Here is a 56,590-nt window from a genome sequence, read left to right on the forward strand (position 1 = left end):
CTCACCTCCGGGGCCCGTCCTGCAGAACACGGCCCGACCAGAAGGTCCACGACCACGAGATCCGCAACCTCGCTCACGTTCACCGACTGAAGCGAGTCGTCACACCCAATCAACCACCCTGCCTGGGCAGTGCACCTAGAGGTGGTCCTTCTCCGCCTCGACGCGGGGAACCAGCGGCACGGCCAGGGCCGGGGACGCCGCCACGACGAGGAAGGCGAGCGGGAAGCCCACGAGTCCGATGAGGGCACCGACGAGCGGTCCCACCGCGGAGGCCGCGATGAACTGGCCGGTGTTCTGCACCCCGAGGGCGCGACCTGACCAGGCCGCCCCCGACATCTCCGCGACCGAGGTGAACGCGAGACCGTTGTCGGCCACCGTCACAGTCATCGCGACCATCAGCACGATCGCGCCGAGCAGCCAGCCGGCGCCCCCGACGGCGGCGAGCAGCGCCATCACGACGCACGCCGAGACCGCCACCCAGCGCAGGGGGCGAACCCGGCTCCCGACCCGGTCGCTCAGAACGCCGACGCCGATGCGGCCCACCGCCCCCACGAACTGGGCGGATCCCACGATGATGCCGGCCGCGAGCGCCGGGACACGCAGCTCCGTCACGAGCCAGACGAGGCCGAAGGTGGAGAGCGTGAACTGCGGCACGACGAGCAGCACCGATACCGCGTGGATGCGCCAGAGGAATCCGCTCGAACGGTACGGATTGCGCGGAGTTTCGCCGGTCGCCGTCCTGGCGGGCCGCGGCGGGTTCACGATTCCGATGGCGCAGGCGACGGCGAGCGCCGCGGTGAGCGCGAGGGGCACGATGAGGGCGGCGCCGATGCCTCCCGCCGACGCGATCGACGGCACGGTCACGGCGGCGATCGTCACGCCGAGCGGCTGTGCCATCTGCCGGATTCCCATCGCGAGCCCGCGCCGGTCCTTGGGAAACCAGCCGACCACCACCTTCCCGCTCGCCGAGTTGGTGCTCGCCGACGCGGCCCCGCCGAGCAGCAGGAACACCCCGAGCGAGACGTATCCGGGCGAGACCGCCGCCCCCAGGGCCGCGAGGGAGGTGAGCGCGAGTCCGCCGGCGATCACCCATTTCTCGCCCACCCGATCGGCGAGGGCGCCCCACGCGATGAGGGTGAGAACCATGCCCATCGTCGGCGCGGCGGCCAACAGGCCGGCCTGCGCGAGCGAGAGTCCGCGTTCGGCGTGCAGGAGGGGGATGAGGAACGCGGGAGTCGTGACGAAGACGGTGCCGGCGGTCTGCGCGGCGACCCCGAGCACGAGCGCGGTCCAGGCGCGCGTCGCGTGCGGGAAGGGGGCCGTGGAGACCGTGGTCATGTGCGCGTGTTCCTCCCGCATCCGCCCGACCGCTGAATCCGGCGGCCGGCTCCGACGCCGTTTGGTCAGCGGACCGTCACGCGGCGTTCACACTGCGGCCAATTAGGGGCAGCGTCGGCTTCCTAGTCTCGCAGGATTATGACTGAGATTCCGACGGTGAGCCGATGAGCGTCGTGGCCATCATCCCGGCGCGGGGCGGGTCCAAGGGCGTGCCGGCGAAGAACCTTGCCCGGGTCGGCGGGGTGTCGCTGATCGTGCGCGCGGTGTCGGCCGCACGGGCGAGCAGGCTCATCGACCGGGTGGTCGTGAGCACGGATGACCCGTCCATCGCCGCGGCCGCCCGGTCGGCCGGAGCCACCATCGTGAACCGCCCGCCGACGCTCTCGACCGACCTCGCGACCTCCGAGTCCGCGCTCCTGCACGTTCTCGAACAGCAGGGCGGCACCCCGGACATCGTCGTCTTCATTCAGGCAACCTCGCCGTTCATCAACACCGCGGAGCTCGACGAGGCGATCGAACGGGTGCGCAGCGGGGTCGAGGACGTGGTGTTCTCCGCCGCGGAGACGCACGCCTTCCTCTGGCGCATCACCGATGCCGGCGCCGTCGGCGTCAACCACGAGCCGGCCGTGCGGCAGCGTCGGCAGGACCGCGAACCGCAGTTCCGGGAGACCGGGGCGTTCTACGTGCTGCGCGCGGCGGGTTTCGTGCGGGCGGGGCACCGCTTCTTCGGCCGCCTGGGCGTGACGATCGTGGACGAGCGCACCGCGATCGAGATCGATACCGTCGATGAGCTCGAGATGGCGAACGCCCTCGCGCCCCTCGTCGACCCCTCGCTCGAACCCCATCCGATCGACGTCGATGCGGTCGTCACCGACTTCGACGGGGTGCACACCGACGACCGTGTGCTCATCGGCGCCGACGGGTCCGAGTTCGTCACCACCAATCGTTCGGACGGCCTCGGCGTGCGACTCCTGCGGGAGAGTGGGATGCCCGTGCTGATCCTCTCCACCGAGGCGCACCCCGTGGTCTCCGCCCGGGCCGCGAAGCTCCGAGTGGAGGTGCTTCAGGGCGTGCGCGACAAGGCCGCGGCGCTCACCGGCTGGGCCGAGGACCGCGGCATCCCGCTCGAGCGGATCGCCTATCTCGGAAACGACGTCAACGACCTCGGCTGCCTCGCGATCGTCGGCTGGCCGATCGCGGTGCCGGATGCGATGCCCGAGGTGATCGCCGCCGCCCGCGTGGTGCTCGACACACCGGGCGGCTACGGCGCCGTGCGCGAACTCGCCGACCTGATTTTGACGACCCGCAGTGCACGGATCGACGAGCAATTGGAGGAACCATGGTTGTATCCATCGGCAGTTCAGAGCTAGGAAATGGCGCGGTGTACGTCATCGCGGAGATCGGGCTCAACCACAACGGCGACGTGGATCTCGCGATGCAGTTGATCGATGTGGCCGCGGACGCGGGCGCCCAGGCGGTCAAATTCCAGAAGCGCACCCCGGAGATCTCCACCCCGGAGCACATGAAGAACACGCCGCGGGAGACGCCGTGGGGGCTCATGACCTACCTCGAATACCGCTACCGGGTGGAGTTCAGCCGCGAGCAGTACGTGGAGATCGGCGACTACGCGACGCTCCGCGGCCTCGACTGGTTCGCCTCCCCGTGGGACGAACCGTCCGTCGATTTCCTCGAGGACCTCAACGTCTCCGCCCACAAGGTGGCCTCGGCCTCCGTCACCGACCTCGGCCTCCTCGAGGCCCTCGCTGCGACCGGAAAGCCCGTGATCCTGTCCACCGGCATGTCCACCCTCGACCAGATCGACCGGGCGGTGGACGTGCTCGGCACAGACAACCTCGTGATCCTGCACGCGACGTCGACCTACCCGCTCCCGCCGGAGGAGGCGAACCTCCGCATGATCACCACCCTCCGCCACCGCTACCCCGGGGTGCCCATCGGGTACTCCGGCCACGAGCGCGGCCTGCAGATCTCGATCGCGGCCGTCGCCCTCGGCGCCGTCGCCGTCGAACGGCACATCACGCTCGACCGCACGATGTGGGGATCCGACCACGCCGCCTCGCTCGAACTGCAGGGCTTCACGCAGCTGGTTCGCGACATCCGGATCGTGGAGGAGGCGCTCGGCGACGGAGTCAAGCGCATCTTCCCCGGGGAGTTGGCACCGCTCGCCAAGCTTCGACGCGTTCCCGCTTGACGACGCCCACCCGCATCCTCGCGATCGCGGACTCCGACTCGTACATCAAGTGGGGGGCCGCCCTCCTCGACCGCGCGCCGGCCGAGTGGGAGAAGACCCTCGTGGTGGTGGCCAGCCCGGTGCTGCCGAGCGCCGACCAGTTGTCGGCGGCGCTCGCCGGGAGCGCGTCAGACGGCGCGCGACCGGCGATCCTGGACCTCTCGGCCCTCGCCGTGCGGATCGGCCGCCTGCAGCCGGCCGTCGTGCTCGTCTCCGTTCGCGGGCCGCTGGTGAAGGTGGTGGTCCGCGCCGTCGTCGGGGCGGCGACCCGACGCCCGGTGATCGTCACCGGGCTGCCCGGCATCTCCGTGCCGGCCAGCAGGATGGCCATCGCGCACCGCGCCCAGGCCGACCTCTTCGTGCTGCACAGCCGCCGGGAGACGCGCGAGTTCGCCGAACTCGCCGAACACATGGGCATCGACCAGAGGTTCGCCCTGGCGACCCTGCCGTTCCTGCCGCGTCGCACGCCGGGCCGGCGCGCGGACGGCGACGTCATCTTCGCCGCGCAGGCGAAGGTACCGTGGGACAAGGCCGACCGCCTCGCCCTGCTGAGCTGGCTCGCCGAGTCGGCTCGGCGGCATCCGTACCGTCGCGTGATCGTGAAGGTGCGTGCGGCGCGCGGCGAGGCGCAGACGCACGCCGAGACTCACGACTATCCGAGCCTGATGGCGCAGCTGAAGCCCCCGGCGCCCGGCAACCTGGTGGTGGCCGGCGGCGCGATGTCCGACCACCTGGCCGGGGCCGCCGGCCTTGTCACGGTGAGCTCGACGGCCGCGATCGAGGCGGTGGCGCTCGAGGTGCCGGTGCTCGTGATCGCGGACTTCGGCGTCAACGCCGCGCTCATCAACACCGTGTTCGAGGGCAGCGGCCTGCTGGGCAACTGCGCGGACCTCGTGGACGGCCGGTTCAAGCGGGCCGACCCGGCCTGGCTCGACGACAACTACTTCCACGGCACCGGCGAGGACGACTGGGTGCACCGCACGTTCGAGCTGCTCGTCCTGCGCGAGGCGGGCCAGTTGCCGCTCAAGACGCTGACGCGCGGCACGGCGGGCGGGGTGGTGCGACGCGCGTGGGACCGTAAGCGGGCCCTCGGCCGGTTCGACCGCTCGCTCGCCGGCGCGATCGCCCTCGTCATCGGCACGCCCGTGCGAATCCTGCTGCTCGCGGTGCGCAAGGTCAGCCGGGAGCGCAAGCGGGCCGTGCGACCCTGATTCCCGACTCTCCGCGGCCTGTGGACAATCGGTGCGGCCGGGGTCCGGCTCGGCCCACACTGTCGGCATGTCGAGGGCCGTCACGATCATCACCGAGCAGGTGCGCGAGAGGGTGCGTCTGGATGGCGTGGACCTCGGCAACGACCGCGCGCTCGCTGACCGCTACGTTCGGGATGAGGTTCAGCGGTACAGCGAGCGCGCGCTCGGCGGCACCCTGCCGATGCTCGCGGACGAGGGGGCGGCCACCCGGCAGATCGTCGCCTCGATAGCCGGCTTCGGCGCCCTCCAGCCCTACCTCGACGACCCCGAGATCGAGGAGGTCTGGATCAACGGGCCCTCGAGGGTCTTCGTCGCCCGCAACGGCGTGCCCGAGCGCGTCGATGTGGTGCTCACGGGCACCCAGGTGCGCGACCTGGTCGAGCGGATGCTCCAGTCCTCGGGGCGCCGGGTCGACCTGAGCAGCCCATTCGTCGACGCATCGCTGCCCGACGGATCGAGGCTGCACGTGGTGATCCCGGACGTGACCCGCGCGCACTGGGCGGTCAACATCCGCAAGTTCACCCGACGCATCCGCGACCTGCAGACCCTCGTCTCGCTCGGATCGCTCACCCAGCAGAGCGCGGAGTTCCTGCGGATGTGCGTGCTCGCCGGGCAGAACATCCTCGTCTCCGGCGCCACCCAGAGCGGCAAGACCACCATGCTCAACAGCCTCCTCGCCGCGGCGCGCCCCGGGGAGCGCATCGTCACCGTCGAGGACACCTTCGAACTCGACCTCGCCGCCCGGGACACCGTCGCGATGCAGTGCCGGCAGCCGAGCCTCGAGGGCACCGGCGAGATCACCCTGCGCCGCCTCATCAAGGAGGCTCTGCGGATGCGCCCCGACCGGCTCGTGGTCGGCGAGGTGCGCGAGGCGGAGTCGCTCGACCTGCTCATCGCGCTGAATTCCGGCATCCCCGGCATGTGTTCCCTCCATGCGAATGGGGCGCGCGACGCCCTCGCGAAACTGTGCACGCTGCCGCTTCTGGCGGGACGCAACATCGACTCCGCGTTCGTGGTGCCCACCGTCGCCGCGTCGGTGGATCTCGTGGTGCACTGCGAGTTGGCCCGCAATGGCAGGCGGCGAGTGACCGAGATCGTGGCGCCGAGCGGACAGGTCACGGCGGGCGTGATCGAGGCCAGCACGATCTTCGCGAGCGAGCGCGGCGTGCTTGAACCGACCGGAAGCTACCCCACCAAGTCCGCAAAGTTCGTCGCCGGCGACTTCGACCTCGCCTCCGTTCTCGGCACGGTGCGCACGTGACCGTCGCGCTCGGCCTGCTGCTCGGTCTGGGGATCGTCCTCTCGGTCTCGCCGCTGCTCTGGCCCCCATCTGACGCCGCGTCGACCCCTCCTCGTTTGACCCGGTTGCTCAGGGAGCGGCTCGCCCAGGCCGGACTCCAGGCCGTCTCGCTTCCCGCCCTCGCAGCCGCCTCGGTGCTCGCGGCGATGGCCTCGAGCGCCCTCGTCTTCGCCCTCGTGCCGGTGCTCGCCATCGCCGTCATCGCCGGAGGTGTCGCGCTCGTCCTGCCCCTGTCGATCGTGGGCTGGCGTGCGCGAAGCCGACGACGCCAGGCCAGGGTGGTCTGGCCGGATGTCGTGGACCACCTCGTCTCGGCCGTGCGCTCCGGACTCGCCCTGCCCGACAGTGTCGTGGCGCTCGCTCATTCGGGGCCGCCGCAGACCCGTGAACAGTTCGCCGCCTTCGAACGGGAGTACCGGGCCACCGGCAACTTCGCGCTCTGCGCCGACTCACTCAAGACCAGGCTCGCCGACCCGGTCGCCGACCGCATCCTGGAGACGCTCCGGATGTCGCGGGAGGTCGGCGGGAGCGAGCTCACGACCGTGCTGAGGAGCCTCGCGTCCTACCTCAGGGCGGAGTCGGCGATCCGATCGGAGGTCGAGGCGCGGCAGTCCTGGGTGCTGAATGCGGCCAAACTCGGGGTGGCTTCCCCGTGGGTGATCCTCCTGCTGCTGTCGACCCGGCCGGAGGCGGCCGCGGCCTACAACACTCCGGGCGGGGTGGTGCTGATCGTGGCCGGGCTTGCGGTGACCGCCGTGGCCTACCGCGCCATGCTCGCTCTGGCGCGGTTGCCGGAGGAGCGACGATGGTTCAGTTGACCTCGCTCGGCGGCTGGGCGGTGCTCGCCGGGACGGCTTTGGGTGTCGGTCTCTGGTCGCTCGTGAGCCTCGTCCCGCGGCTGGGCCGACCGCGTCTCGCCGACCGGGTGGCCCCCTACCTCGTCGACGTCGCGCCCGGTGCGCGCGAGCTGCTGGGCAGGCGGTCCGCCGACCCGCTCCCAGTCTTCTGGGCGCTCCTGGCGCCGATCGCGGCGGGGGCACGGAGGGCGCTCGGCTCCCTCGTGGGCGGCTCCGTGACGATCCAGTTGCGGCTCCGGCAGTCGGGGAGCGGTCTGTCAGTGGAGGCGTTCCGATCCCGCGAGCTCGGCTGGGCGCTCGGCGGGGCCGTCGCCGGGGTGTTCGCCGCGCTGGCGATCGGGCGCGCACAGTCTCCACCGGCCGTCGTCTACGCGATCATCGTGGTCGGCTCCGCGATCGGCGGGGTGCTGCTCCGTGACTTCCTGCTGCAGCGGGCGGCACGGCTGCGACTCCAACGGCTGTCGAGCGAGCTGCCCACCGTGCTCGAGTTCCTCACCCTGAGCCTCTCGGCGGGGGAGGGCATCCTGGATGCGATCCGCCGCGTCGCGCGGGTGAGCCACGGGGAACTCGCGGCCGAGTTCGGCGCGGTTGTCGCCGCGGTGAATACCGGCCTCCCGCTCGGCGAGTCCCTCGCGGCGCTCGCCGAGGGCGTGCGCCTCCCGGCGCTCACCCGCTGCGTCGAACAGATCACCGGCGCGCTCGATCGCGGAACGCCGCTCTCCGAGGTGCTGCGGGCCCAGGCCCAGGACTCGAGGGACGAGGCGAAGCGCGAACTGCTCGAGGTCGCGGGAAAGAAGGAGGTGGCGATGCTCGTGCCCCTGGTCTTCCTGATCCTCCCGGTGACGATCGTCTTCGCGATCTTCCCGGGAATCTTCGTGCTCCAACTGGGCCGGTGACGGTCGCAAGAGAAAGGAAGAAATCATGTCGAGAGTCCGTCGGATGCTGGCCGGTCTGGTCGCGGAGGAACGCGGCGACGTACCGGGCTGGGTGCTCATCACACTCATGACCGCGGGGCTGGTGATCATCATCTGGGCCCTCGCGGGGCCTGCGCTGAGCAGCGTGTTCCAGCAGGCGATCGAGCGAGTCACGAGTTTCTGATCGCCGTGCGTGCCCTCCGGTCGGCGCTTCGTCGTGACGACGGCTCCGCCCCGGCCGAGTTCGTCATGGTCGCGGCGCTGCTCACCGTGCTCACCCTGTCGGTGATCCAGCTCGGGCTCGCGCTGCACATCCGCAACACCGTGCTCGATGCGGCGGCCGAGGGTGCCCGGTTCGCGGCCCTCGCCGACAACGGGCTTCAGGACGGAGCCGCTCGAACTCGTGATCTCATCACCGAGGCGTTGGGCGCGGGCTATGCGGCGGGCGTCTCGGCCGACTACGGGAGCTACCTCGGACATCCGGCGGCCATCGTGACGGTGCGCACCCCACTGCCGCTCATCGGCCTGGTCGGGATCGACGGCGGGCTGGAGGTGACCGGTCATGCCTCGGTGGAGACTCTGGGTGAATAGGAGACTCTGGGTGAATAGGGGCTGGGTGACTGAGCGCCGGGTGCATGAGGGCTGGACAGATGAGCGCGGGTCGACCTCGCTGGAGTTCGTCACGGCCGGTCTGTTGTTGCTGCTTCCGCTCGTCTATCTCGTGTTGTCCGTGTCGTCGATCCAGGCCGGCGCCCTGGCCGTGGAGGGGGCGTCCCGCCAGGCCGCCCGCGTGTTTGTGCAGGCCGGCTCCGCCGAGGCTGGGCGGCGCCAGGCGGAGCGGGCGATCGACGTGGCCCTTGCCGACTATGGACTCGATGGCCGCTCGGTGAGCGTGACGGTCGCCTGCAGCCCGCGCCCCGAGCGCTGCCTCACCCGCTTGGGCACCGTCACCGTGACGATCGACGGGGCGGTGCCACTGCCGCTGCTCCCGTCGGTGCTGACCGGCAGCTTCCCCTTGGCCATCCCGCTGCACGCCAGCGCGACGCAGCAGGTCTCCCGATTCTGGGGTACCCGGTGAGGGGCGGACCGCGCGACGCCCGCGGCGAGGAGGGGTCGATCCTGCCGCTGACGATCTTCTACGGCTTCCTCTCGCTCGTGCTCGTTCTGCTCGTCGTGGCGGCGACCTCGCTCTACCTCGAGCGCAAACGACTCTTCACGCTGGCGGACGGGGCGGCGCTCGCAGGAGCCGAGGCCTTCGCCCTGGAGGACGTATTGCTCGGTGCGGGCGGCCCGCGTCCTCGGCTGAGGTCGCCGGCTGTCGCCGCCGCGGTGCGCGACTACCTGGCAACCGCACCGAGCGACATCGATTCGCTCGCGGTGGAGCGGGCGGTGACCACCGACGGGCGAAGCGCGACCGTCGAGCTCTCGGGCTACTGGCGACCGCCCGTGCTGACCGTGTTCGTGCCGGCGGGGTTCCGCCTCGAGGTGACGGCGGTGGCCCGGTCGGTGTTCTTCTGACCCGACGGCTAGGGGTTCGCGGCGTCGCCGTGGCCGACGAAGGCCAGGGTGGTGCCGATGCCGATCATCATCACGCCACCGGCCGCGCTGAGGTGCTCCACCCGGCGCGGGGACCGGCCGAACCAGTCGCGCGCCGCCCCCGCGGCGAGGGCCCAGACGCTGTCGCTCGCGAGCGCGATGCCCACGAAGATCGCCCCGAGCACGATCATCTGCACCGGCACGTTTCCGAGCGAGTAGTCCACGAACTGGGGAAGCACGGCGATGAGGAAGACGATGGTCTTGGGGTTGGAGACGCCGACGACGAAACCCTCGCTGAGAATGCGCCCCCTGCTGCGCCGGGACACGGTCGAGGTCGCGGCGCTGGCCCGCTCGCGCCGGTGCCGGATGGCCTGGATGCCGAGGTAGACGAGGTAGGCGGCGCCGAGCAGCTTGACCACGGTGAACAGAACTATCGACTCCTGCAGGAGCGGCCCGATCCCGAGCGAGATCGCGAGGGCGGCCACGAAGGTGCCGGCCGACGTGCCCAGCACGCTGAGCAGGCCGCCGATGCGGCCGAGGGAGAGCGAGCGGCCGATCACGAACAGCACGGCCGGCCCCGGCAGGAGGATGAGCGGGATCGACAGCAGCGCGAACGCCACGAGGTGCGAGGGGGAGACCATGCAGCGATGCTAGCGCTGACGACGGAAGTAGGGTGGACGCAAATGTTCAGCGAGCAGACCCTCTGGGATGTGGTCGTCGTGGGAGCCGGGCCGGCCGGCTCTTCGGCGGCACGCGTCGCGGCCGAGGGCGGGGCATCCGTGCTGCTTGTCGACCGGGCTCGGTTCCCGCGCTACAAGACCTGCGGCGGCGGCCTGATCGGCATCTCGCTCGACCACATCCCGCCGTCGGTGCTCGCGACCGTCGAGCAGCGCGCGAGCGCCGTGCGGTTCTCGTTGCGCGGTGGCTCAGCGCGGTCCCTCGGGGCGGGCCGGCAGTTCCTCGCCCTGGTGCAGCGGGAACGGTTCGACTCCGCCCTCGTGGAGGCGGCGGTCGCGGCGGGCGTCACCTTCGCCGACGGAGTGACGGTGCGCTCGATCGCCGAGGATGCGAGGGGCGAGGTGGTCGTCTCGACCGACGAGGGTGACATCCGGGCACGAACGGTGATCGGCGCCGACGGCACGAGCGGCCGCTGCGGCCGGTACGTGGGGGTGGTCGCGGGCGGGATCGACCTCGCGCTCGAGCTGGAGATCGCCCGCCCGTCGGCGGGCGCGGCCTTCGACGACCGGGTCTTCCTCGACTGGGGCGGGAGCCCCGGCAGCTACGCGTGGATGTTCCCCAAGAACGAGGTGCTCACCGTGGGGGTGATCCAGGCGAAGGGGGCGGCGGATGCCACGCGCGACTACCTGCGGGAGTGGGTGGGGCGGCTGGGCCTGCAGAACGACGAGGTGCTGCGGTCGTCCGGGCATCTCACCCAGTGGCGGACGCCGGACTCGCCGCTGCGGCGCGGGAACGTGATCGTGGCCGGGGACGCGGCCGGGCTGCTCGACCCGTGGACGAGAGAGGGCATCTCCTACGCCCTCCGCTCCGGATGCTGGGCCGGGGAGGCCGCGGCGCGGGCCGCCCACGCCGACGAGAGCGCTCGGGCGGCGGCCCTCGACTCCTACCCGGCGAGGATCGCCACCGGACTCGCGGCCGACATCGCGGCGGGTCTCAGGCTCCTGCGGATCTTCGAGAGGCATCCGGGGCTCGTGCACTTCTTCCTCGCGTACTCGGGCGTCGGCGGACGCCTCTTCGTAAGCGTCTGCACCGGCGTCAGGACCCTCGCCGGCATCGTCGGCACGAGGGTGATGCGAACGGCGCTGGCCCTGCTGCGGCTCTGACCGGGGGCGATCCGGTCAGCGACGGTGCGGCGCGAACCGGGGCACGTAGCGCAGCAGGATGCCCGCGCCGATGAGCCCGACCACACCCATGACGCCGCTCGCGACGGCGATCGACGCGGCGGCCACGACGGCCGAGACCGCGAGCGGCGCGGCCGCACTGCCGGCGTCGCCGGTGAATCGCCAGGCCCCGAGGAACGGGGCGGGGTCTCGTGGGTCGGCGAGGTCGGCACCGAGTGTCATCAGGATCCCGCTGCCCACCCCGTTGGCGAGCGACATGAAGATCGCCGCCGCGATGAACCAGGCCACCGCCCCCGGCACGTCGTGCGTGAAGGCGAGGATCAGGTGCCCGATGCCGAGACCGATCATCGACGGCAGGGCGCTCCAGAGTCTGCCCCAGCGGTCCATGATCTGGCCGCTCGCGTAGAAGAGGGCGAAGTCCACGGCGCCCGCCGCTCCGATGATGAGGGCGGTCTGGGCATCCGGAATCCCGATGCTCACCGCCCACAGCGGCAGGATCACCTGCCGGCTCGCCCGCATGGCCCCGATCAGGGCGGCGCCGGTGCCGAGCCGCGCCAGCACCGCGCGGCTGTTCCAGATGCTGCGGAAGAGGCCGTGGGCCTCGTCGGCCACGAGCTTCTCGCCCTCGCGCATGACGGCCGGCGCGCGACTGACCGCGAGCTGCTCCGTCGGGTCCCTGAGCACGAGGAGGAGGATCGCGGCCGTCGCGCAGCCCACGATGTGCACCCAGAACACCGACTGGGTGCTGCCGGTGAGGTGGATGACCGCCGCGCTGATGAACGGACCGACGAAGTAGCCGAAGCGGAAGGTGCCGCCGAGCGTGGAGAGGGCGCGGGCACGGTAGGCGCGCGGCACGAAGCTCGTCATGAACGCGTGCCTGGCCAGGGCGAACACCGCGGTGGAGAGGCCGATCGCGAGGATCCCCACGCCGAGGACCCAAGGGTTCGGGGCCAGCAGGGCGGTGACGAGCCCGACGATGGAAAGCAGCGCCGCGTAGATCATGGCGGTGCGCTCGCCGATGCGGGACACGATCCAGCCGCTCGGGATGTCGCCGAAGAGTTCGCCGAGCATGATCATCGACGCGATCAGGCCGGCGACCGCGAGCGAGGCGCCGAGGCTGTTCGCCACCACCGGGATGATCGGGATGATCGCGCCCTCGCCGAGCGAGAAGGCGAGCGTCGGCAGGATGGCGGGTAGCGCTATCGAACGGAAGCTGAAGTCCTGCTCGGCGGTGCCCATCCCTTCCGATGCTACCCGCGGTCGGGGCACCGGAGGGGACACCCGCTGGGCCGGTAGGCTGGTGGGGACATGGACGAGCTCGATTTTTCTGAACAGATCGCCGCGCTTCGCTCGACCTTTGCGGACATCCGCTCTGTCGTCGGGGTAGACAAGCTCACGGCGGAGATCGCGGACCTCAGCGAACAGGCAGGCGTGCCCGACCTGTGGGACGACACCGAGAAGGCGCAGAAGATCACCTCGGCGCTCAGCCACAAGCAGGCGGAGCTCGCGAAGATCGTGAGCATCCAGTCGCGGCTGGACGACCTCGAGATCATGGTCGAGCTCGCCAACGAGGAGGCGGATGCCTCGGCCGCCGCCGACGCGCAGGCCGAGCTCACGAGCATCCAGAAGCTGCTCGGCGAGCTCGAGGTGCAGACGCTGCTGAACGGTGAGTTCGACTCCCGCGCCGCCGTCGTCACCATCCGGGCCGGGGCCGGGGGAGTGGACGCCTCGGACTTCGCCGAGATGCTCATGCGCATGTACCTGCGGTGGGCCGAGCAGCACAACTACCCGGCCAAGGTGCTCGACACGAGCTACGCCGAGGAGGCGGGCATCAAGTCGACGACGATCGAGATCGACGCGCCATACGCCTTCGGCACCCTGAGCGTGGAGGCCGGCACCCATCGCCTCGTGCGGATGAGCCCCTTCAATTCGGCCGGAAAGCGGCAGACCAGCTTCGCCGCGGTCGAGGTGATCCCGCTCATCGAGCAGACCGACGTCGTGGAGGTGCCAGAGGGCGACATCCGGGTGGATGTCTTCCGGTCGAGCGGTCCGGGCGGCCAGTCGGTGAACACCACGGACTCCGCCGTGCGAATCACTCACATCCCCACCGGCACGGTGGTGTCGATGCAGAACGAGAAGAGCCAGATCCAGAACCGTGCTGCGGCGATGCGGGTGCTGCAGTCCCGCCTGCTGCTGATCGAGCGCGAGCGCGAGGCGGCACAGAAGAAGGAGCTCGCCGGCGTGATCACCGCGAGCTGGGGCGACCAGATGCGCAGCTACGTGCTCGCGCCGTACCAGATGGTGAAGGACCTGCGCACCGACTACGAGGTGAACAACCCGTCCGCCGTGTTCGACGGCGACCTCGACGGGTTCATCAATGCCGGCATCAAGTGGCGCAAGCGCGACAAGAGCGACTAGCCCTTGACCGCCCCCGCCGCGATGTTGGCGATGAAGTGGCGTGAGCCGATGAGGAAGACGCCGATGAGCGGCACGACACTGATCAGCGCGCCGGCCATCACCATGCCGTAGTCGGTTCCGTAGATGGAACTGAGCTGCGAGAGGGCCACCTGCAGAGTCTGCCGCTTGGGGTCGACCAGCACGATGAGCGGCCAGACGTAGTCGTTCCACGCGCCGATGAACGTGAAGATGCCGAGAAACGCGAGTCCGCCGCGCAGCATCGGCACGGCCACCAGGAAGTACGTCCTGAAGAAGCCTGCGCCGTCGATGCGGGCCGCCTCGACGAGTTCGTCGGGGATGGCTCCGGATGCCAGCTGGCGCAGCAGGAAGATCCCGAACGCGTTGGCCGCCCCCGGGATGATCAGCGCCTGGAACGAGCCGATCCAGCCCAGCTGGCTCATGACCACGAAGTTGGGAACGAGGGAGAGCTGCGCGGGAATCATGAACGTGGCCAGCAGCACCGCGAACAGGCTGCGCCGGAACGGGAAGTCGAACTTGGCGAAGGCGAAGGCCGCGAGCGAGTCGAAGAACATGACGAGCACCGTGCAGGACAGGGCCACGAACAGGGTGTTGCCGAGTGCCCCGAACAGGTCGATGCTGGCCAGCACGTGGCCGACGTTCTCGAAGAGATGGCTGCCGAAGATGAGCTTGGGCGGATATCCGAAGATCTCGGCGGTGGTGTTGGTCGCCATCACGACCAGCCAGTAGAACGGGAAGATCGACAGGAAGACGCCGACGAGGATGGCGAGGTGGGTGACGATCCTGGCGACTCGGCCCTGTTTCAGCGCCCGGGCATCCCGCCTGGCCTGGGCATCGTCGATCGGGGGCGAGGGCCGTGGAGGAGTCTGAAGCTCGAGCGGTTTGGCCTGCGTGGTCGTCATTTCGTGCGTCCCCACTTCTTCGTTCCGGTTCGTTCACTGACCAGCCGCCAATTGATGGCCGCGAAGAGGGCGGCGATCACGAAGAGCGCCCAGCCGATTGAAGAGCCGTAGCCGAAGTCGAACTGGGTGAACGCCTGGTTGTACTGGTAGAGCACGATGGTCATGCCGGACTCGTTGGGGCCTCCGGTGTTGCCCAGCAGCACCTGCGGTTCGGTGAAGAGGCTGAGACCGCCGATCGTGGAGGTGATCACGGTGAAGAGGATCACCGGCCGCAGCATCGGGATGGTCACCTGGGCGAAGATGCGGGCGGTGCCCGCGCCATCCATCTTGGCGGCGTCGTAGACGTCGGAGGAGATGGCCTGGAGCCCGGCGAGGAAGATTATCGCGTTGTAGCCGGTGAACCGCCAGATCACCATGACCGCGATCGTGGTCTTGATCCCCCAGTCGGAGGTGAGCCACGGCACCGTGTCCAGGCTCAGGGCCTTGAGGGCGGAGTTGACGATTCCGAAGCTGTCCGAGAAGACCGAGCCGAAGACGAGGGCCATCGCCACCATGGACGTGACGTTCGGCATGAAGTACGCGACGCGGTAGAAGCCCTTGAAGCGGATGTTCTGGTGCAGCAGCACGGCGATCACGAGCGCGAAGAACAGCATCGGGATCGTGGACATGAACCAAATGATGAAGGTGTTCGAGACCGCGTTCCAGAACCGGGGATCGCTCAGCAGGTACTGGAACTGGGCGAGGCCCACCCACTTCATCGTGCCGATGCCGTCCCAGTCGTGCAGGGAGATGTAGAGCGAGAACACGATGGGGAAGAGCCCGAAGATCAGAAACAGGATGTAGAACGGCGAGATGGCCAGGTACTGCGGCCAGTAGCGCTTGAGGGCGGACACCGGGCGGCGAGTCGTCAGCGGGGAGGTGGTCATGTCATCAGCCCCCTCTTCTCGAGCTGGCGTATGCCCTGGGCCATGGCGTCGGCCCAGGCGCGATCCGGGTCCTTGCCCTGGGTCTCGACGTTCACGAGCTCCTTGAGCACGCCCTCCGAGACCTGGCTGTCGTAGGGGCTGATGAAGGTGATCGGCACCTCCTTCGCCGACTCCTGGAACACGCCGAGCACGTCCTGCCCGCCGAAGAACTTGTCCGGCGAGCTGAGCTGCGGTGACTCGAACGCCTTCGGCGCCGAGGGGAAGAGCTGCACGTCCCGGTAGGTCTGGATCTGGGCCGCGGGGGAGGTGAGCCAGGTGATGAAGTCGAAGGCGGCCTTGGGGTCCTTGCAGCTCTTCGGGATGGCGAGGAACGAGCCGCCGCTGTTGCCGGGGGCGCCCGGCTGGTGGGCCACCGCCCAGGTGCCGGAGCTGTCCGGCGCGGTGGACTTGAGGATCGGGCCCCACCAGACGGCCTCGATGTGGCTCGCGACCTTGCCGCTCACCCAGGCGGAGTTCATCTCGGCCGGGGTCTGCACCCTCGCGGTGACGCCCGCCCGGGCGGCGGCGACCGCGACATCCCAGGCCCGGCGGATGGTGCCCTCCTGGTCCTGGAACAGGGCGCGACCGGCGGGGGAGAAGTAGCGTTCGGCGCTCGCGTTCACGATCTGGCTGTAGACGATGCTTGCGTTGGCGATCAGCGACACCCCCGAGTTGCGCTTGAGCTTCTTGCCCGCGTCGAGCCACGCCGGCCAGGTGTCCGTGGAGGCCGCGACCTCCTCCGGATCACGCGGGAGCGAGGCGGCGGCGAAGAGGTCGGTGCGGTAGAACTGCGCCGTCGGACCGGTGTCCATCGGCCAGAAACACATGCGGTCGGTCGGCGTGACCCCGAACTGCCACTTCCAGGGCAGGTAGTCCGCCTTGTGCTCTTGCGCCCCCAGCTCGTTCATGTCCACGAACTGGTCTTCCGACGGAAAGTAGAGCGCGACGTTCGAGTTCAGCCCCGTGATGTCCGGCACGTACGCCCGGCCGGCGAGGCTCGTGCCAGCTTGACGTCGAAGTCGCCTCCGATCATGTCGGTGCGCAGCCTCCGCGGCGTGCCGGTGATGTTCCGGCGGGCCGAATCCAGCAGTTTCTCGCTGATCGAGCGGTTCCAGTACCACAGCGTCAGGAGGTTCGGATCGGGGGAAATCGACTCCGTTCGAGAGCATCCGGCGAGGACTCCCGTCGCCGCGAGCCCCGCGACGGCCATCGTTCCGGACATGAATCTGCGGCGGGACAAGTTGTCCATCCGGTTTCCCACTCTCATCATTGAGCATGCGTGAACGTTCACGAAAACGTAGCCGACTCTGTCAGGTTCCCGAGGGAGTGTCAAGCATTCGGATGTCCGTGCGGGCCTTCGGCGGGCGCCGGCGGCGACCCGACGGGGTCGCAAAAAACCATTTGACCTGCGGTGCGCGGCTCGGTAACCTCGAGACTTCGTGAACGTTCACTACGCAGAGGGAAAAATGACTGCACACGCCCTGAACTGGGGAATCCTGGGGCCCGGAAACATCGCTCGCCGATTCGCGAGCCAGCTCGCCGACAGTGCGACGGGGCGCCTCGTGGCGGTCGCCAGCCGTGACGCCGGAAAGGCCGAGGCCTTCGCCAGGGAATTCGGGGCCGAGCGAAGCTATTCGAGCTACGAGGAGCTGCTCGCCGACCCCGGCGTCGATGCCGTGTACATCTCGCTCGTGCACACGCTGCACGCCGAGTGGACGGTCAAGGCGGCGGATGCCGGCAAGCATGTGCTGGTCGAGAAGCCGATCGCGGTCAACCACGGATCGGCGATGGTCGCGGCAGAGGCCGCGCGGCGCAACGGTGTCGTGCTGCTCGAGGCCTACATGTACCGGTTCCACCCCCAGATCGACACGCTGCTCGAGCTGGTCTCCGGCGGGGCGATCGGCAGCGTGCAGCACATCGACACGAGCTTCTCCTTCGACACCGGCGGCAGTGAGGGCCGCCTGTTCGACGAGAGCCTCGCCGGTGGGGGAATCCTCGATGTCGGCGGGTATCCGGTCTCCCTGGCCAGGCTGGTCGCCTCGGCCGCGCTCGGTCGTCGCAGCGAGCCGATCTCGCTCACCGCCCAGGGCTCCATCGGCGAGACGAACGTGGACGAGTGGGCCACGGCGACCCTGCAGTTCGACGCCGGAATCAGCGCCCACGTGCGCACCGGGGTGCGCCTCGACGACGAGGAGCGCGTGGTCGTCTACGGCTCACACGGAACCATCCAGGTTCACACCCCCTGGGTGGTCGACCCGTCGGCGAACCCCAGGATCACCGTGCGCCGAGTGGGGGAGCCGGTGCGGGTCATCGAGTGCCCGTCCGAATCCCAGTACGCCGCGGAGGCCGACGCCGTCGCCGCGGCCGTGACCGGCGCCGTCGGCGGCACCGCCTCGTCCGACGTTCCACGCATGACGATCGACGATTCGCTCGCCAACCTCCTCGTGCTCGACCAATGGCGGGCCGCGATCGGCCTGCGCTACTCGTTCGAGCGCGACGACGCCACGACCACCACGGTGAGCGGCGAACCCCTCGCGGCGCGTGAGAACTCCATGGTCTACGGCAGGATCCCGGGCATCGACAAGGACGTGTCGCGCCTCGTGATGGGGTGCGACAACCAGCAGAACCTAGCCCACGCCTCCGCGATGTTCGACGACTTCACCGAGCGTGGCGGCAACGCCTTCGACACGGGATACATCTACGGCGGTGGGCTGCAGGAGCGGCTGCTCGGGCAGTGGATCTCGAACCGGGGACTCCGCGAGCAGGCCGTGGTGATCGCCAAGGGCGCCCACACCCCGCACTGCGACCCCGAGTCGATCACCCGTCAGCTCACCGAGAGCCTCGAGCGGCTCCAGACGGACTACGTGGACATCTACCTGATGCACCGGGACAACGAGGATATTCCGGTCGGGGAATTCGTCGACGTGCTGGACGAGCACGCGCGGGCCGGGCGCATCCGGGCCTTCGGCGGTTCGAACTGGAGCCTCGCGCGATTCGACGAGGCCAATGCGTATGCCGAGGCCAATGGCAGGCAGCACTTCGGCATCCTCAGCAACCACTTCGGTCTCGCGGAGGCGTACGACGTGCCGTGGGACGGCTGCCGGCACGCCACCGACGACGCCTCGAAGCTCTGGCTCAAGCAGACCCAGACGCCGCTGTTCCCCTGGTCGTCGCAGGCGAGAGGGTTCTTCACCGGCAGGGCTCGGCCGGACGACCTCTCCGACCCGGAGCTCGTGCGCTGCTACTACGGCGACGGCAACTTCGAGCGGCTCCGTCGAGCTGAGCAGCTCGGTGCCGAGCTCGGCGTGATGGCGACGGCGGTGGCTCTGGCCTACGTACTGCACCAGCCGTTCCCGACCTTCCCGCTGTTCGGCCCTCGGTCGATCGCCGAGACGCGCACCTCCCTGGCCGGGTTGAGCATCGAGCTGACGGATGCCCAGGTGCGGTGGCTGGACCTGGCCGACTGAGGTCAGGCGGCCGCCGGGCCGACTGCTAGGGTGCACAACATGAAGCCGGAACGGTCGCGAGCGAAGCCCGCGACGATCCTGGATGTGGCGAGCGAGGCCGGCGTCTCGCGCCAGACCGTCACCCGCGCCATGAACAATATGTCGGGGATCAACCCGGCGACGAAGCAACGCGTGCTCGAGGTGGCGAGGGCGCTCAAGTACCGCCCGAGCCGGTTCGCCCGGGGCCTGGTCGTCGCGCATCCGCTCACCATGGGGCTGCTGCTCGACGACATGACCAACCCCTTCTATTCCGAGTTGGCGGCGAGCGTGGTGTCGTCGGCTGCGGAGTTGGGCTGGAACGTGATCTTCGCGGACACCGCCCACGGCGTCGCCGGGCCGCGCCCGATCCTCGAATCGCTGGCCATGCAGGTCGACGCCGTCATCGGCTACCTTCGCGTGCGCCCCGACGAACTCGACGAGGTCTTCGGTGATCTGCCGGTCGTCGTGCTCGAGAAGGCTCCGGAGCCGGGGGACCGGTCGGTGATCACCTTCGACTTCGAGCCGGGTCTCCGCTCCGGCATCGCGCACCTGGTCGACTCCGGGCGGCGGCACATCGCGATGCTCGACGCCGGCAGTGGCGAGGAGCCCTCCGAGCGCGGATGGCTGTTCGAGAAGATCATGGTCGAGCGCGGCCTCGAGCCGATCCGCATCCCGGGTGGGCCCACCATCGCTGACGGCGTGGACGTCATGCGGCGACTACTCGACGCGAGACCCGAGGTCGACGCGGTGATCGCCTTCAACGACCTGGTCGCGATGGGGGCCATGAAGGAACTCCATCGCGTGGGGGCCGACATCCCGGGTCGCTGTGCCGTCCTCGGCATCGACGGTCTCTCGATCGGCGAGATCGTCACGCCGGAACTCTCGAGCCTGGCCCTCGACCTCCGGGCCGTCGGGCGGCTCGCGGTCGAGCTCGCGGTCGGGATGCACGGGGGTGCGCTCCCGATGACGGGACCCGAGGTGCAGCGCACGGTGAGCCACACGCTCCTGCTGCGCGCCACGGCCTGACCGACCCGGCGTCCCGGCCCGCGCGCCGCTCCTCGCCGCTCCTCGCCGCGCCTCGCCGGTCCGCGCCCCGCTAATGTGCCCGTTTGTCGGGTCCGGTACCCGTCGTAGGGGCACAATCGCGACAAGGGGGCACAGGCACAAGCACGGGCGCGGCGGGGCGAGCGCGGGGCGGGCGCGGGCGCGGCAGCGCGGGCGCGGGCTCAGGCGGGCATGCCGCATCCGCAGCTCTGCCGCACGATGAGCTTGGTGGGGTAACGGCTGAAGTCGTCGGACGCCGTGGGGGCCACGAGCCGCTCGACGGCCTCCTCCGCCATCTCCGCCACGGGCTGCTGCACCGTGGTGAGGGCGGGCCAGGTGTACTCGGCCTCCGGAGAGCCGTCGAAGGAGACGACGGCGATCTCGTCGGGAATGGCGATCCCCGCCTCGTGGAGGGCGCGGAGCACGCCAACGGCCTGGAAGTCCGAGCTCACGAAGATGGCGGTCGGGCGGTTGTCGTCGGCGACCAACTTCTGGCCGGCGGCGTAACCCCCCTCCCGGGAGAAGGCGGCGGCCGCGGCGGGTCCCGCCGTGAGTCCGGCGGCGGTGAGGGCATCCCGCCAGCCGCGTTCCCTCACGTCCGGTGGCCCCATCTCGCCCACGTAGCCGATGTTGGTGTGTCCGTGCCAGATCAGGTGGTTGACGCCGGTGCGGGCACCCTCGTAGAGGTCGGGGCCGACCGACGGCACGCCATCGACGGCGCTGAACTGGTTGATCAGCACCGTGCGGATGCCGCACTCGCTGATCGCGTTCAGGGTCGGCATGCTCACCTGGGCCGCCACGATCATGCCGTCGACCTGACGCAGCGCGAGCTCCCGGATGCTGCTGGCGACATCGTGGCCGGGGCCATCGAAGTTCACCACGATGAGGGCATAGCCGTGCGCTGTCGCGGTGTGCTCGAGAACGCGGCCGAGCTCTACGAAGAACGGGTTGCCGGAGTCCGGCACCACGACACCGAACATCTTCGTGTGACCGATCTTGAGCGCACGGGCCGCGGCATTCGGGCGGTAGCCGAGCACACGGATGGCCTCCAGCACCCGCTCGCGGGTGGCGGGGGCCACCGCACGGGGACCGGCGTTCACGGTGTAACTCACGACGGCGGGGCTCACCCCGGCGTACCGCGCAACATCGGCCCTCGTCGCCCGTCTGGCGGGAGCGCCGTCAACGGTGTCCATTCCAGCCGGCCCTTTCTCGGTGCGCCTTGATGCCAAGGTGCTCGAACATGACCGCGCGGGGCGGCGTGGAACCGATGATATATCGCCGGTCGATCAGCGCGCCGATGCGGGCTCCGCCCCGGCCCCGACCGCGACCGGGAGCGACTTCGGAGCGTCGCCGAAATCGTCGATCGGCAGGCGGGCGCCGCCGTTGAGGGCTGACTGGTGGGCGACGATTCCGGGGAGCGTGAATCGTGCGGCCACCCAGGCGTTCACGGGCGGCAGCGTGCCGTTGACCACCGCGGTGACGAAGTCGTCGGCGAGGAAGTGGTGGCTTCCCTCGTGCCCGTCCGGTGCGCCGATGTACGAGTCCGGGAGGCGCGACGAGTCGTGGACCTCGGCGTGGCCGGAGATGAACGACGCACGAAGCTCGGGAGCGACGTGGGTCAGGATCTCGTCGTCCGGCGACATCGTCTCAGCAGTGGCGAGAAGCGTCGAGACGTCCTCGACGCCGTCCTTGGTCTGCCAGACCGAGACCTCGGCGAGCTGCTCGAAGCTGCCCTCCGTGCCGAAGAAACGGAACCGGGACTCGCGGATGTGGGACGGGTAGCCGACGCGGCGCATCTCGTTGATGCGCATCGAGCCGCCGCCGTCGAGTTCGAACAGGGCGGTCGCATTGGAGAAGTCATTATTGAACATGCTCGTCTCGCGATCGAACACGCCGTCCCCGAGCTGGTCTCGCACACCGATGCAGCTCACGCTGACCGCGTGCGTCGGCAGGGCGCCCAGAACGCCGCCGATGGAGTGCGTGGGGTAGAGCATGGGCGGATAGCTCGCCGTGCGCTTCCACTCCGCCCCCCCGCTGTACTCGTAGGCGGAGTAGAAGCCCAGGTCCATGTCGTGAACGTAGTCGCCCTCCGCGTAGAAGACCCGACCGAACGCGCCTGAGGCGAGTTTCTTGCGGGCGAAGACCGTCGCGGGGTTGTAGTAGCTCGTCTCGCCCATCATGTAGGTGAGTCCGGTCTCCCGCACGGCGTCGATGATGGCGGCGATTTCGTCCCGGGAGATCGCCATCGGCACGGCCGAGTAGACGTGCTTACCCGCGCGGAGGGCGGCGAGAACCAGCGCGCCATGCGTCCAGCGCTGGGTGAAGATGGCGACGGCGTCGACATCCGAGGCCAACATCGCGTCGAAGTCGGGCAGCGTACCGTCCAACTCCTGCAACTCGTTGAGCTCGACGGCGCGCTCGGCCACGAGGTCGGTGACGAGGACCCGGGAGACCTCGGGGTGAAGCTTGAACAGCTTCGTGAACTGGCCGGCGAACTGACCGGCGCCCACGACGCCAATGGAGATCGACATGGTGTGACCCTTTCTGGAGATAGCTCACAATTACACAGCGAATCTACACGCGTCAACACCCTGTTTGGGCGACACGCGACCCGTCAATGAAACGGACTCGGTGATCCTTGCGCTTGACTATTGACTCGTGTAGCTTTTCGCTGAGGTCCCGCAGATGTCTGCCTGACCGCGGCTGGCCCGACAGCGAAACGAAGCAAATTTCACATCCCGATGGAGGAATGTCAATGAGATCGCGATCGCTGTTCGTCGTTGCCGGTGCGACTGCCCTCGTGCTCGCTCTGGTCGGGTGCGGGTCCGCGCCGGGATCGAGCGAGACGAAGTCCACCCTGGAGTTCCAGACCGGGCAATCGGTGGACTCCGTCTTCCTCAAGCAGCTCACGACGATCACGAAGAAGTTCGAATCGGCGAACCCGGGAATCACCGTGGATCTCAGGCCGTCGACCTCCAGCTACGAGTCGGACATCAAGGTGCGCCTCGCCTCGGGCAACGTGCCGGACATCTGGTGGACGCACGGTTGGTCTCTGCTGCGGTATAGCAAGTTCCTCGTTCCGCTGCAGAACGAGGCGTGGGCGAAGGACTTCAACCCGGCCCTCGCCCCGGCGATGAAGAACTCCCATGGGCAGTTCTTCGCCTTCCCAGTCGACACGGATGTCGCGGGCATCATCTACAACAAGGACGTGCTCGCCGCCTCGGGCGTCTCGGTCGCCAGCCTCACCACCTGGGATGCCTTCGGGAGGGCGGCCGAGAAGATCGCCGCCACCGGCATCGCTCCGATCACCGTCTCCGGTAAGGCCAATGGCCCGGCCGGCAACCTCGCCGACTGGATCGCCTCCGGCGCGTACTCGAAGTCGGAGCTCGCCGAGTTGTCCAGCGGCACCTTCGTCGACGCCCCGTACACGCACGTTCTCGACCTGATCGCGGCCTGGAAGAAGGAGTCGCTGTTCAACCCCGACTACGTCTCCGCCACATCGGACGACATGTCGCGAGCCCTCGCGACCGGCAAGGCCGCGTTCGCGTTCAGCCAGAACACGACGGCGGGCGACGCGCTCCAGTACAATCCCAAGGCCAATCTCGGCTACTTCCCGGTGCCGTCCCTCACCGGCGGCAAGCCGTATCTGATTGGCGGGGAGATGAACGCGTTCGGGATCTCGAAGACCTCGAAGCACCTCAAAGATGCGAAGGCATTCATCGCCTACCTGGCCAAGCCGGCCAACGCCACGGTGCTCGCGAAGGCGGCCGGCTCCATCCCGGGGCTGACGAATGTGACGCCGGACCTCGGGGTGCTGCAGGCCAGCTACGACTCGATCGTGAAGCCGGGCAAGTTCCCGCTCGTGCCATACTTCGACCGGGTCTACCTGCCCAACGGCATGTGGAACACCATGGTGACGACCACGGACTCGGTGGTGACCGGCGGCCACGCGAACGTCGCCGCGGGGGTTTCGACGATGGCGAAGGACTTCGCCAGACTGGATGCCCAGACCAAGTAGCAGCGAAGGCCGACCGGGAGCGCGCATGACTCAGGCCTCGACACCGGCCGCCACCGTGGCGGCTGCGACCGGACCTCGCGCCGCTCCGAGGAGCGCGCGCCTCCGGACGCGGGGCGGCGGCCTCATCAACCTGCTCTACCTGCCGGCAGTGCTGCTGTTCGTCGTGTTCACGGTCTATCCGCTCCTCAGCGGGGTCGGCTTCTCCTTCACCGACTGGGACGGCTACAGCCCGGACAGGGCCTTCGTCGCGTTGCAGAACTACCTGCGGCTCTTCCAGGACGACACGTTCCGGCTGGTTCTGCTCAATACCTTCGGGTATGGGATCGGCAGCACCGTCCTGCAGCAGCTGCTCGGGCTGGCGCTCGCGGTGGCTCTCGACCGGCCCTTCCGCGGCCGATCTGCCGCGCGGGCGATCATCTACCTGCCCGTGCTCGTCTCGCCCGTGATCATGGGGACGATGTACTACCTGCTCTTCCAGTACAACCAGGGGGCCTTCAACGACATCGTCGTGCTCTTCGGCGGCGCGCGCGTCGCCTGGCTGAGCGACCAGACGGCGGCGGTCGCCATCATCATGGTGGTCAATTCCCTGCAGTTCGTGGGCATCTCGATGATCATCTATCTCGCCGGCCTGCAGGCGATCCCCACCAGCTACTACGAGGCCGCGATGCTCGACGGCGCAGGGGCGTGGCAGCGGTTCACCGCGATCACCCTTCCCCTGCTGCAGCCGGCCTTCGCGACGAGCATCGTGCTCAACCTGATCGGCGGGCTCAAGCTCTTCGACGTGATCAAGGTCATGACGGGAGGCGGCCCCGGCTACACCACCAACTCGGTGTCGACGCTCATCGGCGTCACCTACTTCGAGAACCAGAGCGCCGGATACGCCTCGGCGATGGGGATCGTGCTCTTCATCATCATCGCCATCTTCACCCTCGCGCTCAACGCGCTTCTCAACCGCCGACGACTGGAGCAGCAGTGAGCCGGACTCGCACGGACGCCGGCCGACGCACCGGCAGGGCCGCGATCGGCGCGGCGCTCCTCGCGGTGATCCTGCTGCAGCTGCTGCCGTTCTACGTCGCCCTGACCACGGCGCTCAAGTCCAGGACGGACCTCTCCTCGCAGTGGCTGCTCCCGATCGGCGACCTGTTCTGGGGCAACTTCGCCACCGCCATCCGGGACGGCGGCATCCTCCGGGCCATCGGCAACAGCGCGGTCGTCACCGTGGCCGCCACCGCCATCGTCTGCGTTCTCGGCGCGCTCGCCGCCTACCCCCTCGCCCGTCGACGGACGACGCTCAACAAGGCGGTGCTGCTCGGGATCATCGGCCTGATCATGATCCCGCCGCTGAGCATCCTGGTTCCGCTGTACTCGATGCTCAACCGGTTGGGGGCGATCAACACCTACTGGGGCATCATCCTGGTGATGGCGACGACCCAGCTTCCGCTCGCGATCTTTCTCTACTCCTCCTTCATGCGATCGCTGCCGATCGCGGTGGAGGAGGCGGCGGTGATGGATGGCGCCAACCTGCTCCAGGTGCTGTTCCTGGTGATCTTCCCCATGCTCAAGCCCGTCACCGCCACGGTGGTCATTCTCGCCGGCGTCGCGATCTGGAACGACTATGCGCTGTCGGTCTACGTGCTCACCGACCCGCAGGTGAAGACCATCGCGCCGGCGATCGGCGCCTTCTTCTCCACCCAGTCCAGCAACCTCGGGGCGGCCGCCGCCGCGTCGCTGATGGGCTTCCTCCCGGTGCTGGTCGCCTATCTGTTCCTGCAGCGCTACTTCATTCGCGGGATCGTGGCGGGGTCGGAGCGCTGACGGCGCCATCCCCGTGACTGTGCCCGATTGTCGGGTCCGGTACCGGTCGCCCGAGCCCAAACCCGACGAACGGGAACATCAGCGGCGAACGCGGCGAAGGCGGCGAAGAAACCTGAGAGTCCGGGCATCCGGCCTGTCGCTATGCTCCGGATGCCCCGGCCGAACCTAGAGTCGGAGGGTCATGATTCGGTTTGATCAGGTAACCAAGCTCTACAAGGGCAACGCGCGACCGGCGCTCAATGCGGTGACGCTTGAGATTTTGCGCGGTGAGTTCGTGTTTCTCGTTGGGGCGTCCGGCAGCGGCAAGTCGAGCTTTCTGCGGCTCGTGCTCAAGGAGGAGAGCCCCTCCAGGGGCCAGATCCATGTGCTCGGCCAGAACCTCGGCGGCCTCACGAGCCGAAAGGTGCCGTTCTTCCGGCGCAACCTCGGTGTCGTGTTCCAGGACTTCCGGCTGCTGCCGCAGAAGAACGTGTTCGACAACGTGGCCTTCTCGCTGCAGGTGATCGGCAAGTCTCGCGGCTTCATTCAGGAGGCCGTGCCCGACGTGCTCAAGATGGTCGGCCTCGCGGGCAAGACCAACCGGCTCCCGCACGAGCTCTCCGGTGGTGAGCAGCAGCGCGTCGCGATCGCGCGCGCCATCGTCAACAAGCCGGCCATCCTGCTTGCCGACGAGCCGACGGGAAACCTCGACCCGTCAACGAGCGCGGGCATCATGACCCTGCTCGAGCGCATCAGTCAGAGCGGTACCACCGTGATCATGGCCACCCACGACGCGGGCATCGTCGATCAGATGCAGCGCCGGGTGATCGAACTGGTGAGCGGCCAGATCGTGCGTGACGAACGCCAGGGCGGCTACCAGACCCAGGCGATTCCGCTTCAGGGCTTCGGCCCGTCGTCCATGCCGCGCCAGAATCTCGGCATCGCCGGCCAGGCCGAGGAGGCGATCCGATGAGGTTCGGCCTGATCATGTCGGAGGTCGGACACGGACTGCGACGCAACTTCTCGATGGTCGTCTCCGTCGTGCTCGTCACCTTCATCTCCCTCACCTTCGTGGGGGCCGCGATCCTTCTCCAGTTCCAGATCGGCCAGATGAAGGGCTACTGGTACGACCGCGCCCAGGTGGCCGTCTACATGTGCACGAGCCTGTCGACCGACGGCAACTGCAAGCTCGCCGAGGCGACGAAGGACCAGAAGGCGCTGGTCGAGGCGCAGCTCAAGTCGCCGGCCATCGCCGGGCTGATCAAGAGAGTCGACTTCGAGAACCACGACCAGGTCTACGCCGAATACAAGGCGCAGTTCGGCGACACCACCGGCTCGGACTTCGTGACGCCCGCCTTCCTGCCGGAGACCTTCTGGATCAACCTCAAGGACCCGCAGCAGGCCGACGTGATCGTGGAGAGTGTGTCCGACCTCCCCGGGGTCGAGCAGGTGAAGGACCAGCGCAAGTACCTCGATCCGATCTTCACCGCGCTCAACGCCGCGAGTTTCACCGCGGTTGGGGTCGCCGCGCTGATGCTCGTCGCCGCCGTGCTCCTCATCGCCACCACCATCCGCCTGTCGGCGTTCTCCCGGCGCCGCGAGCTGGGGATCATGCGGCTGGTCGGAGCATCGAACCGGTTCATCCAGACGCCCTTCATTCTCGAGGGCGTGATCGCCGCGCTCATCGGATCGGTGCTCGCGAGCGCGGCCGTCGTCGCGATCGTGAAGTTCTTCGTGCAGGGCTACCTCGGCGGCCAGGCCCAGGACACCCCGTTCATCGGGATGTCGGACGCCCTGATCGTGGTGCCGATCCTGCTCGTGGTGGGCGCGGTGCTCGCCGCGTCGTCGGCGAGCTTCGCGATCGGTCGGTACCTGAAGGTCTAGCAACCCGTTCGCGGTGGAGCGCGGTGGGATGCTCAGGTTAGACTGATGGGCTGCTCACGACGTGTGGGCCGGACAACAGGAGTGAATCGTGCCCAGGGAACGTGGCCAGAAGGTTGTGGCCACCAATCGAAAAGCCCGCCACGACTACACCATCGAGGACACCTTCGAGGCCGGACTGGTCTTGACGGGAACAGAGGTGAAGTCGCTGCGGGCCGGCAGGGCTTCCCTCGTCGACGGCTACGGGTTCATCGAGAACGGCGAGGCCTGGCTCGACGCCGTGCACATTCCCGAGTTCAACCAGGGGTCGTGGAACAACCACCCGCCGCGGCGCAAGCGCAAGATGCTGTTGCACAAGGCCCAGATCCTCAAGATCCACAACAAGGTGAAGGAGGGCGGGTACACGCTCGTTCCCCTGTCGATCTACTTCAGCGACGGCAACGCGAAGGTGGAGCTCGCCGTGGCCAAGGGCAAGAAGGAATACGACAAGCGCCAGGCGCTGCGCGAGCGCCAGGACAACCGCGAGGCCGACAGGGCGATGTCTGCACGCCGCCATCTGGGCGACTGACGAGGCGGAGTCAACCCTCGGCGGCGACCGCTCGCTTTCGCGCGGAATCCGGCGTAGGATAGAGGGCTGCCTAGGTAGCGAAGCCAGCGCCCGCGAGGGTGCTGATTGACAAGTCAACAGTGCGCGATAACGACCGCCTCCAGCAGCGAATTCGGCTGCCCGGGGTGAGCATGGGGATGATCGGTTTCGACATTGCCTGCGCAAGTGTGAGAAGCGGGTCGAGGATGCAGGGTTAACTCGTTAACGATCTCTGCAAACAATAAGTGCGAAAACAAACCGCGCTGACTTCGCTCTTGCTGCATAAGCAAAAGCACTAAATGAAGTCCGTCAGACCGGCGACGCTCTCTAACCGGATCCTGGCGCAATTTAGAGGGATTGCTACCGTGTTACGCCTTCGGGGCACGGCGGGACTTTTACCAGGGCTGGGCTTGTCGGATTGGATGCCAGTGGCAAATTCCGGAGCCGAGTAGAACGCTTTCACTGGCTACACCCGTAGAAGGCACATGACCACAGCAGTGGACGGGGGTTCAATTCCCCCCATCTCCACCATGGTCGTTATCGCGCACCGTTGACCTCCTTCCGTCGGCGATCGTATTCGGCTACGCGCACGTGGAGAGCGGGACATCGACCGATGGCCAAGAAACGCGAACGGCGGTCCGCGCCGGCACGACCGTACGTTCCGGTTCCCCGCGCCGAGCCCATCACGGTCGAGCACGCCGTCGAGGAGGGCATGCTCATCGCGCGTTCTGCCCTCACGATGGAGGTGAAGAACCGCATCATCGTCGGGGCGCTTCGCGACGACCTGGCCTTCGATCCGGCCGAGACCGCCGACCTGGTGAAGCGGGAGCTGGCGGTGCTCTCCCAGGAGCAGGCCGGCTACGCGAGGCGCATGAGCCGGCTCGCCGTCGCCGTGTCCGGGGCGAGGGGGTCGTCGATCCGTGACCACGACTACGGGCCGCGCGACTACCGGGCGCTCACCCACCGAGGCAAGATCTACGCCGCACTGTCAGAGGAGCTCGAGCGCCTCGTCGACGACGAGGAATTCGTGCAGGAGATCGTGGAGACCGCCAGGGCCCAGGCCTGGGCCGAACTGGGCAGGACGATCGTGGGCCGGCTCGAGCGGGCCATGAGAGTGGACCGGGATCCGGACTACGCGATCGACCGAATAGACCGGATGAGGTCGCTCGTCGAGGTCGACCTTGCCGCCCTGGACCGCGGGTCGCGCTAGATCCGGCTCATTCCACCCGCAGCCAGACGAACTGGTGCGGGGCGAGCAGCAGCCCGCCGGAGAGCAAGAGCCGCGTGCCGGTCACGAGGTCGAGGGCAACCGCGGGCAGCCCGGACAGGGTGAGCGCCGCGACTCTCTCCGCGGTGTCGGCGAAGTTCGCGAGCACCACGACCGCCGAGCCGCCATTCCGGCCGGGCCGCTGGTAGCCGAGCACGTGGTCGTTCTTCGCGTCGAAGGGCACAAGCCGCCCGCCCGCGAACTCGGTGGTGCTCGCCCGGGTGTCGATGAGCCGGCGCAGGCGAGTGAAGATGGCGCCGGCATCCGTCGTGGGGTCGTTCCGGTGGGAGTAGGCGTCTGCGGGATACTTCGGCCGGCCCACCCATCGGCTGTCGTCCGCATGGGCTGGCACGTCGAGGTAGCCGTAGTCGTTGAGCTGGCCCACCTCGTCGCCGAGATAGAGCAGTGGGATGCCGCCCGTGCTCAGGATGATCGAATGGGCGAGCAGCACCCTGTCGATGGCCTGCGGGTCGTGGGCCTCGAGGCCGGCGAGGGATGCCGTGGTGCCGGAGATGCGGCAATCCCCGGTGCGCGGGTTGTCCTGGAACGGCACGCCGCGCGCGAAGCTGCCCTCGAACCGGTTGACGAAGAAGGCGTTGAGGAATCGCCGGTGTTCGGATCCGTTGATGCCGAGTTCGGCGACGTCTTCGTCGGCGAAGGTCCAGCCGATGTCGTCGTGGCTGCGCACGTAGTTGACCCAGGCCGTGCCCGGCGCGATCTCGTGTCGCCGGTCGAGGGCCTGGGACAGCATCCGCACATCCCGGGTGGCGAGCGAGCTCCAGATCAGCGCCATCTGCAGCGGGTTGTAGCTGAGCTGGCACTCCTTCTCGTCGATGTATTCCACGACCTGGTCGGGATGCACGATCGCCTCAGACTTGAAGAGCAGCGACGGCGCGGCGATTCGACACACCGCGTTGAAGGCCTGGATGAGCCAATGCGCCTGCGGCAGGTTCTCGCACGAGGTGCCGAGCTCCTTCCAGATGAACGCCACGGCGTCCATCCGCAGCACGTCCACGCCCTGGTTGGCGAGGAAGAGCATTTCGGCCGCCATCGCCCGGAACACCGCCGGGTTGCGGTAGTTGAGGTCCCACTGGAACGAATGGAAGGTGGTCCACACCCATCGGCCGTCGTCCAGCCGCACGAACGAGCCGGGATGGTCGTCGGGGAAGATCTCCCGCACGGTCTGCTCGTAGGCGTCCGGCATCTCCCGGTCCGGGAAGATCCAGTAGAAGGCCTCGTGCTCCGGATCGCCGGCGAGTGCCTTCCGCGCCCACTCGTGCTCGTCGGAGGTGTGATTGAAGATGAAGTCGACGACGAGGGAGATGCCGTTTTCTCGCAGCTCCGCGGTGAGGGCGGCGAGTTCGGCCATGGTTCCGAGGGCGGGGTTGACGGCGCGATAGCTCGAGACGGCATAGCCGCCGTCGGAATTCTCCGCCGGTGCGAGGAAGAGCGGCATGAGGTGCAGGTAGGTGAGGCCGAGTTCGCGGAAGTACGGGATCCTGGACCGGATGCCGGAGAGGTCGCCCGCGTAGAGGTCGACGTAGCAGACTCCACCCAGCATTCGGTTGGACTGGAACCAGTCGGGAGTGGCCGCACGTCTCGAGTCGATGGCCTTGAGGTCCGCCGACCGGTCCTGCCAGGAGTTCGCCGCGTCGATCGTCAGCAGCGTGAGTTGCTCGACAGCCTCCGGGCCGTCGCCGTAGATGTCACGGAAGAGCCGTTCGAGCCGGGGGAACTCGGTGTCGAGGCGCCTCTCGAGCGACCTCCAGTCCTCATCCGTGGTGGTGTCGCGGCGGACGGCCGAGACTCGGTGCAGGAGGGGAAGCGTCGTCGCTTCCGTCCGCTCGTCAGTGGGGGACACGACTGCAAGTGTATTGCCGCGGCGACCCTCCCGGCCGGGACGCTGCGCGCCGAACGGTACTGCAGTTCTGCAGATGCGCAGTGCGAATACGCCGGTTGACCGGTGTTCCAAGTGCATGAATACTCATTAGGTCCTCTCCGGAATCGAAAATGGTGCGGCCACCACTCGGAGACGTCGACGTCGACAAGGAAAGAGCACCGATGAGCGACCCCAGACCGTCCGCCGGCACCGACTCGATGGCTGGAGGCGGGCCGCTCGGCGGGAGCCGGGCCTTCGTGACCGGCGGCGCAAGCGGCATCGGGGCCGCCGCCGCCCGGGCCCTTGCGACACGCGGCGCCCACGTGGTGGTGGCCGATATCGATGCCGTCGGCGCCGCGGAGCTCGCCGCCGAGATCGGGGGGTCGTCGTGGGCGATCGACCTGCTCGATGCCGACGCCCTCGGGGATGGCGCGCTCGCCGAGGCTCTCGACGGGGTGGACATCCTCGTCAACAACGCGGGCATCCAGCGCATCGGCCCGATCCAGGACTTCGACCCGCGCGACTTCCGTCGCATCATCTCCCTCATGCTCGAGGCGCCGTTCCTCCTGATCAGGGCGGCGCTTCCCGGCATGTACGAGCGGGGCTTCGGACGCATCATCAACGTGTCGTCCGTTCACGGGATCCGCGCGTCGCCGTTCAAGGCGGCCTACGTCTCGGCGAAGCACGGTCTCGAGGGGCTGTCGAAGGTCACCGCCCTGGAGGGCGGGCCGTTCGGCGTCACGAGCAATTGCGTGAGTCCCGGCTACGTGCGCACCCCGCTCGTGGAGAAGCAGCTCGCCGAGCAGGCTCTCGCCCACGGCATCCCGGAGTCCGAGGTGCTCGAGAGGGTGATGTTGACCGAGAGCGCGATCAAGAGGCTCGTCGAGCCGGAGGAGGTCGCCTCGCTCGTGGCCTGGCTGGCCTCCCGGGAGGCCGCGATGGTCACCGGAGCGAGCTACACGATGGATGGCGGCTGGTCGGCGCGCTGATCGATCTGCGGCGTCGGCTCGGCCGCGGTGCCCATCAGCTCGGTCTGGAACGCCCGAGTCTGCGCCCGCAGCGCGTCGGCGACCGCGGCGACTGCCGGCTGCCGAAGGGACTCCGACCGCAGCACCATCCAATAGGGGAGCATCTCGGCGAAGTCACCGGGCAGCAGGCGCACGAGGTCCGGGTGCGGGTCGGCCATGAAGCACGGCAGGAATCCGATGCCGGCTCCCACCCTCGCCGCCTCCACGTGCACGAACACGTTCGTGGAGCTGATCGAGTCGCGCATCGTCGGCACGAGCCGCCGGGGCGCGTCGAGGTCGTCCACCTGCAGCATCGAATCCACGAAGTAGACGAGCGGATGCGCGATGAGTTCGTCCACGGTGGTGGGAGTGCCGTGCTCGGCCAGATAGTCGCGCGAGGCGTACATGCCGAGGACGTAGTCGCCGAGCTTGATCGCCTCTGCGCGATGCACCTGCGGTTCGCCGACCACGATCTCGATGTCGAGCCCTGATCGGTGCTGCATGGCCCGTCGGGTGACGGTGACGATCTCCACGCTGAGGGTGGGGTTGTCGCGCTGCAGGGCGGCGATCGCGGGTGCGGCGATGTACGCGCTGAACCCGTCGGTCGCCGACATCCGCACCACGCCGGTGAGCTGGCGCGCCTCCCCGGGCGAGCCGCCGAGCAGCGACACCGCGGACTCCACGTCCTCGGCGGCCCGGACCGCTCGGCGCCCGAGGTCGGTGAGCTCCCAGCCCCCGATGGTGCGGGAGAGCACCCGTCCCGCCAGGGACTTCTCGAGGGCGCCGATCCGGCGCGAGACCGTGGTGTGATTGAGGCCGAGGCTGTCGGCCGCGGTGGTGAATCGTCCGGTGCGCGAGACGGCGAGCAGGATGAGAAGGTCGTCGGGATGGGGCGGGGGCGGAGGCGACATCGGATCCAGCATATCTGCAAGTATGCACACGAAATGTGCGCAAGTGGTCATTGATGCCCACCAACTCTGCAGGAATACTCAGTGGAGCCCAGTCGCGCAGCACTCGAGAGCGGCGGGTTCCCACGACAGGTGTCAGCGACGACACCGAAGGAGACTCAGATGATCGTCAGCAGCAGCGCCGAAACCGTCGAAACGGGACGCGGGGGACCGCGGGGCGGCGATGCCGAGACCTCCGGGCTCAGGAAGATCGTTGCCGCATCCATGGCCGGCACCGTGGTGGAGTGGTACGAGTTCTTCCTCTACGCGACCGCGGCCAGCCTCGTCTTCGGCACCTTCTTCTTCCCCAACGCGGGAACCCAGCTCGACGGCATCATCGCCGCCTTCCTCACCTATGCTGTCGGCTTCATTGCGCGCCCCATCGGCGGCATCGTGTTCGGCCAGATCGGCGACCGTCTCGGCCGCAAGCACACCCTGCAGGTGACGATCATCCTCGTGGGTGTCGCCACCTTCCTCATGGGCTGCCTGCCCGGCTACACCACCATCGGCTACTGGGCGCCGGCGCTGCTCGTGGCCCTGCGCTTCATCCAGGGCTTCGCAGTCGGCGGAGAGTGGGGCGGCGCTGTGCTGTTGGTTGCCGAGCACAGCCCGGACAAGTCCCGTGGATTCTGGTCGAGCTGGCCGCAGGCGGCGGTGCCCGTGGGCAACCTCCTCGCGACCCTCGTGCTGCTGACGATGTCGTGGATCCTCCCCTCCGACCAGTTCCTCGGCTGGGGCTGGAGGGTCGCGTTCTGGCTCTCCGCCATCATCGTGCTCATCGGCTACTACATCCGCACCCACGTGAGCGAGGCGCCGATCTTCCTCGAGGCGCGCGCCCAGGTGGAGGCCGAGAAGGCGATCAGCTACGGCGTCGGCGAGGTCATCCGCAAGTACCCGAAGGGAATCCTCCAGGCGATGGGCCTGCGGTTCGCGGAGAACATCCTCTACTACATCATCGTGAGCTTCTCGATCGTCTACCTGGTCACGGTTCACCAGTACAACACCAGCCAGCTGCTGCTCGCCCTGCTGATCGCGCACGCGGTGCACTTCCTCGTGATCCCCCAGATCGGCCGCCTCTCCGACCGGATCGGCCGCAAGCCGGTCTACCTCATCGGGGCGGTGCTCGGCGCCACCTGGGCGTTCTTCGCCTTCCCGATGTTCGACACCCTCAACCCGGTGGTCATCGTGATCGCCATCACCATCGGCCTGTGCTTCCACGCCTTCATGTATGCCGGCCAGCCGGCCATCATGTCGGAGATGTTCCCCACCCGCATGCGGTACTCGGGGGTCTCGCTCGGCTACCAGGTCACGTCGATCCTCGCCGGGTCTCTCGCCCCGATCATCGCGACGGCGCTGCTGCAGCAGTACAAGTCCTGGCTGCCGGTGGCCATCTACATCGTGATCGCCTGCGCCATCACGGCGTTCACCGTGATCACGCTGCGCGAGACCACGGGAGTCTCGCTGCGGGACGTGGACTTCGCCGACGCGAAGAAGCACGGACTCGCGACCGCGCAGCGCACGGTCTAGCGACACCGATCGACGGAGTGCGGTCGCCCCTCGGGGTGGCCGCACTCGTGCCGTGTTCGGCGTGCACTGTCGGGCGCGCTGTGTTTCGGCCGACCGGTCTGGCAAGCTGGAGTCAGCATCCGCCGGCCGGGAGAGGACGGGCATCATGACCGCGCAGTCCAGATCCGTCGTCGTCGGCATCGTGCCGGGGCAATCGGATGACGTGGTGCTTCAGGCCGCGTTGTTCGCCGGCCGATTCGAGGCCGAACTCGTCTGCGCGTTCGTGGAGACGAGCCGCTACGTGGTGGAGGAACTGGCCGACGGGAGCGTGCGATCGCTTCCCTTCGACCCCGACCTGCCCGAACTGCGCGACGAGGTGTTCGACCCGGAACTCGCCGCCCACCTCGAGTCGCTGCTCGCGGCACGGAACGTGCGCTGGACCACCCGCGCGCTCGCCGGCGATCCGGCCCGCGCGCTCGGCCACCTCGCGGAGGCAGTCGATGCCGCGATGATCGTCGTCGGCACCCGGCGCACCTCGCCGAGGCGCGGCATCCGGGAATTCTTCGGCGGCTCGGTCGCGGCCCAGCTCGCCCATCGCCAGCACCGCCCGGTCGTCGTCATTCCGCAGGCTCCGGTGTCGATCGAGCAACCGCTGCCCTGGGAACCCGCTTGACGGGCAGGGCCCACGACGGCCGCGAGGGTGCGCGGCCCATCCATCTCCGCTGGCGCTACCTGGGGCTCGTCGCCGCCGGCGGGGCGGTCGGCACGGCGCTGCGCGAGGCCCTCAGCCTGCTGCTGCCTCCCGTCGAGGGCATCGATGTCGCCGTGCTCGGCATCAACATCGTCGGGGCCTTCCTGCTCGGGGTGCTGCTGGAGCACCTCGCCAGGCGTGGTGCCGACGAGGGCGGCCGGCGAACCGCGCGACTGCTGCTCGGCACCGGGGTGCTCGGGGGTTTCACCACCTACAGTGCCCTCGCGGTCGACACGAGCCTCCTCTTCGCGGCCGACCGCGGCTGGCCCGCGCTGGCCTACGGCCTCGGCTCGGTGCTGGTCGGCGCGCTCGCGGCCTGGGCAGGAATCACCGTCTCGGCCGCCGCCGGGCGGGCGCGTCGCTCGACGGGGGACGGCGAGTGAACCCCCTGCTGTTCCTCGCGATCTCGGTCGCGGGCGGCGTCGGAGCCGCCCTCCGGCTCGCCGTCGACGGCATCCTGCGGGCCCGCATCCGCATCGCGTACCCCTTGGGCACCACGGTGATCAATGTCACGGGCTCGCTCGTGCTCGGCTTCCTCGTCGGCCTCGCGCTCACCGGGGTGCTCTCGACCGAGTGGCGGCTCATCCTCGGCACGGGTCTCATGGGCGGCTACACCACCTTCAGCACGGCGAGCGTCGAGACGGTGCGCCTCCTGCAGAGCCGCCGGTTCGCAGCGGCGCTCGGCACCGGGCTGGGGATGCTCGTGATCTCCGTGCTGGCGGCGAGCCTCGGGCTGTGGGTCGGGTCCCGGTTCTGACCCTCAGGCGAAGCGCCGCAGGACCTGGTCGTGCAGCAGCCCGTTGGTGGCGATCGCCGACCCGTGCCACGGGCCGGGTTCACCGGCCACCGATGTGAAGCGGCCGCCGGCCTCCTCGACGATCGGGATGAGGGCGGCGATGTCCCACGGCTTCATGTCGTATTCGCCCGCGATCTCCACGAGTCCCTCCGCCACCATCATGTACGGCCACATGTCCCCGTAGTCCCGGCTGCGCCAGACGCTCCTGGCCAGGCCGAGAAACTCGTCGAGCTTGCCCGCCTGCTCCCAGCGCAGGAGACCGCTGCAGCTCATCGAGGCGTCGGAGAGGTTGCTCACCGCCGAGACGGCGATCCGCCGCTCGCTCGAACCGGTGCCGGAACCGAGCGAGTCGTCGATGAAGGCGCCGAGCCCCTTCGCCGCCCACCACCGCTTGCCGAGGGCCGGGGCGCTCACGACGCCGACCACGGGCACCCCGTCGATCGCCAGCGAGATGAGGCTCGCCCAGACCGGGACTCCGCGCACGTAGTTGGCGGTGCCGTCGATCGGGTCGATGATCCATTGCCTGGCGGATGCCCCGGTCTCGTCGAGGCTGCCGGGCTCCTCGCCCGCCTCCTCGCCGAGCACCGAGTCGTGCGGCCTGCTGTCGCGAAGCGCGGCCCGGATCGCCGCCTCGACGGCCTTGTCGGCATCCGTCACGTGGGTCATGTCTGGCTTCATCGACACGGCGAGATCATTGGCGCGGAAGCGATCCATCGAGATGGCATCGGCCATGTCGGCGAGCTCACGGGCGAGCCTGAGGTCGGACGGGAGGGAGTATGCGGTGTCGTTCACGCCTCAAGGCTATGGCAGGCGAGCCCGTCGGCCGGTCCGCGCGCCCCCGCATCCTCCAGCTCCCGCCTGCCTCTTCCCGTCCGTTTCCCTCCCTTTCCCCTCCCGTTTCTCTTCCGTTTCCCTCCCTTCCCTTCCCTTTTCCCGTCCGTTTCCCTCCCTTTCCCTCCCTTTCCCTTCCGAAATCCATGCAATCCGTGCCGACACGCCGCGGCGCAGCACCAACACGCCGAGGTGGGGTCAGGAATGCATGGATTTCGGAAGGGGAAGGGAGGGAGGAGGAGGAGGAGGGAGGGAGCGGCGGTCAGGCGGCGAGGGAGGCCAGTAGGCGTTGGAACGAGTCGAGCCGCAGAGCGCCGGCCTCGCCGAGTTCGCCCGCCTCGACGCGCTCGGCGATCGCGCAGTCCGGCGCGTCCGGCAGGTGGGTGCAGCCGCGAGGGCAGTCCTCGGCGATCTTCGCCAGGTCGGTGAAGGAGCGCAGGATGTTCTCGGGGTTGACGTGGCCGAGCCCGAACGAACGCACGCCGGGAGTGTCGATGATCCAGCCGTCGCCCACCCGGTAGGAGATCGTGGACGACGAGGTGTGCCTGCCGCGTCCGGTGACGGCATTCACCCGCCCGATCGCCCGGTTGGCGTCCGGCACGAGGGCATTCACGAGAGTGGACTTGCCCACGCCGGAGTGGCCGACGGCCACCGTCGTGTGGCCCACCAGCAGCGCCATGATCTCCTCGGTCGGCATCGCGTCTGCGCCGCTGCGCACCACGGTCACATCGAGCGCGGCGAAGTTCGCGAGAAATTCGGTAGGGTCGGCGAGGTCGGTCTTGGTGATGCAGATGATCGGCTTGAGCCCCGCGTCGAACGCGGCGACGAGGTAGCGGTCCACGAGCCGGGGCCGCGGTTCCGGGTTCGCGGCGGCGACGACGATGAGCATCTGGTCGGCGTTCGCCACGATGATGCGCTCGACCTCGTCCGAGTCATCCGCGCTTCGTCGAAGCACCGTCGTTCGCGGCTGGATTCGCACGATTCGGGACAGGGTGCCCGTCTCGCCCGAGGTGTCGCCGACGAGGTCGACGAGGTCGCCCGTGACGATCGCCTGCTTGCGGAGCTCGCTCGCGCGCGAGGCGGTGGCCTCGTGCTCGTCGGGCGTGCCCTCGCCGACGAGCACCGAATAGCGACCGCGGTCGACCGTGAACACTCGACCGGTGACCGCATCCCCGTGCTCCGGGCGGATCTTGGTGCGTGCCCGATTCCCCTTGGGGTTCGGCCTCGACTTCGCCTCGTAGTCGGCGTACTTGTCCTCGTCGTCGTCGTCGACGTCGGTGAGCCAGCTCACCGCGCGGCCCCGATCACGGCGTCGTCGCCGATCATTGCCGGCCGATCACAGGAGGCCGAGCGGGTCGACGGACGGCTTGCTGAGGCCCAGGGTCGGGCCCATCCAGAGCTCGACGAACTGGGGCAGGGTCTTCGCCGTGGTGCCGATGTCGTCGACCAGGATGCCGGGAACGGCGAGGCCGATCAGGGCCCCGGCGGTGGCCATGCGGTGGTCCTCGTAGCTGTGCCAGAGGCCGCCGTGCATCGGCTTCGGATGGATGACGAGGCCGTCCTCGGTCTCCGTCACGTCGCCGCCGATAGCGTTGATCTCCGCGCTGAGCGCCGCGAGCCGGTCGGTCTCGTGGCCGCGCAGGTGCGCGATGCCGGTGAGCACCGTCTCGCCGTCGGCGAGGGCGGCGAGGGCCGTGACGGTCGGCGCCAGTTCGCTCGCGTTGTCGAGGTGGATGCCCTGGATCGCGCCCGAGCCGGTGACCGTCAGGTCGCCGAGACCGCCGCCGGTCTCGTCGAACCGCACCACCGCCCCCATGTCGGCGAGGATGGTCGCCATCCGGGCTCCGACCTGGGTCGTCTCCTTCGGCCAGCCGGTGACGGTCACCGATCCGCCGGCGACGAGGGCGGCGCCGAGGAACGGCCCGGCATTGGAGAGATCGGGTTCGATGGCGATGTCCGCGCCGGAGATGGGTCCTGGCGGCACCACCCAGACGCCCGGCTCCGGACTCTGCACGGTGACGCCGCGCCGAGCCAGGGTCGCGATCGTCATCTCGATGTGTTCGAGGCTCGGCAGGCCGTCCCCGGTGTGCCGGAGGGTGAGGCCGTTCTCGAAGCGGGCGCCGACCAGGAGAAGGCCGGAGACGAACTGGCTGGACGCGCTCGCGTCGATCGCGATCTCGCCACCGCGAACGGAGCCGGTGCCGTACAGGCTGAACGGCAGCCTGCCGCGGCCGTCGTCGTTCACGTCCACGCCGAGCGCGCGAAGCGAGTCGATGGTGGCGCGCATGGGGCGTTTCCTGGCGGCCGCGTCGCCGTCGAAGGCCACGGGGCCGAGGGCGAGGGCGGCGACCGGGGGGAGGAAACGCATGACGGTTCCGGCGAGACCGCAGTCGATCGAGGTGCCGCCGGCGAGCTCGGCCGGCGTGATCCGCAGGTCGGCTCCGTACGCGTTGTCGCCCGGAAGCTCCTCGATAACCGTGCCGATCGCGCGGAGCGCCTCGATCATGAGCGCCGTGTCCCTCGAGTGCAGCGGCGCGCGCAGCGTCGACGGGCCGTCGGCGATGGCGGAGAGCACGAGCTCGCGGTTGGTGAGTGACTTCGATCCTGGCAGGCTCAGGCGCGCCGAAAGGGGGCCGGGGGCGAGCGGCGCCGGCCAGGGGCCTGGCGTGTCGTCGACCACGAGCTCGTCGTCGCCGAACGGATTGAACTCGGGCCCGGAATACTTGAATACCTGCATCGGTTACTAGGGTATCGGCACTTCACAGAACGCAACGGAAAGCACATCGGTGACTCTCGTACTCGAACGGACTGGTGTCCCGCACCCGGCGCCTCGGCATCCCGGCAAAGTAAGCTTGTCGGCGATGACGAATTCGACGGAAGACACGACGGCGCCGAACACGACAGTGCCGACCACCACGGCGGCCGGCGCGACCGCGCAGGCGGAGGCGGACGCCAAGGCAGACGTGCGCGCTCTCTTCGAGACCCAGGCCATCCCGTTCATGGACCAGTTGTACGCCGCGGGCCTGCGCATGACGCGCAACCCGGCGGACGCCGCCGACCTCGTGCAGGAGACCTTCGTCAAGGCGTTCGCCGCCTTCGGCCAGTTCCAGCAGGGCACGAACCTCAAGGCCTGGCTGTACCGCATCCTGACCAACACGTTCATCAACAACTACCGCAAGAAGCAACGTGATCCGTACCAGGGCACGATTGACGATCTTGAGGACTGGCAGCTCGGCGGCGCCGAGTCTGTCACGCAGGGTCGCTCGACCCGCTCGGCCGAGGCCGAAGCGATCGACCACCTGCCGGACAGTGCGGTGAAGGATGCCCTGCAGGCGATCCCCGAGGATTTCCGCATGGCCGTGTACTTCGCCGACGTCGAGGGCTTCTCCTACCAGGAGATCGCCGACATTATGAAAACCCCCGTGGGGACCGTGATGAGCCGCCTGCATCGTGGCAGGCGTCTGCTTCGCGATCTCCTCGCCGATTACGCGCTCGATCGCGGAATCTCGGCGGCGGGACCTGCCACTGCGAGGAGCAAGAAGAAATGACCGATTGCGGTTGCGACAAGGCCAAGGCCGAACTCGAAGAATATTTGCACCAGGAGCTGGCCGAACAGGACGCCCAGGACATCGCCGAGCACCTGGCGACCTGCACGGACTGCACCGAGGAGCACCTCGTGGGCCTGACGCTCACACTCAAGGTGCAGAAGGCGTGCCAGGAGAAGGCGCCCGCCGACCTGCGTGACCAGGTTCTGCTGCGGCTGCGCGATATGCAGTCCAGCCGCTAGAGCGCCGCCGGCGGCGACAACCGCCCGAGGCCGCCCTCCGGGCCGAGTCGCTGATTGACGACCGCGACTTAACGACCAGGGCCGCCCCGTCGACGACGTGGCGGCCCGGTTCGCAAGGACTCCGCTAGCCGATGGTGAGCGCCTTGTTGATGAGTTCGACCTGCTCCTGGGCGCTGCGCTTGGCAGACCCCGAGGCGGGAGACGCGGATGCCGGGCGCGACGCGACCGAGATCGATCGGCCGTTGAGCCGCTTCGCGAGTTCGAGTCCGATGAACGGCCACGCCCCCATGTTCTCCGGCTCATCCTGCGCCCACACGAGGTCGGCGTTCGGATACTGGGCGAGCACAGCGTCGAGCTGGGCCTGGGGGAGCGGGTAGTACTGCTCCAGCCGCACGAGCGCGACGTCGGTCTGCTCGCGCTTCTCCACCTCGGCCAACAGGTCGTAGTAGATCTTTCCCGCGTTCAGAACGACGCGGCGCACGGCCGAGGCGTCCCGGATGCGGGAGTCGTCGAGCACCGGCTCGAACTTGCCGTTGGTGAAGTCGGCCACATTGCTCGTCGCTCCGCGCAGTCGCAGCATCGCCTTCGGGGTGAAGACGATGAGGGGTCGACGGGGCCGGGCGTAGGCCTGCCGACGCAGCAGGTGGAAGTACGACGCCGGGGTCGACGGTCGCGCCACGGTCATGTTGTTCTCGGCACAGAGCTGCAGGTAACGCTCGATGCGGGCCGACGAGTGGTCCGGTCCCTGGCCCTCGTAGCCGTGCGGCAGAAGCAGCACCACGCTCGAGCGCTGGCCCCACTTCTGCTCGGCGGCGGAGATGAACTCGTCGATGATGGTCTGGGCGCCGTTGGCGAAGTCGCCGAACTGGGCCTCCCAGAGCACCAGGGCATCCGCCCGTTCCACCGAGTAGCCGTACTCGAAGCCCATCGCGGCGTACTCGCTGAGCAGGGAGTCGTAGATCCAGAACCTGGCCTGGTTGTCGCTGAGGTTGCCGAGCGGCAACCACTCCTGGCCGTTCACCCGGTCGTGCAGCACGGCGTGGCGCTGCACGAAGGTGCCTCGCCGCGTGTCCTGGCCGGCCATCCGCACCGGCGTTCCCTCGATGAGCAGGGAGCCCAGGGCGAGGAGCTCGCCGAAGGCCCAGTCGATCGAGCCGTTTCGGCTCATGTCGAAGCGCTTCTTGAGCAGTTGCTGCAGCTTGGGATGCACCGAGAAGCCGACCGGCGGGTTGTCGTGGGCGTCGCCGATGAGCGAAATGACGCTCTCGTTGACGGCGGTCGACGTCGGCTCGCCGGCCGCGTCATCCTGCTGGGACTCCGGACGCTCGAGATCCGCGACGGCATTGCCGTCCTGGACGATGATCGGCATCGAGCCGGTCTGCGCCGCGTGGGTCTCGGCGAACGCGCGCTCCAGACGGTCCTGGAAGTCGGCGTGGGCCGCCTCGTACTCCTCCTGGGTGATGTCGCCGCGACCGATGAGGGCCTCGACGTAGAGGGTTCGCACCGAGCGCTTCGCCTCGATCAGGTTGTACATGAGCGGCTGCGTCATCGACGGGTCGTCGCCCTCGTTGTGACCGCGACGGCGGTAGCAGATGAGGTCGATGACCACGTCGCGGTGGAACCGCTGGCGGTACGCGAAGGCGAGCTCCGCGACGCGCACCACGGCCTCCGGGTCGTCACCGTTCACATGGAAGATCGGCGACTGGATCGTCTTCGCGACGTCCGTGGAGTAGATCGACGTGCGACCCTCCCCGGGAGGCGTGGTGAAGCCGACCTGGTTGTTGATGTTCACGTGCACTGTGCCGCCGGTGCGGTAGGCCCGCAGCTGCGACATCTGCAGGATCTCCGCCACGATGCCCTGGCCGGCCATCGCCGCGTCGCCGTGGACCATGATCGGCAGCACGGTGAACGTGCCGATCGGCTTGCGGTCCTGCTTGGCGCGCACGATTCCCTCGAGCACGCCGTCGACGGCCTCGAGGTGGGACGGGTTCGCCGCGATATAGACGGGGATCTGGTCGCCGTTGGCGCTGGTGAACGTGCCCTCGGTGCCGAGGTGGTACTTCACATCGCCGGAGCCCTGAACGGTGCGCGGGTCCTGGGTGCCCTCGAACTCGCGGAAGATCTGGCCGTAGGTCTTGCCGGCGATGTTGGTGAGCACGTTGAGGCGGCCGCGGTGGGCCATGCCGATGGCGACCTCGTCGAGGTCGGCATCCGCCGCACCCTGCAGGATCGCGTCGAGCAGGGCGATGGTGGACTCTCCGCCCTCGAGGCTGAAGCGCTTCTGCCCCACGTACTTGGTCTGCAGGAAGGTCTCGAAGGCCTCGGCCTCGTTGAGCTTGCCGAGGACGCGCAACTGGGCATCCTTCGTCGGCTTCGTGTACGCCTGCTCCACGTGCTCCTGGATCCAGCGTCGCTGCTCCGGGTCCTGGATGTGCATGTACTCGATGCCGATGGTGCGCACGTAGGAATCGCGCAGCACGCCCAGGATCTCGCGCAGGTGGGCGGATTTCTTTCCGCCGAATCCGCCGGTGACGAACTCGCGGTCCAGGTCCCAGAAGGTGAGACCGTGGCTGGAGATGTCCAGGTCGGGGTGCGAACGCTGGCGGTACTCCAGCGGGTCGATGTCGGCCATGAGGTGGCCTCGCACGCGGAAGGAGTTGATGAGCTCCTGCACGCGGGCGGTCTTGCCGACCTGGTTGGCGAGGTCGACGTGGATGTCCGAGGCCCAGTGGATGGGCTCGTACGGGATGCGGAGGTCGGAGAAGATGTCCTCGTAGAAGCCGCGCTCGCCGATGAGCAGCTCGTGCACCTTCTTGAGGAACTCGCCAGAGCCCGCGCCCTGGATCACCCGGTGGTCGTAGGTGGAGGTGAGCGTGATGGTCTTGCCGATGCCGAGCTCCGCGAGCGTGACCTGGGACATGCCCTGGAACTCGGCCGGATACTCCAGCGCGCCGGCTCCCACGATGCAGCCGGCGCCTCGCATGAGGCGCGGCACGGAGTGCTCGGTGCCGATGCCGCCGGGGTTGGTCAGCGAGATGGTGTTGCCCTGGAAGTCCGGGGCGGTCAGCTTGTTCGCGCGTGCGCGGCTGACGACGTCTTCATACCCGGCGAGGAATTCGTTGAATCCCATCTCCTCGGTGCGCTTGATGCCCGGCACCAGGAGGGCGCGGGTGCCGTCGGGCTTGGGAAGGTCGATCGCGATGCCGAGGTTGATGTGCGCCGGCGCGACGACGGAGGGCTTGCCGTCCTTCTCCTCGTAATAGACGTTCTGGCTCGGGAACTCCTTGAGCGTCTTGACGATCGCCCAGGCGATGAGGTGGGTGAACGACACCTTGCCGCCGCGGGCCCGCTTGAGGTGGTTGTTGATCACGATGCGGTTGTCGATCATGAGCTTGGCCGGGATGGTGCGGACGCTCGTCGCGGTGGGGACCGTGAGGCTGGCATCCATGTTCGCGGCCAGCGACTTGGACATGCCCTTGAGGGTGGAGACCACATCCTGCGGCTCGGCCGCCTCGGTCTCTTCGGTGACCACCGGGGCCTGGGTGGAGGAGGCGGGAGCCTGCGCCGGGATCGGCTGGGGCTTCGGCTGGATGGAGGTGGTGCGGGCGATCGGCTGGCTGGCCGGCGCCGCGTTCGAGGCCGCCGGTTCCTGGGGCGCGGTCTCCTGGGGGGCGGGGGCGGCATCCGGTGCCTTCGCCGCCTCGACGATCGTCTCGGGAATCTGCGGCTCTGCGGTGACCGGCTGCTCGGCGACCGGCTGTTCGACAGTTGGTTGCTCGGGAGCGGTCCCACTCGTCGCGGGCTCCGCCGCCCCGGCGGCCGGCGCTTCGGTCGTGAGTTGGTGGTAGCTCTCCAGAATCGGCCACCATGACTGGTCCACCGAATTCTTGTCGACGATGAATCGTTCGTACATCTCGTCAACGAGCCATTCGTTGGCTCCGAACTCGCCCGAGGATCCGTCCTCCGCTGCCAGTCCGGTCACTTGGCTAGACACAGCCCACCGCCCACTCTCTTAACTGTCGCTGTCCGTTGTCACTGTTGGACCGGATGTCGGCCTTCGCTGGCCACACACTCGACCAGCTTAATCACTTTCGATCGGCCACACCGACCGTGGCTCGAAGGGATTACCTTTATTTTCATGGAGTTTTACGAGACGACGCCCAGCCACGACCTCACGTACTCAGACGTGTTCCTGGTGCCCAGCCACTCCGACGTGGGAAGTCGGCTTGCCGTCTCACTCGCCCCGGGCGATGGCACCGGCGCGACCATTCCCGTCATCTCGGCCAACATGAACTCGGTGACCGGGCCGCGGATCGCGGCGACTCTCGCCCGGCGGGGCGGGCTCGGCGTGCTGCCGCAAGACCTGCATCTGCAGGATCTCGACGCGGCCATCCGCTGGGTGAAGGAGCAGCCCGTGGCGTTCGACACGCCGCTCGTGCTCGCTCCGGAGCAACTCGTCGCGGACGCCCTGCGCCAGATCCCGGCGCTCGAGGGCCACGGCATCGTGATCAAGGATGCGAGTGGGGCCTACCTGGGCTGCATCTCCGCGGCGCGCCTCGACACCGTGCTTCCGGAGACCCCGCTCGGCGACCTGCTGACCGGTCGGCTGACGTCGATCGACGCCGACGACGTGACCGACGCCCGCGCCGCCTTCGACCTGATGGTCGCGGCCGATCTCGAATTCGCCCCCGTGCTGCACCATGGGGCCATCGTCGGCACTCTCAGCCGCACGAGCGCGCTCCGCTCGACCCTCTACCGGCCGGCGCTCGACTCGCGCGGGCGCTTGAGGGTAGCCGCCGCTCTCGGCATCACCGGCGACGTCGCGAGAAGGGCGAAGGCGCTCGCGGCCGCCGGCGTCGACATCCTCGTTCTCGACACGGCCCACGGCCACCAGGCCGGCATGCTGCGCGCGATCGAGGCCGTCGCCGGCCTCGACCTCGGGCTGCCGATCGTCGCCGGCAACGTCGTGACGACGGCCGGGGTGAAGGACCTCGTGGCGGCCGGGGCAAACATCGTCAAGGTGGGCGTGGGCCCCGGCGCCATGTGCACGACCCGCATGATGACGGCCGTCGGCCGCCCGCAGTTCTCCGCGGTGCTCGAGACGGCGGCGGCGGCTCGGGAACTCGGAGCGCACGTCTGGGCGGATGGCGGAGTGCGCTACCCGCGAGACGTCGCGCTCGCGCTCGCGGCCGGCGCATCCTCGGTCATGATCGGCTCCTGGTTCGCCGGCACGATCGAGGCCCCAGGCTTCATCGAGACGGACGAGGACGGCGAGTTGTACAAGGACAGCTGGGGGATGGCCTCCACCAAGGCCGTGCACGACCGTTTCGACCGGCTCGACCCGTACGAGCTGGCTCGCAAGGAGCTCTTCGCCGAGGGCATCTCCTCGTCGAGGATCTACCTCGACCCGCTGCGTCCCTCCGTGGAAGACCTCGTCGACATGATCACGGCGGGGCTGCGCAGCTCGTTCACCTATGCCGGGGCATCCGACCTCGGACAGTTCCGCGAACGTGCCCTCGTCGGCATCCAGTCGGCGGCGGGCTACGAGGAGGGCAAGGCGCTCCCGGTCTCCTGGTGACCCTTTCCGCGGCGGCCAGCACGACCGGGAGAGGGCCCGTTCTCTCCAGTACACTTGAGCGAATAATGGACGACCCTCCCTCCAGGCGCCGTGCCGGCCAGACCGATGTCAGGCAGTCCCGTGTATGAGCTGATCATGCTGGGCATCGGCCTGCTCCTGACCGTCGGCACCGGTTTCTTCGTCGCCTCGGAGTTCTCGCTCGTCAACCTCAATCGGTCCGACCTGGAGTCGCGCGTGGCGCGCGGCGAGAAGAACCTGGGCCTCACCATCGGCGCGCTCAAGGTCACCTCGACCCACCTCTCGAGCGCCCAGCTCGGCATCACCCTCACGACGCTGCTCACCGGATACACCATGCAGCCGGCGATCAGTTCGCTCCTGGTCGCCCCGCTCACCGCGATCGGCTGGTCGAAGGGCGTGATCACCGTCGTCGCCTCCATCGCCGCGGTCGCAATCGCCACGTTGGTCTCGATGATCATCGGCGAACTCGTGCCCAAGAACTTCGCCCTCGCGCTGCCGCTGCCCACCGCCAAGCTCGTGATCCCCTTCCAGGTGGGCTTCACCACGGTGTTCCGGCCGTTCGTCACGGTGCTCAACAACACGGCCAACCTCATGCTGCGAGCCGTGGGCATCGAGCCGAAGGAGGAGCTCTCCTCCGCACGCACCGCGGAGGAGCTGCGTTCCCTCGTGCGCCGTTCGGCGCACGAGGGCAGCCTGGACCGTGACACGGCGACCCTGCTCGCCCGAACCCTCGTGTTCAGCGAGCACATCGCGGCCGACGTGATGACTCCGCGGCCGAGGGTGTCGAGCGTGGAGCGGGGCGACTCGGCGCAGACGGTGCTCGAGCTCGCGCGCAGCACCGGTTTCTCGCGGTTTCCCGTGGTCGATGAGGGGATCGACGACGTCGTGGGCCTCGTTCACGTGAAGCAGGCGATGGCCGTGCCCCGGGGCAGACGCGCCGACGTGCCGGTGTCTGCGCTGCAGACGGAGGCGCTCCGGGTGCCGGAGACCATGAAACTCGACATTCTGCTCGGCGAGCTTCGCGGCCGCGGCTATCAGATGGCCGTGGTCGTCGACGAGTACGGCGGCACCGCCGGCGTCGTCACTCTCGAGGACCTCGTGGAGGAGCTGGTGGGTGAGGTGTCAGACGAACACGACCGCACCCGCGCGGGCGTCGTGCGATCCCGGGACTGGCTCACCTTCCCCGGAATCCTTCGTCCGGACGAGCTGCTGGAGCGCGCGGATGTCGTGGTGCCGGAGGACGGCCCGTACGAGACCGTCGGTGGCTTCATCATGAGCGAGCTCGGGCGACTCCCGCTGGTCGGCGACGTCGTGGCGATCGAGGGCGGGGAATTCCGGGTGGAGCGGATGGACGGCCGTCGCATCGACCGGGTGCGGTACACCCCCACCGCTGTCGACGACGACGGTGCGGCCGAGGGCGGTGTCCGAGCATGAGCGATTGGGCAGGACTCGCCTGGCTGGCCGTGCTGCTGCTGGTCAACGCCTTCTTCGTCGGCGCGGAGTTCTCGGTGATCTCCGCCAGGCGGTCGCAGATCGAACCGCGCGCCGAGGCGGGCAGTCGTGCCGCGAAGTCGACCCTGTACGCGATGGAACACGCCACCCTCATGCTCGCCACCAGCCAGCTCGGTATCACCGTGTGCTCGCTGCTCATCCTCAACGTGTCAGAACCGGCGATCCACCACCTCCTCGAGGCACCGCTCGGGCTCACCGGCTGGCCGGAGGAGGTGATCGGCACCATCGGTTTCGTCATCGCGCTCATTCTCGTGTCGTTCCTGCACGTGGTATTCGGCGAGATGGTGCCCAAGAACCTCTCCTTCTCGGTTCCGGACCGCGCCGCCCTCCTCCTCGCGCCGCCGCTCGTGTTCCTGTCCATGGTGTTCCGGCCGATCATCTCCGGGCTCAACCACACCGCGAACGGATTCCTCCGGCTGTTCAGGGTCGAACCGAAGAACGAGGCGAACAGTGCCTTCACCGTGGATGAGGTGGCGAACATCGTCGCCCAGTCCACCAAGGAGGGCGTGCTCACCGACAGCATCGGAGCGCTCAACGCGGCCTTCGAGTTCAGCACCAAGAAGGTGAAGGACATCGCGGTCGGAATGCCGGATCTCGTGAGCCTCTCGGAGGCGGCGACACCGAAGGAGGTGGAGCGCGCGGTGGCCCGCAGCGGATTCTCTCGCTACGTGCTCGTCAATGACGAGGGCGAACCCACGGGCTACCTGCACCTCAAGGACGTGCTCGACCTGGAGGACCCGGTGGAGTTCACCGAGCCGGTGCCGCCCAAGCGCATCCGCCAGCTCATCTCCATCTTCCGCGGAACGGATCTCGAGGACGCCCTCGCGGCCATGCGCCGCTCGGGGGTGCACCTCGCCCGGGTGTTCGACGAGACCGGGGCCACCCGCGGCGTGCTGTTCCTCGAGGACATCATCGAGGAGCTGGTCGGAGAGGTGCAGGACGCGACTCGGCGCCGCTAGCTCCTCGCCTCTTCGTCTCTCTGAGGGTCTGGGGCTCCGTGCCAAGGGTCGGGGTTCGGCGGGCATCTTTGGGCGGACCCTTGGCTCGGAGACCCAGACCCGACCCCACGCCCTGGTGGGTTGGGGGGTGAGGGTCAGACGGCAGGCCACTTGGCGCGGAGGTACTGGGCCGGCCAGTAGTCGAGCTCGACACCCAGCTCGTGCGCGGCGCGCAGCACGAAGTGCGGATCCCGCATGATCGCGCGGCCGAGCATCACGGCGTCCGCCTTTCCGGAGGAGACGATCTCCTCGGCCTGGTGGGCGTCGGTGATCAGTCCGACCGCGTTCACCTCCACGCTCGAGGCGTGCTTGACGAAGTCGGCGAGGGGCACCTGGTAGCCGGGTTCGAGGGGGATGGTGACGCCGGAGACGAGCCCGCCGCTCGACACGTCGAAGAGGTCGGCGCCGGCATCCCTCGCCCAACCCGCGACCGTGGCGACCTGCTCCTTGTCGAGACCGCCCTCGGCGTAGTCGGTGGCGGAGAATCGCACGAACAGGGGAGCCCGGTCACCGGCCTCCGCGCGAACGGCGCGCACCACCTCGAGCAGGAGCCGCGCCCGGTTCTCCAGGCTTCCGCCGTACTCGTCGGTGCGCAGGTTCGACAGCGGGGAGAGGAACTGGTGCAGCAGGTAGCCGTGCGCCGCGTGCACCTCCAGCACGTCGAATCCGGCTTCGAGGGAGCGTCTGGCCGCCGTGGTGAAGTCGGCGACGACCTGTGCGATGCCGGACGCATCGAGCGCCACCGGGGTCGCGTAGCCCGCGAAGGCGACGGCGGACGGCGCGACGGTCGGCCACCCGCCGTCATCGACGGCCACGCTGCCATGCTGTGCAGCCCATGGCCGTCGGGTGGACGCCTTGCGCCCCGCGTGGGCGAGCTGGATGCCGGCGGCGGCGTCCTGCGAGTGGATGAACGCGACGATCCGGGCCCACGCGTCGCGCTGCTCGTCGGTGTAGATGCCGGTGTCCTGCGGCGAGATGCGGCCGGCGGCGCTCACGGCGGTCGCCTCCGTCATGACGAGGCCGGCGCCGCCCTTCGCGAATCCTCCGAGGTGCACGAGATGCCAGTCGGTGGGAACTCCGTCCTCCTTCTCCACCGAGTACTCACACATGGGGGACACCCAGAGGCGGTTGCGGAAGGTGACGGAGCGGATGCTGTACGGAGTGAAGATCGCGGGAGTGGGCACGGCCTACCTGACTGAGAGGGATTCGAGAAACGTCCGCAGTTCGGCGGCACCGATGAAGTGGTGCCCGGTGATGCCGAGCGCCTCGGCGCCGTCCACATTGACCTGCTTGTTATCTATGAAGACCATTTGCTGGGGAGTTATTCCGAGCTCGCGGGCCACCTCGAGGTAGATCTCGGGGTTCGGCTTGATGGTGGAAAGCTCGGCGCTGATGAACATCCGCTCGAAGAAGCGGGCCATCGGGGAGAACCGGAAAGGGCTCGCGAAGTCGAAGCCCGCGTTCGACAGCAGCGCGACGCGGGTGCCGCCGTCGTGCAGGTCGGCGATCACCTCGAAGGTCGCCGGGTTGACGCTCAGCCAGCCCGTGAAGTCGGCCACCCACAGTTCGTGGATGGTCGCCTCCGACCACTCCACCCCCAGGTCCGATGCCACGAGCCTCCAGTAGTCGCGAATGCTCGTCCTGCCCTGGTCGAGCCCGTCGCGGTGCTCCCAGTACGGCGGCCAGAACGCCTCGTCCGACACGCCGGCCACCGCGAGCAGGTCGGCCCGATCGCGCTCGCTCGGGCTGTGCGAGATGACCTCGCCGTAGTCGAAGACCACCACGCGGTCTCGGATCGTCAGTGCCATAGCGCTCCTCTTGTTCGCCATCCAAACTATCGTGAGACCCATGAGTACCTTCACCGACTGGACGCCGGAAGACGCTCGCGAGCACATTGCGATGCCGCGGGCCCAGGACGACAAGTACTCGCGGGGCGTGCTCGGCGTGATCACCGGGTCCGACGCCTACCCCGGCGCGGCCGTGCTCGGGGTGGAGGCGGCGCTGCGCACCGGAGTGGGGATGGTGCGCTACCTCGGCGACGACCGGCCGACCCAGCTCGTGCTGCAGCGCCGACCGGAGGCCGTCACCGCGCCCGGCCGGGTGCAGGCCTGGCTGCTCGGCTCGGGGATGGATGCCGCCCAGCGCGACGAGGCGACGTCGCGGCGGCTGGCGGCCGCGCTCGCCGACGGCCTCCCCACGGTGATCGACGCCGGTGGCCTCGACCTGATCGGTCGGGCCTCCGGACCCGTCCTGATCACGCCGCACTTCGGCGAGCTCGCGCGGGTGGTCGGCGCGACGAAGGACCAGGTGGCCTCGAACCCGGCCGCGTGGGCGGTCAGGGCCGCCGAGGAGCTCGGCGTCACCGTGTTGCTCAAGGGCCACCAGACCTTCGTCGCCGCACCGGATGGCACGCGGATCGTCGCCTCCAGCGCGCCGCCCTGGCTCGCCACGGCGGGCGCCGGCGACGCGCTCGGCGGCATTCTCGGCGCTCTTGTCGCGACCCACTCGGCCGAAGTCGCCGCCGACCCGGGCGCACTGGCCAGGCTCGCGGCCACCGCGGCGGTGATCCACGGGCTCGCGGCCGGCCGTGCGAGCGCGGGCGGTCCCCTCGTCGTGCTGGATGTCGCCGCGGCCGTGCCGCGGGTGATCGCCGACCTCGTGCGGCGGTGAGGATGACCGGGACGCCGCGGGCGAGAATCGCACGATACGCTGGGCAGTCATGAGCTCCGCGGCACACTCCAGGTCGGACTGGGCGTCTTCCGTTCGCGAGATCACGTCGAGCCGCATCCTGCTCTGGATCGCGTTCGTGCTCGTGCACCTCTGGCTCGGCCTCGTCAACCTGAACGGGCCGGGCCTGCCCCTCGGCGACGTGAGCTACGTCTACAAGTTCTGGACCGACCAGGCCATCGTCTCCCACTACTGGGTCGGCATCGACGGCTCCTGGGTCTATCCGATAGTCGCGCTCGTGCCCATGCTGATGGCGCGCGCCTTCGGGCCCGAGCTCTACTCGAGCACCTGGCTCAGCCTCGTGATGGTGCTCGACGCCGTCGCCCTCGCGTTCATCGTCGGCTGGGGCAGGCAGCGGCGCCACGTCGACGTCGGCTGGTGGTGGGTGCTGTTCCTGCTGCTGCTCGGCCCCATCGCCCTCGGCCGCATCGACTCGATCACCGTGCCGCTCGCCATCGTGGGCGTGCTCCAGGTGGCGAAGCGGCCGGGTGCGGCCGCGGCGCTGCTCACGATCGCCACCTGGATCAAGGTCTGGCCGGCCGCGTTGCTCGCGGCGATCGTCATCGCGGTCAGGTCCCGGCTGCGCGTGGTCGCGGTGAGCGTGGCCACGAGTGTCGCCATCGTCCTGGCCGCCCTCGCCCTCGGCGCAGGATCCAACGTGTTCAGCTTCGTCGGACAGCAGACCGCCCGGGGCCTGCAGGTCGAGGCGCCGGTCTCCACGATCTGGCTCTGGGCGGGCTGGGCGCATGTGCCGAACGTCTACGTCTACTATGACCGGGCCCTGCTCACCTGGCAGGTGCGCGGGCCGGGGGTCTCCACCGCAAGCGGGCTGATGACCCCGCTGCTCGCCCTCGTGCTGGTCGGGGTCGTCATCGTGGCGGTGCTCGCCGTGCGCCGAGGGGCCCGCGCCCTCGAGGTGCTCCCCGCCCTCTCCCTCGCGTTCGTCTGTGCGTGCATCGCAGTGAACAAGGTCGGCTCGCCGCAGTACATCACCTGGCTCGCCGTTCCCGTCATCCTCGGCCTCGTCACCCGCCGGGAGGGGCACGGCCGCTCGTTCCGGATTCCCGCGACAGTGGTGCTCGTGCTCGCCGTGCTCACCCAGGCGATCTACCCCTACCTGTACGGCTACCTGATAGGCCTCAACGCCGTCATGCTCCTGGTGTTGAGCGCGCGCAACCTGCTCGTCTTCGTGCTGTTGGGCTGGTCGGTCGTGGCCGTCTGGCGCGCGCCCGGACTGACGGACGAGCAGTGGTTCACCGGCTCGGCCTCCGAGGCGGCCCTGCCGCGCGCGACCTGGCCCTTCCCGGCCGGCGGGAAGCGCGCCGATGGTCACCGTACGGCCGAGGGTGACACGCTGGACCCGGAGACCCTGACCGACCGAACACCCTGACCGACCGAACAACCAAAACGAACGAGGGAGTTACCGTGCTTGTGGCATTTTCGATTGCGCCGAGCGGCGGCGCGGAGGGCGACTCTGTGCACGATGCGGTCGCCGCGGCGGTCCGCGTGGTGCGCGAGTCCGGCCTGCCCAACCACACCGACGCGATGTTCACGACGATCGAGGGGGAGTGGGACGAGGTGTTCGACGTGATCAGGCGTGCGACGGATGCCGTCGGCGCGTTCGGCACGAGGGTGTCGCTCGTGTTGAAGGCGGACATCCGCCCCGGGCACACGGGGGAGCTCACCGGCAAGGTCGAGCGCCTGGAGCGCGCGATCGAGGCGGCAGAGCGCGCGGACTGATCGTCGGACGCGCAGCGGGCAACGACGGTCCCGGCGGCGGCCCGTATACTGGAGAACGTAGGTTCTCTGCGGTGGATGGGAGCAGCGATGGATGACGACAAAGCCCGGGAGCTCGCCCTCGAGGCTGCCGAGCGCCTCTTCACGGCGCGGGGCATCCAGACGGTGGGAATGGACGACCTGCGTAACGAGGCGGGCATCTCGCTCAAGCGGATCTATGGCCTGTTCCCGTCGAAAGACGCCATCGTGGAGCAGGTGCTCGTGCGGCTCAACCGGTCCTGGATGCAGGGCGTTATCGAGTTCGGCGAGCGGGTGGACTCCCCGCGGGACAAGCTGCTCGCGGTCTTCGACTTCCTCGAGGACCGCTTCCGCCAGGGCGACTACCGCGGCTGCGTGTTCATCAACGCGTTCGGCGAACTCGGGCCGACCGCCCCGCTCGTGGCGGAGGTAGTCCGGCGGCACAAGGCCGACTTCCAGGGCTATGTGTCCGGGCTCGTCGAGTCTTCCGGCGCCCCGGCATCCCTCGCCCCCCAGCTCGTGTTGCTCGCCGAGGGAGCCCAGAGCACCGCCGGCATCTTCGGCGACCCCGTCGCGGCCGGCCAGGCCCGCGCCGCGGCCGCAACACTCATCGACGCCGCCCTCGTCGGGGCGCGAGCCTGATTGGTCACGCCACCAGCCGTCGCGGCGTGACGGTGTCGCGTTCTAGAGTGGTAACGGGCCGTCGCGCACGGCACCGTCGCCGATAGGCACCCCCCCCGTTGCTCGATGAAGAGCCGCCCAGCCAGCTTCCTCGAGTTCAGAACGGTTCCGCCCCATGCCAGCACTCTCCCCGGCCCGCGTGCGGCTCGCGCTGCTCGCCCTCGCCCTCGGCGGTTTCGCCATCGGCTCGACCGAGTTCGTGGCGATGGGCCTGCTGCCCAATCTGGCCCACGATCTGCTCCCCGGTCTCTACGCGCACTCCCGCGAGGCGGCAGACGCGCAGGCCGGCTGGCTCGTGTCCGCCTATGCCCTCGGGGTGGTGGTGGGCGCGCCCACCATCGCCGTGGCGGCCGCGCGCTTCCCGCGCAAGCAGCTCCTGCTCGTGCTCGTGGCGGCCTTCACGGTGGGCACTGTCGCCTCGGCCCTGCTTCCGAGTTTCGGCCTCGTGCTCGCCGCGCGTTTTCTCGCGGGCCTGCCGCACGGCGCGTACTTCGGCGTCGCGGCTCTCGTCGCCGCATCCCTCATGGGGCCGGGCAAGCGCGGCAAGGGAGTCGCGATAGTGCTCTCCGGTCTCACCATCGCCAACATCGTCGGCGTGCCGTCCATCACCTACCTCGGCCAGGTCACCAACTGGCGGATCGCCTACCTCGCCGTCGCGCTCATCTTCGCGCTCACCTTCGTGGCGATCGCCTTCCTGGTGCCCTTCCAGCCGGGGGATGCCGGGGCGACCGTGCGCCGCGAGCTGAAGGCGTTCGGACGGCTGCAGGTGTGGCTCGCGCTGCTGATCGGCGCCGTCGGCTTCGGCGGATTCTTCGCCGTGTACACCTACATCTCGCCCATGGTGACGGAGGTCGCCCGGCTCGGGGCGATCGTCGTGCCCCTCGTGCTCGTCGTCGTGGGGGTCGGAATGACGATCGGCAACCTGATCGGGGGCTGGAGCGCCGACCGAAACGTGATGGGCTCGATCTTCGCCTACTTCGGCGTGTTCGTCGTGGCCCTCACCGGGCTGGCGCTCACGGCGAACACGGTGGCCGGGCTGCTCGCGTTCACCTTCCTCGTCGGCTTCGGCGCTGCGGCACTGTCACCCGCCATCCAGACCAGGCTGATGGATGTCGCCGGCGACAGCCAGACGCTCGCGGCGGCCGTCAACCACGCGGCCCTCAACCTCGGGAACAGCCTCGGCGCGTTCCTGGGCGGTGTCGCCATCGGTGCGGGTCTCGGCTACCTCTCGCCGAGCTGGATCGGCCTGCTGTTGTGCGTGCCCGGTCTGGGCCTCGCGATCGCGAGCCTGCTCCTGCAGCGGCGGCGCGGCCGCGGGCAGCTCGGCGAGGCCCCGGCGCTCGCCTGACCTCGGCGCCGCATCCGCTCTTATCCGCCCTGCCTGCCTCGATCTGCCTCCTGCCTCTTCCGAAATCCATGCATTCCTTGCCGGGCATCGGCGTGTCGCCGAGTAACCGTCGGCGCGCCGCGAAGATTGCATGGATTTCGGAAGGGGCGGAACGGGGCGGGAGCGGAAAGGGCCGGGCGGCGGGCCGCTAGAGCGAGTGCTGCGGCCCGTCGTTGGAGATGAGGATGCCGTCCTGGATCGCGCGCTTGCGGAGCGCGACCTTCGTGCCGACGTCGATCCCGGCAACCCGGTACTTCTCGCGGATGCGCTTGAGGTACGACTTGGCGGTCTCCTCGGAGATGCCGAGCTGGTAGGCGACGGCCTTCACTGGCTCGCCGCCGCCGTAGAGCGCCATCACCCGGCGCTCCTGGGCGCTGAGCTTCGGGGCGCCGCCCACGTCGCTCGCGTTGAGGGCCAGGTCGAGCTCGGCCGACACGTACGACTCGCCCTTGGAGGCGGCCCGGATCGCCTCGACGATCATCTCGGCGTCCTCGCTCTTCACGAGGTAGCCGAGGGCGCCGGCGGCGAGCGCCTCCCGCACCACATTCGGCTCGGAGTAGGTGCTCATGAGCACCGTCTTGACTCCGGTGGTCTTGAGGGTGGAGATCTTGAGCGAGATCGGGATGTTGTCCTTGAGATCGAGGTCGAGAAGCACGACATCCACTGGGAACTCGGCGTGGGTGAGCAGGTCGGGCCAGGTCGACACGGCCGCGACCATGTTGATGTCGCTCGCGGCCCCGCGGATCCACT

Annotated in this window: 54 protein-coding genes and 1 other RNA gene (1 of these 55 cut by a window edge); 38 read left to right on the forward strand and 17 right to left on the reverse strand. The window is 68.8% G+C overall.

Going from position 1 to position 56,590, the window contains the following annotated elements; genetic code table 11:
• Positions 1-135: 135 nt before the first annotated feature.
• Positions 136-1,338, reverse strand: coding sequence for an MFS transporter (locus FVP33_RS06940; RefSeq protein ID WP_147782881.1), 1,203 nt, complete (start codon positions 1,336-1,338; stop codon positions 136-138).
• A 164-nt stretch (positions 1,339-1,502) separates the two neighbouring features.
• On the opposite strand from FVP33_RS06940, the gene FVP33_RS06945 reads away from it, so the two are divergent.
• From FVP33_RS06945 to FVP33_RS06985, 10 genes are all read left to right on the forward strand, one after another.
• Complete coding sequence (locus FVP33_RS06945; RefSeq protein ID WP_147782882.1) at positions 1,503-2,708, forward strand: acylneuraminate cytidylyltransferase; 1,206 nt, start codon at positions 1,503-1,505, stop codon at positions 2,706-2,708.
• The gene (locus tag FVP33_RS06950; RefSeq protein ID WP_147782883.1) at positions 2,678-3,547 is read left to right on the forward strand and encodes an N-acetylneuraminate synthase family protein; all 870 of its coding nucleotides are present in this window, start codon (positions 2,678-2,680) and stop codon (positions 3,545-3,547) included. Before FVP33_RS06945 ends, FVP33_RS06950 begins: the two co-directional genes overlap by 31 nt.
• The gene (locus tag FVP33_RS06955; RefSeq protein ID WP_147782884.1) at positions 3,544-4,797 is read left to right on the forward strand and encodes a DUF6716 putative glycosyltransferase; all 1,254 of its coding nucleotides are present in this window, start codon (positions 3,544-3,546) and stop codon (positions 4,795-4,797) included. The genes FVP33_RS06950 and FVP33_RS06955 overlap by 4 nt, the downstream gene beginning before the upstream one ends.
• Before the next feature lie 67 nt (positions 4,798-4,864).
• On the forward strand, positions 4,865-6,097 hold the full coding sequence (locus FVP33_RS06960) for a TadA family conjugal transfer-associated ATPase (protein WP_147782885.1): 1,233 nt from the start codon (positions 4,865-4,867) through the stop codon (positions 6,095-6,097).
• Positions 6,094-6,954 carry a type II secretion system F family protein gene (locus FVP33_RS06965; RefSeq protein ID WP_147782886.1) on the forward strand — a complete coding sequence of 287 codons (861 nt, stop codon included), beginning with the start codon at positions 6,094-6,096 and terminating at the stop codon, positions 6,952-6,954. Before FVP33_RS06960 ends, FVP33_RS06965 begins: the two co-directional genes overlap by 4 nt.
• Positions 6,942-7,889 carry a type II secretion system F family protein gene (locus FVP33_RS06970; RefSeq protein WP_147782887.1) on the forward strand — a complete coding sequence of 316 codons (948 nt, stop codon included), beginning with the start codon at positions 6,942-6,944 and terminating at the stop codon, positions 7,887-7,889. The genes FVP33_RS06965 and FVP33_RS06970 overlap by 13 nt, the downstream gene beginning before the upstream one ends.
• 25 nt (positions 7,890-7,914) lie before the next feature.
• Positions 7,915-8,091, forward strand: a complete 177-nt coding sequence (locus FVP33_RS19450; protein ID WP_187270604.1) for a hypothetical protein — start codon at positions 7,915-7,917, stop codon at positions 8,089-8,091.
• A 5-nt stretch (positions 8,092-8,096) separates the two neighbouring features.
• Entirely contained in the window at positions 8,097-8,498 is a 402-nt protein-coding gene (locus FVP33_RS06975; protein WP_147782888.1) for a TadE/TadG family type IV pilus assembly protein, read from the forward strand.
• 10 nt (positions 8,499-8,508) lie between these two features.
• Complete coding sequence (locus FVP33_RS06980; protein ID WP_246142211.1) at positions 8,509-8,985, forward strand: hypothetical protein; 477 nt, start codon at positions 8,509-8,511, stop codon at positions 8,983-8,985.
• Positions 8,982-9,425, forward strand: a complete 444-nt coding sequence (locus tag FVP33_RS06985) for a pilus assembly protein TadG-related protein (protein ID WP_246142212.1) — start codon at positions 8,982-8,984, stop codon at positions 9,423-9,425. The genes FVP33_RS06980 and FVP33_RS06985 overlap by 4 nt, the downstream gene beginning before the upstream one ends.
• Positions 9,426-9,433: 8 nt before the next feature.
• Here the strand turns inward: FVP33_RS06985 and FVP33_RS06990 are convergent, their stop codons facing one another.
• A complete protein-coding gene (locus FVP33_RS06990) occupies positions 9,434-10,084 on the reverse strand; it encodes a LysE family translocator (protein ID WP_147782890.1) in 651 nt (216 codons plus the stop codon).
• Positions 10,085-10,126: 42 nt separating this feature from the next.
• On the opposite strand from FVP33_RS06990, the gene FVP33_RS06995 reads away from it, so the two are divergent.
• Entirely contained in the window at positions 10,127-11,284 is a 1,158-nt protein-coding gene (locus FVP33_RS06995; RefSeq protein WP_187270605.1) for a geranylgeranyl reductase family protein, read from the forward strand.
• A gap of 15 nt (positions 11,285-11,299) precedes the next feature.
• On the opposite strand, the gene FVP33_RS07000 is transcribed toward FVP33_RS06995, so the two are convergent.
• Positions 11,300-12,541, reverse strand: a complete 1,242-nt coding sequence (locus tag FVP33_RS07000) for an MFS transporter (RefSeq protein WP_147782892.1) — start codon at positions 12,539-12,541, stop codon at positions 11,300-11,302.
• 69 nt (positions 12,542-12,610) lie between these two features.
• Here FVP33_RS07000 and prfB point away from each other — a divergent pair, with 69 nt between their 5' ends.
• Complete coding sequence (gene prfB, locus FVP33_RS07005; RefSeq protein ID WP_147782893.1) at positions 12,611-13,720, forward strand: peptide chain release factor 2; 1,110 nt, start codon at positions 12,611-12,613, stop codon at positions 13,718-13,720.
• On the opposite strand, the gene FVP33_RS07010 is transcribed toward prfB, so the two are convergent.
• Genes FVP33_RS07010 through FVP33_RS07020 form a run of 3 tightly spaced genes read right to left on the reverse strand, consistent with a single transcriptional unit; the run spans position 13,717 to position 16,582 of the window.
• Positions 13,717-14,640, reverse strand: coding sequence for a carbohydrate ABC transporter permease (locus FVP33_RS07010; RefSeq protein WP_147782894.1), 924 nt, complete (start codon positions 14,638-14,640; stop codon positions 13,717-13,719). The genes prfB and FVP33_RS07010 overlap by 4 nt on opposite strands.
• On the reverse strand, positions 14,637-15,566 hold the full coding sequence (locus FVP33_RS07015; protein ID WP_147782895.1) for a carbohydrate ABC transporter permease: 930 nt from the start codon (positions 15,564-15,566) through the stop codon (positions 14,637-14,639). Before FVP33_RS07015 ends, FVP33_RS07010 begins: the two co-directional genes overlap by 4 nt.
• The gene (locus FVP33_RS07020) at positions 15,563-16,582 is read right to left on the reverse strand and encodes an extracellular solute-binding protein (RefSeq protein WP_187270606.1); all 1,020 of its coding nucleotides are present in this window, start codon (positions 16,580-16,582) and stop codon (positions 15,563-15,565) included. The genes FVP33_RS07015 and FVP33_RS07020 overlap by 4 nt, the downstream gene beginning before the upstream one ends.
• 54 nt (positions 16,583-16,636) lie before the next feature.
• On the opposite strand from FVP33_RS07020, the gene FVP33_RS19455 reads away from it, so the two are divergent.
• The 3 genes from FVP33_RS19455 to FVP33_RS07030 all read left to right on the forward strand — a co-directional run bounded on the left by FVP33_RS19455 (position 16,637) and on the right by FVP33_RS07030 (position 20,116).
• The gene (locus tag FVP33_RS19455) at positions 16,637-16,888 is read left to right on the forward strand and encodes a hypothetical protein (RefSeq protein ID WP_187270607.1); all 252 of its coding nucleotides are present in this window, start codon (positions 16,637-16,639) and stop codon (positions 16,886-16,888) included.
• Positions 16,889-17,071: 183 nt separating this feature from the next.
• Positions 17,072-19,072 carry an aldo/keto reductase gene (locus tag FVP33_RS07025; protein ID WP_147782897.1) on the forward strand — a complete coding sequence of 667 codons (2,001 nt, stop codon included), beginning with the start codon at positions 17,072-17,074 and terminating at the stop codon, positions 19,070-19,072.
• 39 nt (positions 19,073-19,111) lie between these two features.
• Entirely contained in the window at positions 19,112-20,116 is a 1,005-nt protein-coding gene (locus FVP33_RS07030) for a LacI family DNA-binding transcriptional regulator (RefSeq protein ID WP_147782898.1), read from the forward strand.
• 200 nt (positions 20,117-20,316) lie between these two features.
• On the opposite strand, the gene FVP33_RS07035 is transcribed toward FVP33_RS07030, so the two are convergent.
• Positions 20,317-21,327: a LacI family DNA-binding transcriptional regulator gene (locus tag FVP33_RS07035; RefSeq protein WP_147782899.1), complete on the reverse strand. Its 1,011-nt coding sequence runs from the start codon at positions 21,325-21,327 to the stop codon at positions 20,317-20,319.
• 93 nt (positions 21,328-21,420) lie between these two features.
• Positions 21,421-22,665, reverse strand: coding sequence for a Gfo/Idh/MocA family protein (locus FVP33_RS07040; protein WP_147782900.1), 1,245 nt, complete (start codon positions 22,663-22,665; stop codon positions 21,421-21,423).
• A gap of 224 nt (positions 22,666-22,889) precedes the next feature.
• Between FVP33_RS07040 and FVP33_RS07045 the strand changes: the two genes are divergently transcribed.
• From FVP33_RS07045 to FVP33_RS07080, 8 genes are all read left to right on the forward strand, one after another.
• A complete protein-coding gene (locus FVP33_RS07045; protein WP_187270608.1) occupies positions 22,890-24,152 on the forward strand; it encodes an ABC transporter substrate-binding protein in 1,263 nt (420 codons plus the stop codon).
• A gap of 25 nt (positions 24,153-24,177) precedes the next feature.
• Positions 24,178-25,128 carry a carbohydrate ABC transporter permease gene (locus FVP33_RS07050; protein ID WP_147782902.1) on the forward strand — a complete coding sequence of 317 codons (951 nt, stop codon included), beginning with the start codon at positions 24,178-24,180 and terminating at the stop codon, positions 25,126-25,128.
• Positions 25,125-25,967 carry a carbohydrate ABC transporter permease gene (locus tag FVP33_RS07055; RefSeq protein ID WP_222706641.1) on the forward strand — a complete coding sequence of 281 codons (843 nt, stop codon included), beginning with the start codon at positions 25,125-25,127 and terminating at the stop codon, positions 25,965-25,967. The genes FVP33_RS07050 and FVP33_RS07055 overlap by 4 nt, the downstream gene beginning before the upstream one ends.
• A gap of 181 nt (positions 25,968-26,148) precedes the next feature.
• A complete protein-coding gene (ftsE, locus tag FVP33_RS07060) occupies positions 26,149-26,919 on the forward strand; it encodes a cell division ATP-binding protein FtsE (protein ID WP_147782903.1) in 771 nt (256 codons plus the stop codon).
• Positions 26,916-27,830, forward strand: coding sequence for a permease-like cell division protein FtsX (gene ftsX, locus FVP33_RS07065; RefSeq protein WP_147782904.1), 915 nt, complete (start codon positions 26,916-26,918; stop codon positions 27,828-27,830). Before ftsE ends, ftsX begins: the two co-directional genes overlap by 4 nt.
• An 88-nt stretch (positions 27,831-27,918) precedes the next feature.
• Entirely contained in the window at positions 27,919-28,395 is a 477-nt protein-coding gene (smpB, locus tag FVP33_RS07070) for an SsrA-binding protein SmpB (RefSeq protein ID WP_147782905.1), read from the forward strand.
• A 172-nt stretch (positions 28,396-28,567) separates the two neighbouring features.
• Positions 28,568-28,944, forward strand: a transfer-messenger RNA (tmRNA) gene (gene ssrA / locus FVP33_RS07075).
• A gap of 82 nt (positions 28,945-29,026) precedes the next feature.
• Positions 29,027-29,623 (forward strand): hypothetical protein, encoded by a 597-nt coding sequence (locus FVP33_RS07080; protein WP_147782906.1) that lies wholly within the window; start codon positions 29,027-29,029, stop codon positions 29,621-29,623.
• A 7-nt stretch (positions 29,624-29,630) separates the two neighbouring features.
• On the opposite strand, the gene FVP33_RS07085 is transcribed toward FVP33_RS07080, so the two are convergent.
• Entirely contained in the window at positions 29,631-31,496 is a 1,866-nt protein-coding gene (locus FVP33_RS07085) for an alpha-amylase family protein (protein ID WP_246142251.1), read from the reverse strand.
• Between the two features lie 245 nt (positions 31,497-31,741).
• On the opposite strand from FVP33_RS07085, the gene FVP33_RS07090 reads away from it, so the two are divergent.
• A complete protein-coding gene (locus tag FVP33_RS07090; RefSeq protein WP_246142213.1) occupies positions 31,742-32,548 on the forward strand; it encodes a 3-hydroxybutyrate dehydrogenase in 807 nt (268 codons plus the stop codon).
• On the opposite strand, the gene FVP33_RS07095 is transcribed toward FVP33_RS07090, so the two are convergent.
• Positions 32,515-33,477, reverse strand: coding sequence for a LysR family transcriptional regulator (locus tag FVP33_RS07095; protein ID WP_246142214.1), 963 nt, complete (start codon positions 33,475-33,477; stop codon positions 32,515-32,517). The two genes, FVP33_RS07090 and FVP33_RS07095, sit on opposite strands and share 34 nt — an antisense overlap.
• Before the next feature lie 159 nt (positions 33,478-33,636).
• On the opposite strand from FVP33_RS07095, the gene FVP33_RS07100 reads away from it, so the two are divergent.
• From FVP33_RS07100 to crcB, 4 genes are all read left to right on the forward strand, one after another.
• Complete coding sequence (locus tag FVP33_RS07100; protein WP_147782909.1) at positions 33,637-35,040, forward strand: MFS transporter; 1,404 nt, start codon at positions 33,637-33,639, stop codon at positions 35,038-35,040.
• A gap of 145 nt (positions 35,041-35,185) precedes the next feature.
• Positions 35,186-35,692 carry a universal stress protein gene (locus FVP33_RS07105; protein ID WP_147782910.1) on the forward strand — a complete coding sequence of 169 codons (507 nt, stop codon included), beginning with the start codon at positions 35,186-35,188 and terminating at the stop codon, positions 35,690-35,692.
• Complete coding sequence (locus FVP33_RS07110) at positions 35,689-36,153, forward strand: fluoride efflux transporter FluC (protein ID WP_246142215.1); 465 nt, start codon at positions 35,689-35,691, stop codon at positions 36,151-36,153. Before FVP33_RS07105 ends, FVP33_RS07110 begins: the two co-directional genes overlap by 4 nt.
• Complete coding sequence (gene crcB, locus FVP33_RS07115) at positions 36,150-36,527, forward strand: fluoride efflux transporter CrcB (protein ID WP_147782911.1); 378 nt, start codon at positions 36,150-36,152, stop codon at positions 36,525-36,527. The genes FVP33_RS07110 and crcB overlap by 4 nt, the downstream gene beginning before the upstream one ends.
• Positions 36,528-36,530: 3 nt before the next feature.
• Here crcB and FVP33_RS07120 read toward each other — a convergent pair whose 3' ends face one another.
• The 3 genes from FVP33_RS07120 to aroA all read right to left on the reverse strand — a co-directional run bounded on the left by FVP33_RS07120 (position 36,531) and on the right by aroA (position 40,134).
• Positions 36,531-37,358, reverse strand: a complete 828-nt coding sequence (locus FVP33_RS07120) for an inositol monophosphatase family protein (protein WP_147782912.1) — start codon at positions 37,356-37,358, stop codon at positions 36,531-36,533.
• Between the two features lie 301 nt (positions 37,359-37,659).
• The gene (gene rsgA, locus FVP33_RS07125; RefSeq protein ID WP_147782913.1) at positions 37,660-38,688 is read right to left on the reverse strand and encodes a ribosome small subunit-dependent GTPase A; all 1,029 of its coding nucleotides are present in this window, start codon (positions 38,686-38,688) and stop codon (positions 37,660-37,662) included.
• 45 nt (positions 38,689-38,733) lie between these two features.
• On the reverse strand, positions 38,734-40,134 hold the full coding sequence (gene aroA, locus FVP33_RS07130) for a 3-phosphoshikimate 1-carboxyvinyltransferase (protein ID WP_147782914.1): 1,401 nt from the start codon (positions 40,132-40,134) through the stop codon (positions 38,734-38,736).
• A gap of 49 nt (positions 40,135-40,183) precedes the next feature.
• Between aroA and FVP33_RS07135 the strand changes: the two genes are divergently transcribed.
• Complete coding sequence (locus FVP33_RS07135; protein WP_425460939.1) at positions 40,184-40,945, forward strand: sigma-70 family RNA polymerase sigma factor; 762 nt, start codon at positions 40,184-40,186, stop codon at positions 40,943-40,945.
• Entirely contained in the window at positions 40,942-41,184 is a 243-nt protein-coding gene (locus FVP33_RS07140) for an anti-sigma factor family protein (protein WP_147782916.1), read from the forward strand. Before FVP33_RS07135 ends, FVP33_RS07140 begins: the two co-directional genes overlap by 4 nt.
• Positions 41,185-41,308: 124 nt before the next feature.
• Here FVP33_RS07140 and FVP33_RS07145 read toward each other — a convergent pair whose 3' ends face one another.
• A complete protein-coding gene (locus FVP33_RS07145) occupies positions 41,309-45,178 on the reverse strand; it encodes a multifunctional oxoglutarate decarboxylase/oxoglutarate dehydrogenase thiamine pyrophosphate-binding subunit/dihydrolipoyllysine-residue succinyltransferase subunit (protein WP_147782917.1) in 3,870 nt (1,289 codons plus the stop codon).
• Between the two features lie 144 nt (positions 45,179-45,322).
• Here FVP33_RS07145 and guaB1 point away from each other — a divergent pair, with 144 nt between their 5' ends.
• From guaB1 to FVP33_RS07160, 3 genes are all read left to right on the forward strand, one after another.
• Positions 45,323-46,762 (forward strand): GMP reductase, encoded by a 1,440-nt coding sequence (gene guaB1 / locus FVP33_RS07150; RefSeq protein WP_147782918.1) that lies wholly within the window; start codon positions 45,323-45,325, stop codon positions 46,760-46,762.
• A 135-nt stretch (positions 46,763-46,897) separates the two neighbouring features.
• A complete protein-coding gene (locus FVP33_RS07155; protein ID WP_147783220.1) occupies positions 46,898-48,214 on the forward strand; it encodes a hemolysin family protein in 1,317 nt (438 codons plus the stop codon).
• Complete coding sequence (locus tag FVP33_RS07160) at positions 48,211-49,251, forward strand: hemolysin family protein (RefSeq protein WP_147782919.1); 1,041 nt, start codon at positions 48,211-48,213, stop codon at positions 49,249-49,251. The genes FVP33_RS07155 and FVP33_RS07160 overlap by 4 nt, the downstream gene beginning before the upstream one ends.
• A gap of 134 nt (positions 49,252-49,385) precedes the next feature.
• Here FVP33_RS07160 and FVP33_RS07165 read toward each other — a convergent pair whose 3' ends face one another.
• Both FVP33_RS07165 and FVP33_RS07170 read right to left on the reverse strand, forming a co-directional pair.
• A complete protein-coding gene (locus tag FVP33_RS07165; RefSeq protein ID WP_147782920.1) occupies positions 49,386-50,474 on the reverse strand; it encodes an NADH:flavin oxidoreductase/NADH oxidase in 1,089 nt (362 codons plus the stop codon).
• A gap of 3 nt (positions 50,475-50,477) precedes the next feature.
• Positions 50,478-51,098: an HAD family hydrolase gene (locus tag FVP33_RS07170; RefSeq protein ID WP_147782921.1), complete on the reverse strand. Its 621-nt coding sequence runs from the start codon at positions 51,096-51,098 to the stop codon at positions 50,478-50,480.
• A 40-nt stretch (positions 51,099-51,138) separates the two neighbouring features.
• Between FVP33_RS07170 and FVP33_RS07175 the strand changes: the two genes are divergently transcribed.
• From FVP33_RS07175 to FVP33_RS07195, 5 genes are all read left to right on the forward strand, one after another.
• Entirely contained in the window at positions 51,139-51,960 is an 822-nt protein-coding gene (locus tag FVP33_RS07175) for an ADP-dependent NAD(P)H-hydrate dehydratase (RefSeq protein ID WP_147782922.1), read from the forward strand.
• A gap of 49 nt (positions 51,961-52,009) precedes the next feature.
• Positions 52,010-53,407 (forward strand): glycosyltransferase 87 family protein, encoded by a 1,398-nt coding sequence (locus FVP33_RS07180; RefSeq protein ID WP_147782923.1) that lies wholly within the window; start codon positions 52,010-52,012, stop codon positions 53,405-53,407.
• 35 nt (positions 53,408-53,442) lie between these two features.
• The gene (locus FVP33_RS07185) at positions 53,443-53,757 is read left to right on the forward strand and encodes a thiamine-binding protein (RefSeq protein WP_147782924.1); all 315 of its coding nucleotides are present in this window, start codon (positions 53,443-53,445) and stop codon (positions 53,755-53,757) included.
• Positions 53,758-53,844: 87 nt separating this feature from the next.
• Positions 53,845-54,414 carry a TetR/AcrR family transcriptional regulator gene (locus tag FVP33_RS07190; RefSeq protein ID WP_147782925.1) on the forward strand — a complete coding sequence of 190 codons (570 nt, stop codon included), beginning with the start codon at positions 53,845-53,847 and terminating at the stop codon, positions 54,412-54,414.
• 154 nt (positions 54,415-54,568) lie between these two features.
• The gene (locus FVP33_RS07195; RefSeq protein ID WP_147782926.1) at positions 54,569-55,801 is read left to right on the forward strand and encodes an MFS transporter; all 1,233 of its coding nucleotides are present in this window, start codon (positions 54,569-54,571) and stop codon (positions 55,799-55,801) included.
• A 187-nt stretch (positions 55,802-55,988) separates the two neighbouring features.
• Here FVP33_RS07195 and FVP33_RS07200 read toward each other — a convergent pair whose 3' ends face one another.
• Positions 55,989-56,590, reverse strand: the 3' portion of a protein-coding gene (locus tag FVP33_RS07200; RefSeq protein WP_281289371.1) for a response regulator. It continues 73 nt past the right edge of the window; 602 of the gene's 675 nt are visible here — the last part of the coding sequence; the start codon falls outside the window, past its right edge; its stop codon occupies positions 55,989-55,991.

This window comes from Lacisediminihabitans profunda (assembly GCF_008040105.1).
Lineage (GTDB): Bacteria > Actinomycetota > Actinomycetes > Actinomycetales > Microbacteriaceae > Lacisediminihabitans > Lacisediminihabitans profunda.

Coding starts and splice junctions, on each gene's coding strand:
- FVP33_RS06940 (WP_147782881.1), bottom strand. CDS start 1,338: ATGACCACGGTCTCCACGGCCCCCTTCCCGCACGCGACGCGCGCCTGG.
- FVP33_RS06945 (WP_147782882.1), top strand. CDS start 1,503: ATGAGCGTCGTGGCCATCATCCCGGCGCGGGGCGGGTCCAAGGGCGTG.
- FVP33_RS06950 (WP_147782883.1), top strand. CDS start 2,678: ATGGTTGTATCCATCGGCAGTTCAGAGCTAGGAAATGGCGCGGTGTAC.
- FVP33_RS06960 (WP_147782885.1), top strand. CDS start 4,865: ATGTCGAGGGCCGTCACGATCATCACCGAGCAGGTGCGCGAGAGGGTG.
- FVP33_RS06970 (WP_147782887.1), top strand. CDS start 6,942: ATGGTTCAGTTGACCTCGCTCGGCGGCTGGGCGGTGCTCGCCGGGACG.
- FVP33_RS19450 (WP_187270604.1), top strand. CDS start 7,915: ATGTCGAGAGTCCGTCGGATGCTGGCCGGTCTGGTCGCGGAGGAACGC.
- FVP33_RS06990 (WP_147782890.1), bottom strand. CDS start 10,084: ATGGTCTCCCCCTCGCACCTCGTGGCGTTCGCGCTGCTGTCGATCCCG.
- FVP33_RS06995 (WP_187270605.1), top strand. CDS start 10,127: ATGTTCAGCGAGCAGACCCTCTGGGATGTGGTCGTCGTGGGAGCCGGG.
- FVP33_RS07000 (WP_147782892.1), bottom strand. CDS start 12,541: ATGGGCACCGCCGAGCAGGACTTCAGCTTCCGTTCGATAGCGCTACCC.
- prfB (WP_147782893.1), top strand. CDS start 12,611: ATGGACGAGCTCGATTTTTCTGAACAGATCGCCGCGCTTCGCTCGACC.
- FVP33_RS07010 (WP_147782894.1), bottom strand. CDS start 14,640: ATGACGACCACGCAGGCCAAACCGCTCGAGCTTCAGACTCCTCCACGG.
- FVP33_RS07015 (WP_147782895.1), bottom strand. CDS start 15,566: ATGACCACCTCCCCGCTGACGACTCGCCGCCCGGTGTCCGCCCTCAAG.
- FVP33_RS19455 (WP_187270607.1), top strand. CDS start 16,637: ATGTCGGTGCGCAGCCTCCGCGGCGTGCCGGTGATGTTCCGGCGGGCC.
- FVP33_RS07025 (WP_147782897.1), top strand. CDS start 17,072: ATGACTGCACACGCCCTGAACTGGGGAATCCTGGGGCCCGGAAACATC.
- FVP33_RS07030 (WP_147782898.1), top strand. CDS start 19,112: ATGAAGCCGGAACGGTCGCGAGCGAAGCCCGCGACGATCCTGGATGTG.
- FVP33_RS07035 (WP_147782899.1), bottom strand. CDS start 21,327: ATGGACACCGTTGACGGCGCTCCCGCCAGACGGGCGACGAGGGCCGAT.
- FVP33_RS07040 (WP_147782900.1), bottom strand. CDS start 22,665: ATGTCGATCTCCATTGGCGTCGTGGGCGCCGGTCAGTTCGCCGGCCAG.
- FVP33_RS07045 (WP_187270608.1), top strand. CDS start 22,890: ATGAGATCGCGATCGCTGTTCGTCGTTGCCGGTGCGACTGCCCTCGTG.
- FVP33_RS07050 (WP_147782902.1), top strand. CDS start 24,178: ATGACTCAGGCCTCGACACCGGCCGCCACCGTGGCGGCTGCGACCGGA.
- ftsE (WP_147782903.1), top strand. CDS start 26,149: ATGATTCGGTTTGATCAGGTAACCAAGCTCTACAAGGGCAACGCGCGA.
- ftsX (WP_147782904.1), top strand. CDS start 26,916: ATGAGGTTCGGCCTGATCATGTCGGAGGTCGGACACGGACTGCGACGC.
- FVP33_RS07080 (WP_147782906.1), top strand. CDS start 29,027: ATGGCCAAGAAACGCGAACGGCGGTCCGCGCCGGCACGACCGTACGTT.
- FVP33_RS07090 (WP_246142213.1), top strand. CDS start 31,742: ATGAGCGACCCCAGACCGTCCGCCGGCACCGACTCGATGGCTGGAGGC.
- FVP33_RS07095 (WP_246142214.1), bottom strand. CDS start 33,477: ATGTCGCCTCCGCCCCCGCCCCATCCCGACGACCTTCTCATCCTGCTC.
- FVP33_RS07100 (WP_147782909.1), top strand. CDS start 33,637: ATGATCGTCAGCAGCAGCGCCGAAACCGTCGAAACGGGACGCGGGGGA.
- FVP33_RS07105 (WP_147782910.1), top strand. CDS start 35,186: ATGACCGCGCAGTCCAGATCCGTCGTCGTCGGCATCGTGCCGGGGCAA.
- aroA (WP_147782914.1), bottom strand. CDS start 40,134: ATGCAGGTATTCAAGTATTCCGGGCCCGAGTTCAATCCGTTCGGCGAC.
- FVP33_RS07140 (WP_147782916.1), top strand. CDS start 40,942: ATGACCGATTGCGGTTGCGACAAGGCCAAGGCCGAACTCGAAGAATAT.
- guaB1 (WP_147782918.1), top strand. CDS start 45,323: ATGGAGTTTTACGAGACGACGCCCAGCCACGACCTCACGTACTCAGAC.
- FVP33_RS07155 (WP_147783220.1), top strand. CDS start 46,898: ATGCTGGGCATCGGCCTGCTCCTGACCGTCGGCACCGGTTTCTTCGTC.
- FVP33_RS07160 (WP_147782919.1), top strand. CDS start 48,211: ATGAGCGATTGGGCAGGACTCGCCTGGCTGGCCGTGCTGCTGCTGGTC.
- FVP33_RS07170 (WP_147782921.1), bottom strand. CDS start 51,098: ATGGCACTGACGATCCGAGACCGCGTGGTGGTCTTCGACTACGGCGAG.
- FVP33_RS07175 (WP_147782922.1), top strand. CDS start 51,139: ATGAGTACCTTCACCGACTGGACGCCGGAAGACGCTCGCGAGCACATT.
- FVP33_RS07180 (WP_147782923.1), top strand. CDS start 52,010: ATGAGCTCCGCGGCACACTCCAGGTCGGACTGGGCGTCTTCCGTTCGC.
- FVP33_RS07190 (WP_147782925.1), top strand. CDS start 53,845: ATGGATGACGACAAAGCCCGGGAGCTCGCCCTCGAGGCTGCCGAGCGC.
- FVP33_RS07195 (WP_147782926.1), top strand. CDS start 54,569: ATGCCAGCACTCTCCCCGGCCCGCGTGCGGCTCGCGCTGCTCGCCCTC.